The organism is Amphritea pacifica (assembly GCF_016924145.1).
Taxonomy (GTDB): Bacteria; Pseudomonadota; Gammaproteobacteria; order Pseudomonadales; family Balneatricaceae; genus Amphritea; species Amphritea pacifica.
In genome coordinates this window covers 115,343-173,013 of the sequence record NZ_JAFFZO010000001.1, presented here as the reverse complement: position 1 = coordinate 173,013, position 57,671 = coordinate 115,343, and the positions used below count along the sequence as shown (strand labels likewise).

The window sequence follows — 57,671 nt, the reverse complement described above, 5'->3', positions numbered from 1 at the left end:
TCAGAATCGGAGTGATCTGCGTGCCATCTCTGCTGCTCTGTTGAATGCATACGGAAACCCTTTCCCGGGGCGGCAGAATTCTGAAACTGTAGGCGGTGTCCATGGGCATAAACGGACTGACATACATCAGCTTATGGCAGCTATGGCGGACAATCTTCTCATCGGGTTTATCGTTCACCAGCAGGTAACTGTGCCGCTGGCCGAAGGTGTTGCTGACCTCATATAGGATCACCTCCAACTCTTTGTCAGGGTTATAGCAGAAGTAGACACTCAGAGGGTTAAAGGTATACCCCAGAATTCTTGGGTAGCAGAGTAGCTCAATACGGTGTGTGGCTGATGCATAACCCCGGGATGATAACAGCCCGGTGATCTCCTGACGCAACCGACCCTCTCCGCGACCATGATCTTTTTCGTAAAATGCCAGCAGGCCGAAGCGGTTGATGGAAAACCATCTCAGGGTGTTGCTTAGCAAAGTCAGTTCATCGAGATCGATGCACAGCGAGAAAACCCGATAGATAAAGCGATGCCGCTTCGGTGTAAAACGGTGATGCATAACAACACCGGCGAACACAGAGGAGTTCAGTTTAACCATGGATGCGGGTCCTTATCTCATCCTCCATAGATCTTTCAGGGGGTCTGGGGGTGACGATAATTCTGCTGTTGGGGGTGTCCAGATGCCAGGGGCGGGGAATCCCCCCCAGTTGCTCAGCGACTGCCAGCCCCGATTGCAGTCCATCTTCATGAAAACCATAACCAAACCATGCCCCGCAGAACCAGGTTTTTTGCTGACCCTGCAGGCTCCAGAGATTCTGCTGCTGGGTCAGAGAGTTCTGGTCAAAGGCGGGGTGATCGTAGAAAAAACTGCGTACCAGTTTATCCGCTGCTGGCTCTTTCGGGGGATTGAGAGACACGATGACCGGTTGCTCCGTCGTCAGTGGCTGCAAACGGTTCATCCAGTAACTGACAGAGACCTGGCGCTCGTCTCTGGTGCTGCCTGACGCCATGTAGTTCCAGCTGGACCAGACCTTTTTGTTTTGCGGCAGCAGGCTCTCATCGAGATGAAGATACGCCCGGTTTCTCTGATAGGGGACGCTGCTCAGCAGTTGTTGCTCCTGAGCGGTAGGCTTGTCCAGCAGTGCCAGAGCCTGATCTGCATGGCAGGCCAGCACTACCTCATCGTAGTGCTCCCGGGCACCGTGAAGGTCTTCGATAACCACGAAGTCCGGGTGACGGATGATTTTGTGGATGCGGCTGTTAACTCTGACATTATCTTCCAGTTCGGTGGCGATTCTGCTGACGTAGCCGATACTGCCGCCAGGAATGGTATGCCACTGAGGCCGGTCATTAATCTGTAGCAGGCCATGATTCTGACAGAAGCGGAGAAAACTCAGCGCAGGATACCTGAGCATCTGCTGCACCGGGGTGGACCAGATGGCCGCCCCCATAGGCAGCAGATGGTCATAGATAAAACGATCACCGTAGCCATGCTGGTTAAGTAACTGCTCCAGAGTGAGGTTCGCCAGGGAAGGGTCAGTCATCATCCTGTCTGCGTTGCGATAGAAGCGCATCAGGTCTCTGATCATCGACCAGAAGGCCGGACTTATCAGGTTGCGTTTCTGCGCAAACAGCCCATTCAGACCGGTGCCACTGTACTCTAACCGGCCGCTGTCGACCGAGACTGAGAATGACATGTCGGTGGCACAGGTTGGCAGGTTGATATGTTCAAGGAACTTAACCAGATTGGGATAGTTCACCGGATTAAAGACGATGAACCCGGTATCGACATCGACCTGAGTGCCGTCGAGATCGAACCGCACAGTATTGGAGTGGCCACCCAACCGGTCATCCTTTTCATAGAGCGTCACCCGGTGGGCTTTGTTCAATAGCCAGGCACAGCTCAGGCCGGCAATACCGGAACCGATAACGGCAATTTTTTTCGGGCGGATGGCAGTAATATTCATCGGAGCAGTCCATACTGTGATCTGTGTTGTTCGCTGTTACCAAGTGAATAAATAATCTCTCAGCAAACATGGTATTTGCAGGGCTATACGTGAAGGTCTCAAAATAGGATCACAGATTCTGTTATGAATAAAGCACTTACCAGACTGAAACTTTTTTCAGTTGGGATGATCCGGTTAATTATCTGAGTACGTAAAGGGGGTATATGAAGAACAGACCACCGGGAGAGGATGTGGATAACATCGTACAACTGAGTCAGGCCGAGATGGCTAGCGCAGACTGGAGCGATCTGTTAGGCAGATTGGCGGTAAAGCCAGATAAATCGATATATGCCCGGTTGTTTAACCATTTTGCGCCCAGGGTTAAGGCCTATATCGTACGGCTGGGAGTGGCTATCTCCGCCGCCGAAGAGGTGACGCAGGAGGTGATGCTATCGGTGTGGCGCAAGGCTCATATGTATCATCCGGATAAAGCGGCGGCCAGCACCTGGATCTTTACTCTGGCACGAAATCAGAGCATCGACTGGATGCGTAAGCAGAAATATCCCCAGTACAGTCTTGATGAGTGGAGTGAAACCGCTTGCGAATCGGGACAGGGGGAGCAGGAAGTATTATCAGACCGGGTAGCACAGGCGATCAGTCAGCTACCGGAAAAACAGGCGCAGGTTATCTACATGTCTTATTTCGAAGGGCGATCACACGGTGATATCGCCAGCCGTCTCGATATCCCTCTGGGGAGTGTTAAGTCCAGAATCCGCCTGGCAACAGAAAAACTGAAACAGATCTGGGGAGGTGACGAGTATGAACATTAATCATCACCTCGATGATGCAACCCTTATCAGCTATTCTGCTGGCGCTCTGTCGCAGGGTATGGCGCTGGTGGTGGCATCCCATCTGTCGATCTGTCCACAGTGTCGTGAGCGGGCTGAGCACACTGATGCCGTTGGTGGCGCACTGCTGGAATCTCTGGAACCCGAAACGGTTGCCGATGATATGCTGGCATCGGTACTGGCTCAGCTTGATGAGCTGCCGACGAAGCAGGAGAGCGTCCCGGTTACGCCTATCGTCATGGATCCTGAGATACCGGCCCCCTTAAGAGAGTATATTCACTGCCCGCTGGATCAACTGGAGTGGAAACGGATCGTTCCCGGTGTTGCTTACTATGATATGCCCTGGGAGGGACATGGTGTTTCCCGGCTGCTGAGAATTGCACCGGGCAAGGCGATGCTGGCGCACACCCACAATGGCAATGAGCTGACTATGGTGCTGCGAGGCTCGTTTTCCGATGAGGTTGGGCGCTTCTGCCGCGGCGATGTGGCAGATCTGGATGATCAGATCGAACATCAACCGCTGGTCGACAGTAAAGCGGATTGTATCTGCCTGATCGCTACCGATGCTCCTCTCAGGTTTACCACGTTGTTTGGTAAGCTGGTACAGCCAATCACCGGTTTCTGATCCGATGGCAGAAAAGAACCGATTTAACCCGTCTAAATTGCATTTGAGTAAGTGGACAGCGGTTAAGCCGCAGAATAAAGAGAAACATTTTTTAGTGACGAAGTTGCTGAAAGATGATGAAGGTGTTGTTCAACAGTGCGTTCTTGAAGCCGTGATCAGCCACCGGGAACACGTTATTCATTGGCAGATACTGACCGATAGCGGTCACTGGAAACAGGGGTGGAGATAAACCTTCATATTGAAAAAGCCGGACAGCGATGTCCGGCTGGCTTTTTGTACAGAGTTGATCTGGTTGCCGCTCTGCTGCTCAAATGTTGTATTTCAGACCATCTGGTTACAGTTTCAGTGCTTTCATTTGCCGCTTAAACTCATCGGTAACCTCCCGCGCCTGATTGCGGTTTTTGATCGCTGTCGGTGTGATCATCACCACCAGTTCAGTGCGGCGGCTGGTTTCACTTTTGGAACCAAACAGATAGCCAAGACCGGGCACATCTTTTATCCCTGGCAGGCCGGCATCTCCCAGATCTTTGTTCTCTCTGATGAGCCCCCCCAGCACCAGTGTATCGCCACTTTGTACCGCAACGGTGGTTTTTATCTGACGCTGATTGATGGTAGGTGACTGAATACCTGACGAGGTTGTCACAGAGGCGTCACTGACATCCTGATTGATCTCCAGTACCACCATACCGCCATCTTTGATCTGTGGCGTCACCTCCAGCAGCACACCGGTATCCCGATATTGAACCGACGTGGTGATCAGATTGCCGCTGCTGTTTGAGGTATTGGTGGTTTCAGAGGTGGAGATAGGCACCTGATCACCGACCTTGATTGAGGCGGACTGGTTATCCAGCACCATCAGTGAGGGGGAGGAGATCACATTGATGCGGCTGTCGGAGGCCAGCGCAGTCAGCAGGGCCAGCGGATTGTTAAGGCGGTCCAGCACCTCATATTTGAAACCACTGCTGCTTTGTGGACTGGAAAGGGAGCCATAACCGGTATCGCCGTTGCCAAACCCATTTTTGAAGAACCAGTCGATCCCGTATTTCAGATCCCCGGAGAGCTTCACCTCGACAATCGTGGCTTCAACCAAAACCTGCTGAGGCAGTACATCCAGCTTCTGTAGCGCCAGTTCTACCACACCGTAGTCGGCCTGGGTGGCCAGCACCAACAGCGAGTTGTTCTCTTCGTCGGCAATAATACTGATCTCGCCAAGATTACTTAGCGAGGTCTGACTGGCCAGAGGTGTCAGTGTTCCCTGGCTGGAAATCACCGCGGGTGTCCCTGTTGCTGGCGCGGCAGCCGTAGTCGGGGATGGGGAGCGGGGGCCGCTGCCCTGGTTGCCTGACTTCGAACGCTGCCCTGAGAACAGCTGCTCGAGCATGCCGGCCAGGTGTGATGCTTTACCGTATTTGACCTTGTACACATGCAGCGAGGTGCTGGCGAGATTGTCCATCCGGTCGAGCCGCTCGATCCACTGCTGAGCACTTTTCAGGTATTGTGGCTGAGGAGTGATCACCATCACGGTATTCAGCCGCTCGATCGGGACAAATTTAACCAGCCCCGCCATCGGGCCGGAGGATTTATCACCAAAGACATTTTCCAGCTCTCCCAGTATTGTCCGGGTATCCACTGACTGTAAGCGGAACAGACCGATCGACATGCCCCGCAGCTGATTGACGTCAAATGTCTCAATGGTGTTGAGCAGGGTGTTCAGTTCGGTGCGGGAGCCGGACATCAGCAGCAGGTTATGGGGCTCATCGACTGTGATCCGGGCACCCTCTGATGCTACCGATTTGAGAATTTTTTCCATCTCTTTGGCAGCGATATAGCGTAGTGGTGTTACCAGCGTCTGGAAGCCCTGATCATTCTGCAGTTTCAGTTGTGGAGCGCCACCGGCCAGGGTGTTGCTCTTGGGCATGATCTCAATCAGGTGGCCGTTATCCCGCAGTACCGCACCATGCATAAACAGCAGTGAGTCGAGGGTGGGGATCAGGGCATCGCGATTCAGGGGCTGACTGGTGTGCAGCGACACCCTGATATTGACAGCGTCATTAATCGCATAGTTGCGGTTCAGAATATCCCCGAGAATGGTTTTTGCCACCTCATGGATATCCGTATCGTTAAAATTGAGGGTGATATTTCCCTCGCCACTACCCGTGGACGCCGGTTGGCTCTGGGTTATCATCGGCCGGGCTTCGGACACCAGCTCAAAGCGTTGTCGCTCCGGGACAGAGGAGGGGGTGCCCTGATTCTGTTGCATGGCCACGCCAGTTGTATTATTGGCTCCTGCTGCGCTATTTCGGTCCTGATTGCGCTGGTGAATAATCTGGCCAACGGGTTGCTTTGGGGTCAGTCCTTCATCTTTATAGATGGCTGAGCTGTTACATCCTGTCAGACCTGAGAGGGTAGCCAGCAGCGGTATAACTTTCCAAATAGATATGTTGTTCATCAAACTCTCCTGCTACTGGTTATCCAACGGACGCACGACTTTGCCATACTGACTCTGATTCATAAAAAGAGAGGAGGACCTGCTGCGCCCTGCCTGCGAGGGTGCTGTAGGTTTAATCAAAGGCATCTCAATTTTACGTCCATCATTACTAAAGGTGACGCTATCCGGCGTTATCTCATCGAGCGTCCAGTCACTCAGCTTCATCCCGCTTCTCAGCGACTCATAGTTCTTCTTGCCGATAGCGCTGAAGAGGGCCACATTATCCTCTCCATTGATAATAATACCTGTGAGTATCCAGTCCTGTTCTGGCGTGCGGTCGGGTCTGCGGATAGCGGTCATCGCAGTGCTGATCTCCTGGGGTTTACGGGTGGAGTAAAACAGTGGCCGTTCACTGATCTCGAGAAACTGATCGATCTGCAGATCGGGTTCCGCAATTGATGGTAGCTCTGGGAGCGATGAGGGCTCGGAGAGCTGCTCATCAGACCGTTGTGTTGGTTCAGCAACCGGCATCATGAATTGAGCGCTAAGAATAGCGGTTAATATTGCCATTACACCCAGTTGCAGCAGGGTTAGCCGGGTCAGGTAGCGGACTGTGTTCATAACGTCTCCCTGCCGGTGGTGTAGCCCGTGAGGTTAAAGCGGATATCCAGTGGTGGCAATACCTGCCTGCGGGCGTAACTGGAGGTTCGTATCGGGGCGGAGCTTATGCTCAGGTCTTCGACATAGAGTCCGGGTTTGCTGGTTTCCAGAGCAAACAGCAACTCTTTCAGCTCATCGATGCCCGCCTTGTACTGAACTTTCAGGGTGATGCTGCGCAATAACTGATCGCCACTCTGTTCTGCAGGAAGCCCCTGTGTACTGACGATCTGGCCACCGGTGCGGGCAACAAGCTGCTTCAGGTGCTGCTGTAATTTTGCGGACACCACCGAGCGGGTTTCGCCTTCCAGAAAGTAGGGCCTTAATGGGGAGTCCTGTTTCACCTGCTGTAGTAATGCTTCCTCGTTGGGGCGGCTGTTATTCAGATTCTGGTAGCGTTGCAGCTGAAATGTCAGGGTTTCGATCTGATCATTTGCCTGCTGATAGCGGCTGATAACCGGGCCTATGACCAGCAGGTAAAGCAGAGTCAGCACCGTTGCCAGTATCCCCAGAGCCAGATAACGTTGCTGCTGTTTATTGAGCTGCATGGCTTTCTCCCGGACTCTGCCTGGCTGAGATCATAAAACGCTCTTTACCCGAACGGGGGTCCTGAGTGACCGGTGAGAAAAAACTTACATCGGTAAGTTTGCCAGAGTTTTGCAGCAGAGCGATCAGCTCAGAGGCATTGTCTGCTTCGCCCTGAATGCGCAGGGATCTGCCCTGCATCGACATCTTGCTCAACCATACCTCATCGGGTAACAAGCGGGTCAGTTCGTCGATCAGTGACAGGACCGAACTTTGTTGCTGTTTTATATCGACATAGTTCTGCTGCTGCTGGAACAGCGTTTGTCGTTCTTCGCGAATCTGAAACACCTCTTCGGCCTGGCTGCGCAACTGGGCGACCGCTTCAGTCAGTTGCTCTATCTGAGTCTGTTTCTGCGCCAGTGGCAGGCTGACGATGGTAATCAATAACAGCAGATTAAGACTTACCAGCCCAAACTGAAAACGCAGGTAACGGGAACGGCGAGATGCTTCATCGGATTGAGGTAGCAGGTTAAGGTGGCTGTCATGTTGGTTCAGAAACCCCTGAGGTATGATCCTGTCAGGAGTGATACCCAGTTGCTCCAGTTGATTGAGAATAGTCTGAAGTTGCTCTTTAGGGATCAGATATAACTCTGTATGACACTGCTCTTTTCCCGGTTCATCGGTAACGGGGCCGGTATCGAAGTAGACCTGGTCAGCCCTGAAGGGAGTCAGACGGTCCATCTCGAAGCGCACGACATTGTCGATATAGTCGCGGGCGTTGCGGGGCACACTGACACGGGTCTGCAGAATCATGTCATCGGCCAGACTCAGGGTTGCGTTCTGAGCTTTTGCAATCACCTGTTTCAACGTCTCGGGCAGTGAACTTGTATCCCATGGTGACGGGAGCGTCCAGTGTTGCTGGCCGGCACTGATACTAAGCTGTTGATTCTGTAGCTCCAGAATCAGACTAAAACTGTCCTGCTGCCATCCCGCCCGGATTCTGGCGGGTAGCATCTGGCCTAATTGACCAAACCACCAGCTGAGAGCGCTGGAAAGTGCTGCAATGATCCCCCGAAACCTCTGAGTAAACAGGCCGGAAGTTGAGCTGTCTGTTGTCATCTGCTGGTAACCCCCCGGTTTTCAGCATCCGTTATAAGCAGCGGGCTCCCTGCCAGCTGCAACCTCATTTATATCTCTATTTTACGCGTATAACCACTGTCGCAGGGTTAGAGCGTCTATTCAGCGTATCCCATACCCGGTATCTGAACGCTTCCCGGCCAGAAAACCCCTCAGCTGGGGTGTAGGAGAGGGTGCCATCCGGATTGGAAATCAGTGTGCCTCCGTTGGTTGGTGGGATTACGACTGTGACAGTCGTTGGATCAATATTATCTTCTGCGTCCGTGTCGTTAGTTATCACATCCAGTATCGACGTCCGGTCTCTATATACCCAATAAAAATCTTCGATAGCGGAAGGGGCATGATTGACTACGTTAGTATCACCAGAAATAATTTTGAGTGTTACGGTAATCTCTTCACTATAGGCCTGGCCATCGCTGGCGACATAGATAAAGTTATCAGATTGGGCAGCCTTTCTGTTGCGGTAGATGAAACTGCCGTTGCTGTCCAGGTTTAGCGAACCATTTAATGGGCCTCTGACCAGGTGGGCGGTCAGTTTGTCCTGATCAGCGTCAGAGTCATTACTCAGAAGACCGTTTCGAATCGGGATAAAAACTTTTCCATATTGATCGACACTATACCGGTCAGGCAACGCCAGCGGTGCGCTATTGGCTGGCTGTGTCAGCTCGAGTAATCGCAGGTATGCCGCCTGAGCATCTACCAGACCGTACCCGCTGTTATTATCAGGGCCTGGCAGATCAATATCAGCAGCTGTTTCATTAATCGCCTGTTCCAGCTGGGCCACCGTTGCCGTCGGCACGGCACTTTTCAGTAGCGCCATCACCCCGGATACATGGGCGACCGCAAACGAGGTGCCACCGACCCATTCGGTATAGGGCTGGCCGCTGCCGTAGGACATCCCGGTGGTCTGAACATCGATGCCGGGTGCTGCGACTGTTGGAAATACGGCGTTCGCATCACAGGGAGAGGGCCCCCGGCTACTGCTGCGGGCAACGGTTAGCGAACTGTCCGGGTTTAGTTGCAGAGACCCGACCGACATGATTCCCGGCAGGTTCGCCGGGCTTAAACTGCTGTTGCTGCTGGGACCCGAGTTACCTGCTGCAAAGGTAACGGCAATATCGGAGTCTTTCAGGGCCTGTATATCTGTCTGAAATTCGGTATTGCATGATACTGACGTGTCGTATAGCCCCCAGGAGTTATTGACAATATCGGGGGCATCGTCGGTGTTTGGGTCGCCATCCGGATCTAAAGCCCATTGCAGTCCCGCATGCAGGTCACTGAGAGCTGCATATCCGGTGTTATCGAATACCCTGGCGGCTATCCACTGTGCATTAGGGGCCATACCCAGTGCGGTTCCGGAACTGTCCCCCCCGAGAATCAGGCCGGTGACGTTGGTGCCATGGCCAAAGCCATCAATGGGGGTAGTGCTGCTGCTGTGCATATCAAGCCAGTCGCTGCTGCCGCCGCGAAACCTGCCTGCCAGATCAGGATGCGCACCATCGACACCGCTATCAATGATGGCAACAACGATATTATCCCCGGTAATTCCCTGACTCCAGAGAGACGGAACATTAATACTGCTGACGTTCCATTCCGGGGTTGAGGGTGGCGTATAAGCCTGCCCCGGTGCGGCGGTCAGCAGGTCAGCTCTCAGGGAGGAGACCTGGGGCAGCTGTGCCAGTGCTTCAACCATATAGGCGGGCAGGGTCAGTGCCACGGAATTGATCAGCCAGAGGTCTTTAATCTGTCCCTGAGCCGAAAAATCCAGCAGAGGGTCGAGCTGTTTTCGTGAGTTTATCAGCTGTTGCCGAAGCGACTGAATCACTTCAGAGCGTAATAGCCTGCGTAGTTGCTTTCTTTCCGTTTTACTCAGCTGCGTGTCAGTTTTGAGTTGCTGACGAATCGCTTTGCGAATCTGCCGCAGGGCTTGCTGGCTGCTGTTCTGATCGTTAAATTGCAATATAACCGGTACCGGGTCAAAGCTTCCGGTAGCGTCCAGCTGCAGTTGTAACTCTTCTGAAATAACGGCCGCATGGCTGAGTACCGAAAAGAGCAGCGTTGCAGAGAAGCAGACGGGTCTGAACAATGGCCATGTTGTCGTCTTCATGCAGATCGCTCCACTTCAGCTGTTGCTGACCTTCAATCCGGGTATTTCAAGTTTGCCAATCTGAATACTGACCTCATCACCGATATTTACCTGGCGGCGGGGGTTGGCAAAGAAGATGAAATAGTTGGTATCAGTTCTGGGTTCTCTGGAAGACTGACGCAGAGGTCCAATCTTGGAAGGAGCTGGCACCTGCAGGTGGTTGCCAGTACTGGTAACGATCAGTTGCGGTTTGATTGAGCGGTCGAGCACTTTTTTAGCCTTAACCGGATCTGTCACCTTGTAACGAAAATCGAGCATATAACCTGCAGCAGACTGGCGCAGAGAGATGACACGGATACCCCACTGCTGTTCAAGCTCTGCCTGCACATTTTCAGGTAAAATCCCGGCTGCGGCCGCTGGCTGAAGAAGCTGTACTGCACAACAGAGCAATAGTATCTTCAGCGAATGAAGCATGTTAATTCTGAAAAAGCTGATCATCGCTTTCCCTCCCCCATTGGTTAATCCTGGACTGTCTCCAATCCCATTACAGACAGCGTATTAATTATTAAGCAATTTACAGGCCGTATTAGATTTTCTTCTTTATAAATTGAATTAAATCAGATAGTTAGGTGTGTATGTTTTTGGAGACAATGGCGGGGCGGGTGGTATGTCTGGTTGCCTCTCTCATTTGCGACATAAAACCAGGGGGATTTTTGTTAAATATGAGAATATGATCCTGCTGATTTAAAAATAAAAAAAGGGGAGCCTTAAGGCTCCCCTTTGGCAAACAGTTGTCCTACCCTGGACTCTGCTTGCTGGGGGGTTAGTTGGTTACATTCACACGAACACTGGTCGATTTAGACTCCAGACCAAGGTTGTCGTAAACCCTGTACCGGAACACATCTGTACCGACAAAGTTGGTTGCAGGTGTAAATGAGATCGTTCCGTCGGGATTTACCGTTGCTATGCCGCCGTTAATCGGTTGCAGCTTGATGTAAACCGTAGAAGGATCGATAAACCCGGTTGAATCGGTATCATTGGCAAGAACATCAATTACAATGCTGGTGTTCTTAGTCATTGATACGTTATCGACGACACCGACAGGTGCTTCGTTAACGGGTTCCGGACTGGTTTCAACAGTGATAGTGATTGTGCCCTGCGCCTGACCGCCGTAACTATCTTCAACCGTATAGGTTGCTGTTTCCACCCCACTGCTAATAACAGGGGTGTAGGTAAAGCTACCATCAGCTGCGATGACCAGACTGCCACCATTATCGGTAACCAGACTGCCGGCAACAACCGAGAGGGTGTTCATGTCAGGGTCGCTATCGTTAGCCAGAACACCCGGTGCCGCAACAGTTAGCCCAGCTGGGTTAAGGCGCAGATCAAGATTATAGTTGTCATCGCCTGGCAGCGGTGCACTGTTAACGTAAGGTGTACCACTGCTCCAACTCATACCATTAATATTCGCATGATTGGGTAAGCTTGTTACGACCGACATATCCAGCCTGTTTTGCAGAAGGCCGGTGGTGTTATTGAGACCAAAGCTTCCGCTGTAGTGCAGCACATCTTCTTTCCCTGCATTGATGCCCACCAGCGGGTTTTTATCCAGAAGGATACTGAATAGCAACTGGTTGGCATCAGGGTGTGTCAGTGCGTCAATATCTGCAGCACCATCATTAAAGTCTGAGCTCAGATCACTGCCATCAAACATGATTGACCAGGTTCTGGTAGCCTGACTGAAACGAATCACATCCTCGTCTTTGGCCAGCGCTACACCAGGCAGACTAACAGACCCTCTGGTCGAAATTTGCAAATCGCCATTAACATCGATACTCAGCGCATCAATGTTCGAAGCAGGGGTTGTGAGTCCCAGCTCAGCGCCGGTATAAGCGATGCTGAACTCGCTACCGACATTGGCAGGATTGAAAATCACCAGATCGGATGGCCCGACCGGATCGATAAGACCGGGTACTGTAGTGGGGTCTGCGAATGACAGCATCATGCGACCATCATTGAACACATGCAGTGCATCGATATCTGCAGGGGTGGTCCCATCAGATGACAGCACAAGGTTATAGGATGAGCCATCCAATACCATCGCCCAGTCACCCGTGGCCGCATTGAAACTTACCACATCACGGTTTTCGACAAGCCCGACGACAGGAATCATGGTCAGATTGCTGTTCGCGTTATTACTGTACATAGAGAAGTAGTACAGTGGATCCAGTCCTGCTGTGGTTCCCGATACGGTGAACTGATTTACCAGACCACCCCCGACACCGCCGGCAATGGTGGTATTCAGTCGACGATCAAACAGCGATAGTTTTGTAGAACCTTCTCCTAAGGTAACCAACCCGTCCTTTGACTGCCCAGGTGCCAGATTCACTGAATACTGGCGGCGCGGATAGGGATAGGGATAGCCGGACTCTGCAACCAGATCCATCGTGTCGCCCAGCAGCATTGGTGCGAGGGTGTCAAGATTCATGTTGATCATCCGCAGCAGCGTGGTACTGCCGGCCGGACCGATATCTTCAGGTAAACTGCCAACATTGTAGGTTTCCCCGTTGACCAGAAAATATTTTGGCTTATAGACGATAGTACTTGTCATCGCACACTCATAATTCCCGGTAGCAGGATTGAGAGCTGGATTAGCACAATTAGCGCCATATTCGCCGTTGTTGACTGCCTCATGCAAGACAGGGTCGATGGCGCTATAGATCAGCACCTTATCCTGATCGTAGGTGACGCCTGGGTAGGCAGTATTTACGGCTTCGTTATGGATCATCGCCCCATACAGCCCCATCTGGACCTGAACCTGAACATGGGTCCCGGACTGGTAAGGGTAGGTGCCGGGTTTGATATTATTCCAGGTATACACGCCGGTGGTTCCCGGAGCGGTTTCAGCGACAAAAGAACGAATTCTGTCCCGTCCCTGTGGATCGGTGAAGGTCACAGGCGTTCCGCCAACTGAGGGCAGTCCCTGACCCGGAATCATTACCGATGTAGCATCGTTGGGCAGGGTGTTACGCAGATTAATCGTCAGCGTAGTATCACCCACGGGAACATCCAGTTGTGGCCCTGGAACAGTGGCGTTACAGGTGCCACCGGTATCAATTCCATAGCCCCACATACGCACGGCGAGAGGGACCGATGGAATGTTTGTCTGTGTTTCGCCTACGCACAGGTCGTAGGTTGCCGCTTGAATCGTACCAGATGTCAGCATCAGGGATCCGATTAGCAAAGCGGAGTGTCTCAGGATATTCATAATAAGACTCCTTTTCCTTAATTCTCTGATGCCAACCCTATGGGATTGGTACGCCAGGTGGTTCAACAATCAGCATCGTCATCATGCCGCCGGGGAAAATATCGTTGTTGACCAGCTCTTTCTCTGTGTGGGAGTGCCACATAAAGAACAGGCCACCATTAAGGTTAAGACCGCCCTCACCGGGAGGCAGGGATTCCATTGAGCCCAGATATGGGCTACCGCTGTAGAAACCACCAAAGGTCAGGTCAAGGTTTTCAGGCAGATCAACGGGAATCGGAACGTTGTGGTAGCGACAATCTTCAAAGCTAACGGGGTCAGTAGAATCACTGGCTGTCTCGACACCATTACAGAGTGCTCCACTGCCGTCGGTGTGACCGTAAATATCCCAGCCCATGTTTCTGCCGGTCCACTCGAAGATCGCATCATATGTGGCCCCTGGCAGAACCTGCTGGGTATAGTCACCAAATGCCAGATCAGCTCCGACGGTAGCGGCATTAGCCGGATCACTGGTCAGTACCTGACCATCACGGGCGATCTGCAGGAAGTGGTTACCATGGGTATGCAACGGGTGCATATCGTGGCCGGCACCGATAATCCGTAACAACACTTTCTCACCCGGATGCATCCGTGTCAGAGAGCCGTAGGGCTGATGAGGCATCCAGGCAACATTATGATCGAACATGGTGTCAGGGCCGTTGCGGCCATTCATAAACCACAGTACCGCGTGATAGTTGCTGGTATCAGGCTGCAGACCCAGATCCACGGCCTGATGGATAGAGGTATCCATCTCGGTCAGGAAGTAGAGATACTCGTGATCATAGGCAGAGTCGGCATTATTGTATGCCTGGCTATCCGGGTTGGTCGCAGGGCGAACGATGAGTGCACCGCTCAGCCCCATTTCCACCTGCAGATCAGGATTGGAGCCACTGTGGTAAAGGTAGGTTCCGGGTTTACTTGCAGTAAAGCTGTAGGTCACCGTTTCACCGATACTGGCCTCCTCAGTCAGCACAACACGGTCTGCACTGCCATTAACACCGAGGTCGTTTGAGACTACGGCGGCAACATTCTGCATGCCCGGGAATACCATTGACACCGGCTCGCCGATATCGGTATTGGTCAGGTTGATGGTGACCGCATCACCCTCATGGACGATGATAGTGGGACCGGGATATTGCACCTCAGTCGCTGCATTATCCAGATCACCGTAGGCCCAGATCAGCAGGTTGTCGCCGTCAGGGGTGCTGATGGCTGCTGCTGCGGCTTCCAGGTTAAAGGTTTTCTGGTGGCCATCGGTGGTAGTTCCCTCGATGCCCATGATCTCTGCCTGCACTGTCAGGCTGGTGGCTGTAAGCACCAGCGCGCTGGTCAGTGCGGCAAAGCTGCGTAATAGTTTCATGATAGTTCTCCTTGCCTGCTCAGACTCAGTTGACAATGATTTCGGTCATCATCCCGCCAAAATCTTCATCACCGTTACTCAGGTAGTTGAGGTTACCTGTGTAGAGGTAATACTTACCGGCAGCGACATCGGCCGTATCCAGCAGCACATCAATTGCCTCACCGCCACCGAGGGTGACCGAGTTGGTTTTGTAGTACAGCTTTTTACCATCGGGGCCGATATGTTGCTTGGCACCCATTCCCACCACCTGCATCGGAATTCCGAGCGTATTCAGTGAGTAAAAGCGGGTGACGTTCAGGTTAGAAAGCCGCAGAAGAATTTTCTGGCCCTGAGTTGCCTCGATATGGGTATCGACTTTCTGGGTCTGACGAGCAGGTTTGAACGGGATACCCGCATCCAGGTAGCTGTCTACGGAAGCCAGCGGTCCGGCAATTGTTGTGTCCGGATAGCCCCGGCCATTCATCATCGGGTAGTTATCCTCCATCTCTGCAAAGGGCAGGGGTTGAACGCCCTCACTGGCATCGTGGAAACGGGAGTCAAAAGAACCGATCTGGATCGGTACTTCAACATCGTAACCGGTAGAGCCATCACCATCGTTGTAGACAAATTTGTCGTAAACACGGCCAGAAGCAGCAGGATACTCAATGGGGGTACCATCCTGATTTGGGTGCACATAGAGATTACCCAGCATACCCATCTGCATATGTTCGGTTGCTTCAACGTGGCAGTGATACATATAGGTGCCGGGGTCCTGGACATTGTAGTAATAGGTCAGGCTGGCACCCATATTGATTGCGATTGCGGTATCCGGCAAGCCATCAAATACCGATGATGCATTGGGGAAACCGTGGAAGTGGACCGTGTGTGGGTCAAACAGGTCGGGCCGCATCACCATTCCGGTGTTAGACAGGGTGAGGTAGAAAGGCTGTCCCTGTTTTAAGGAAATGCTGGGGGCCGGAAACTCTGCCGACAGCACCCCTTCAGACATCACCTGGCTATCGGGTATACCGGTCATATTACCAAAGCCAAACATATACATGGGGCGGTCATCGGCCATTTTTATATAGCCATCACCACCGGACAGATGCATACATTTAACGGTAGAGTCTTCACCCGCATCGGTATTATCCCCATCGGCGTTAAGGTCACCGGGACACTGTGTATAGACGGTTGCGCTGGCAAGGCCGGCGCAGCTGATCATCGCACCAGCAATAACAGCTCTGACCATCAGACTTATTGCTTTCTTGTTCATGGTTTCGCTCCTTTAACTTTTGAGCTGATACCTGTCAGGGTGCGGCCGGCCGGGCCGGCCGCAGTGACTGTTATCGGATTTCCAGTGGGATATGATTTAATACACGGTTACCGATCCGAACACTGACCTCGGTAACCCCGGTTGTGGCAGGGCCCTGCGAATCACCGTAGGTCCAGCGTCCATTCGGACGTACTATAGTGTTCTGGAACGGTGTACCAGTGGCAGTACCATTAAGGTAAATACTAACCGGCGTGCCCGGTGCAAATGTAGTCCAGCCTCTCAATGACCAGGAAATATCGCTATTGGGCTGATGGATCGCCAGCGCCTGATCAACTGAAATATCCTTGTTGAGGGTGACTGTTGCTGCATTTGCCAGAGGACTTGCCGATGCTTTGTACTGGAAGCTGAACTGACCTACTGACGCCGATCCTGTGGGCGTACGGAAGGTAAACTGCCTTGCGAGTGGATCATTCCAGGACAGTACGCCGCCACCGGTTTCGCTGCCAGTGACAGGCACCGCTGCTTGCCAGTTGATGGTGTCGATATCATTGTTGAGCAGATTCTGGATGTTCAGTGTATAAGCCTGCAGGTCGCCAATAGGGCCTGAACGGTTTACCCGACGAACATCGTCCACTGCAACCGGAATTGCTCCCAGTGCCAGCTCTTCAGCACCAATTTCGGGCGCCGAACCATAGAACCGCGGAGTACCGTAGAAGTCAGCGTCAGACAGGTTGGCGTTGCCAATCAGAATATCGGCCTGGCCTCTGTCAATCGCTCTGTTGCTGGAGTTGTTATCAAGGCGATAATTACCGCGAAGCGTTGGATCCAGTGTCAGAGGACCGAAGCGTACATCGATAAAGTTACCGCCTTCATCCAGTGCCGCAGCAATGTTGATGCTGGTGGTTTGCTCCTGCTGTTGCAGCGTTTGTCCAGGCTGACCGTTTTCCAGAGGATCGATAAAGATCTTATGGTTAGGGCCGGCAATCCAGTTTCCATCCGCCGGATCAGCCCGATATACCTGGTTTTCTGCAATATTTGTCAGCAGAGTGTTTTTAGGATGCAGCGTGAGTGCTGTGTTATCAACAACCGCAATATCGCTGTATACAGGCGCATCACCATTGCCGATGTCAGGCACCAGACCAAAGGTCTGAGGCGCATTGGCACCATTGATAAACCAATAGAAGCTGCGGTTACGCAGGATAATATTGTTTACCATTTCAGGGTCAGAGAAGCTCTGGCCTGTGGCGCTTGCCAGGTCAGCAGTGTGCAGATGCGAAGCAACACCCGCACCAGGCTGTGGCGAAGAGTCCCGTGTGACGCCGACAGCCGGGTTCATTGAGAGCGCAGTGGTTGCTGTGCTGTCATTATAAGCGATGGTGTTGTGCACCATGCTGACTGCACTGGCGTCATGGATAGAGACACCACCACCGTCACGTCCGGCGACGTTGTTGACGATAATATTGTCATACAGCCTGATGCTGTGCCACAGGCTGCTGGTGGCAGGATTGGCTTCAACGTCGGCGCCGTTAATAAAGCTCAGTTTGACACCACCGCCGCTACCGGCACCCGCCTGGTTGCCCATGATCATATTGCCTTCGATCAGTACGGAACCCGATCCCGGAGTCTGAGAAACACCACCAACCGCGTTGGCCAGGCCCTCTTTACCGGCGATATAGATACCACCACCGTGTACCTCAAGACCCTGATTGAAGGTCTGGTTGTAAGCGATAGTGTTGTTGGCGATCACACCGTTGTTGCTCAGGCCCAGATGGCCGATACCGGCACCGGAACCCATGCTGAAGTTACCGCAGAGCATATTGCTGGTGATCTGGTAGTTATCGCTGCCGGTATAGAGAGCTACACCGCCACCGACACCGCCGTTGCCGCCGTTCTGGTTGATCTGATTGTTGTGGATATTGATATTGTTGTTTTGAGCATCAACATGAACCGATGCATCGTTAACCGTGGTAACCAGATCAGGGTAACCAACACGGATACCACCACCGAAGTTACCGGAGTTGGTGTAGACTTTGTTGTTACTGATCTCGAGGTTATCGACATAGCCACCGACAAAGATACCGCCACCATCAATGGCACCGGTGATACCCAGACCATCAATACGTGACTGGTTACCTGCATATTCGCCGACATTACCAACGACAAGAATAGCCGGGCCCTCTTCAGTACCGAAGATAGGCACCTGGTCGACGATATTCAGTCCACCCAGTGTCTGGCCTGGCAGCAGATCAAAGGCCAGATCAACAGCCAGTTGATAAACCTTATCACGCCAGTTCTGCAGTTTGAGTGCAGGTGCACGTACCGCATTGATTGTGGTTGATGCTGCACCGAAGCCCTGCAGCCGAACCGGCTTATGCATAATGACCAGCTCATGGTAATCGCCAGGAGAGACCAGAATCAGATCGCCTGGATTCGCTGCATCGATAGCATCCTGAATCGGCGTGCCGGACAGGTTGTTGGTTGGATAGACAGTGGTAACTGTTTCACCCGGTGCAAGAATATTCAGCGTAACGGAGTTAACAGACTTCTCTCCGGTGGCGCTGGTGATCTCCAACTGGCCAGTTGATGCACCTGCAGGCACATCGAAGGTGATTGTTTCGTTGCTCCAGATCGCATTGGTAATGGGAGTTCCACCCAGGGTTAAGGTGCCGGATGTGCCGAAGCCATAATCACGGGCAACTGTTTTCGTTGTGTTAGCGGTGCCATCAAACTCTGGGTTTGGTACCTGAACGATGCCCTGAGAGGTAATGGTAACCGTATCGCCTTCAACAACGGCCGGACCGGTTGAGGCGTTAGTGCTTTCGACCTTTAAGATACCCGGAGTCTGTGTTGGCAGTGCGCAGTCCAGAGGGAACTGGTTTGGACCTGCGAAAGCTGCGACAGGAACAACCGGAGTATCCAGATAGGTGGTTGAGCCAGGCATATACTGGAAGGTATAACAGAACTGGCTGTATTGTGGGTCATGGAATGGATCTGCTTCCAGTTTTCCGGTCACCGGATTGTAAACCGGGCTGGCATCGTTCATACATGCGGTCAGCATGTTAGGTGATACGCCGGTAGGCATCGGCAGGTTAACTGAATAGGTGGAAGGTAGCAGTGCGTTAAAGTGACCCCATTCATCGGAATAGGTACGCAGAATTTCACGGCCAGTCCAGTCTTTGAATGAGACTGGCAGCCATGGTGGCGCATATTTCTCACCAAAGTTGGGTGAGTTAGGGTCAAACTCGTTGGCAGTATCATCCAGAATACCACCGACAACATGCGCGGCGATTGGCACATCGGTGAACATAAAGAAGTCCGCTGCAGCGTTTTTACCGGTTGTCAGCAGTACTGATTTACGGTCACACAGAGGGCGGGTCTGGCCTGCAAATGGAGCCGCATCCGGAGTCGAACCGGTTACCAGAGGCGCACCATTAGCATCGGTCAGATAGCTCATATACGGTGGTACTGTGTGATTGTCACCAATACACTCAGGTGGTAGTTGAAGAGGGGCTGGTACATAGGTATCGCCGTAATCTACGTTACGATCTTCCTCTTTCACCAGCTCATATCCAGCAGGAAGAACCGCCTCAACTATATAGGCTCCCTTTTGCAGATCGCTGAAGGCATAACCACCATCGAATACACCGTTGGTAATCTGGTTAAAGTTACGCAGACCATCATAGCAATCGGTAGTGAAAGCACCATTCGGCGCAAGCTCTGGGTGGGCGGTAAAGCTATCTCCCTGGCAGGCTGTGGGATTGGAATCATCCCAGCTATCGGCATAGGTGACCTGAATCGCATCACCCAGATCGAAGCTACCGTTACCGTTACGGTCGGTGTCCTCTGGTCCGGGGAAGTTGCCTAATGGGTAGAGATCAATATCTGGTGGAGTATGCTGAGAAACGCCGTTAACACGTGGAGCATTACCACCGCCAGCGGTATCAATCAGACCATCATTTTCTGCATCTTTATAGAGGTTAACCTGTACCCTTGGGATACCCGGTTCCCACTCTTCACCTACGGCAAAACGGGGGTCATTTTCTGCCCGGGTAATGGCGTAGTAGATAATACCTGAGATGCCACCGTTTTCGCCGTCAGGGTAGTGTCTCTTACCAAATTCCAGGCGGTTGGTCTGGCCAAGGAAATCCTGCATCCCCAGTGTCAGGATCTGCCCCTGAAGTGTGGTTGACAGGTTGTTACCGGTATTCGGGTTAATGGCTGGGTCACCAGCGGTTGCTCCGATACAGGCGGTATCACCCATATCCACGGCGACATCAATACGTGCCTGAGTACAGAACTGCGGTTGAGGGTTGAGTTTATCGAAGGTTGGGTCATCCCAACCCGCATCGGGGCGTACTTCGCCGCCGTTATCAACAACGTAGGTCGCTCCGGTTGCTTTCAGGGTGGCAAAATCGACCTCGGCTACCAGCCAGTGGAAGAATGGGAACACCTCGTCAAACGGTGCTTCACCTTCAGTATCGATGGGGAAGGACTGGTAGATGGTACCGTTACGGAAACGCAGATTAACCGCAGAGGCATCAGCCCCCAGGTTTGTTTCGCCCGGATCTCGGAAGCCGTTCTGGTTTTCATCGTTAAATACACTGGCGCTCAAGCGGGCAAACCAGTTGAACACCGGCAGTTCCGCCAGATCAACCAAGGCATTCGGGGTTGCAGGAACAGTGACATTCTTCTGCGCGATAACAATATCCAGGTTGGTATCCCAGATCGCTATGGTATAGTCGCCCGCAGGTACATTGCTGAATGTAAACTCGCTGTTGTCATTGCAGGGCTGAACATCAATGGCGCTCAGATTGGGCGCCCGGTTCAGACCGACCCAGCAGCCCGGTGTCGGATCACCGTTATAGAACGCCAGTTCCGGTGGGCGGGACATATGGTTGTTAACCACCTGACCGGTGATGGTTGCAGTACCCGCGTTATCGGTTTTATAGGCAGTATCTTCAACCTGCTTGGTGAAACCGAGGAAGGCGTGGAACCCTGGAGGGCCGAACTCAACAAAGTAAGAGGGTTCATTCGCCGCAGGCCAGACATCAATCACCGCTGTACCTTCGATGGTAGAGGTTTGAATCCAGCCTTTGCCTGTAGGTGGCGTAACGATAACCCCATATTTTGCCGGTGGCAGGTTTTTAACAACGACGTAGCCATCCGCCCCTGGGTGGATGATGCCATCGCCCAGTGACACAATAATGGGGGACCCATCGACGTCCAGCACCGCATTCCCCTGAGCATCGTATTGATACTCCGTACCCAGAGGGTTGCCGAAAGCATCCTGCGAAACCGGTCCACCGGTAGCACCGTAGCGGCCACCGGCTTCTTCAACCAGTACACGGAACTGAGTCGGATCGAAGTGACCTCCGTCAGGCTCATTAATCCGTGAAGGGTTGATGCTGGTGGCAGGGTTCTCTTCCGGGAGATCCGGAGCACCATTGATCGGGCTGAAATCTTCAAAGACTAAAACAGAGAACTGCGCAGTGGGCAGTGGCAGAGGGTTTACAACCACCTCAACATCAGTGGCGCCCTCGTTAATCTCTGCCCCACCAATGGTATAACCACTGTGGGGAGTTACGCTGAGGAAGTAGCGTTTTGCCGGGTCCAGATCGGGTGAGCTGACCGGGGATTGATTGCCCATTGCCGATTCACCTTTCGCAATGACTGGTGAATGGCTGCTATGGAAGCCTGTGGCAAGGGTTTTTCCAGTTGCAACGCCTGGTTTTATGTTCCAGGTGTTATCCTCTTCGATCAGCCAGCGGAAGCCATCCACGGGCAGAAAATTATCAGGATTCGCAGGGTCAGGTGTTACCACGTTAATGTTAACTGTCTGAGCCTGCACCGGTGAAACAGCGAGAAAGCTGGCGAAAAGCAGAGAGCAGCCTATCGCTGCCTTGTGTGCTCCATCACCGCATTGTCGCTTTAACTTTTTGAAACAAGACATGGCGTCGAACCCCCTCTTGTCGTTCTCTTTTTATGAATCATCGTAATGTCGGCTAGCAAAAAATGTCCCGATACTGCGACGTGAATAAGGTTAGCCTTGGCAAGTTACTACGCAAAAAGTGCACCATGTACGGAAATTATTTTTTTAACTTCTTTAAAAACAGTGTGTTGCATTGATTTCTTTGGCGAGGTCAGAATGTGTTGCCTATAGGTAACACTTTGTTTCTCTCATTTGAGACAGAGCAGGGAGGGGGGATTTCTTAATATTGCAAAAAGCTGGGCCTGAATCGTTATCGCTCTGGTGCGGCCCAATATTGACGTGTTTCTTCCGCAGAACCGTCGATCTTTTTGAGGGGGATAAGATAACAACCTTTTGATGCAAATCGCTGTCCTGGCGCAAGACTAAGACGTTGATATACAGAGGTTTCCGGACTGTTCTCTAACATATGTTCGATGCGCTCAATGAGGTAGTCCTGAGAGAAATTGCTGCGGATATGCATCATCGATTCAGTCAGAACGCTGAGTGCCAGGTAGGTGTTGGATTGCAACCTCTCATAGGGGGTTGCAATGCCTCGGGCATATAGCCAGGTTTTACTGCGAATTCTCTGGCTAGTGCTGCCGGGCAGGCTATAGGGGTGGAGCAGCCAGCTTTGCTCGCTTAGCCATCCGGGTATCTGATCAAGTTGACGATTCAGCAGTGTCGAGGAGAGAATCACCGTTGCATCGGCCAGGCCGGAATGCGCCGATAGTTTTTTCAGTTCAGGCCCGGTAAGCCAGAGAATATACAGGGTACTGGCGCTATTCTCAGAAGTGAGAGAGGGGTTGTTGAGGTATTCAGAAAGGGAGAGGGTCTCCGACACCGTTGGGGCGGATAGTGAAGTTACTTTGCGCGCCAGGGTCTCGGCTGCAACTGTGGAGCGAACATCCTCGCCTGTCACCTGAATTACTTTATTGTAGCGGCTATGTTTCTTCAGCAGGTAGATCACCCGGCGGGCTTCCAGGTTCATTCCAGCTGAGAAATAGATACTGTAATGGCCAGGCGTGTCAGGTGGCAGATCGGTATTGGGAAACAGGCAGGGCAGGGCCTGAGCTTCACAAAATGCGCTGACGGGCTCCCAGCGCTGATGGCTGGTCCCCCCGACAACTGCAAATACCGGGTTGGTATCATAATACTGTTGCAACTGGGCGAACCAGGTTGACGGGTCGCCCCGTAATTCCCAGAGATTCAGTTCCCAATGACGGTAGTTATCGTATTGCCAGTCTTTATGCCAGGGTGAATATTTTACCCGCCGTACCTCATGCCGGGTCTGAGCATTTTTCTCTTTAACAAACTGGTTCAGGGTGCTGAGAAGGGCCTGCTTCTCCTCTGCAGAAACGTCATCCGTAATGATGGTTGCCAGTTGAAGGTTATCAGCACTGACACCCGGTGGAGCAGAGTAATCCAGTGTGTTGAGGTAGTTAATCAATGCATCGGTCTGGGCGTCGTTTAACTGATAACGGGGCATCACTTTACTCAGCGTTTTTCCTGTCGAACTGATCCCCTGAGTGATTGCCATTCGCAGGGTATCCCGGGTATAAGCGGGCCGGGTATAAAACCCCTCTGTGCGCTCAGCGTAGAGTTCTCTCTGTTTTACCTCTATCGGCGCAAACAGCGTTGGGCCAGTAATATCGGGAACCTGATAGCCGCCTTCGCTGGTACCCAGACCGCTGTGGCGGTGACAGTTAGCACAGGCAAACAGTTCCCCCGGCAGGGACTGTCCCTGACTGAGTACTGAGATTGAGGAGCCATCCGATGGTTGGCCGGTCATAAACAGTGAACGCCCCTCGGAGGGTTGGTTTCGTGCAAATCGGTTTACCAAGCCCGTCTCAGTTGCTGAGTCTGGTGTCCGCTGTTTGCCGATCGGCTGAGGGTTGGCTGTCTCTGTCTGAACAGTAGCCTGCCCGGCCTGCCCGGTGAGAGGCAGGCAGCCTATGGCAACAACAAACGCTGCGCTCAGTAATGCGTTTATCACAGACATGGCGATGATCAGTGGCCCATGGTCATATGGTGGTACTCACTGACCAGTTGTTCACTGCTGGGGAAACCATCGAGCCGGGTCCAGGGTTTATCAGCACTGGCGCGCAGATAAGTGACGGGTTCGTGGTTCATTTTACTGCCGCGATAGATATCAAAGGCTTTTTGCAGTTGAATACTGTCTTCTACTGAGCCGGTTATAAAGCTCCAGTTATCACGCGCTTCGAATTTTTTCGCGTAGCGTTGCAATGCTTCAGGGGTATCCTCTTCCGGGTCTATCGAGATTGAGATCATGCTGAGGTCTTCCACCCCTGCCAGTTCCCGGTTGACAATTGAGAATGTTGAGCTGAGAACCGGACAGATTGTCGGGCAGGTGGTGAAGATAAAGTTGACCAGTACCGGCTTGTCGCTATTCAGCAGTTTATCAATCGCAACCGGCTCGCCATTCTGATTAAGCATGGTCAGGTGTGGGGCTTTATAGTCATGGCTGCTGCGCTGTACCTGGTCTTTCCCGGCCATGTTACTCATCATCGCTTTGTGATGAGCATGAGGGTCCTCTCCCTCAGTGGCCATTGCGTGATCTTCATGTGCGCTGTGATCCATTTTCATCTCAGCCATCATCGCCTTATGCTGCGCGTGGCTGTCTTCACTGCTGATCTCCATTGCCGGTTCATGCTGGCCCCCTTCATGGGCCTGGAGTAATGAGGTGGATAGCAGGGCTAATGCAGCGACTGTCAGTCCTGTTTTAACCGGATTTGTGAGTAACGATCTGATCTGTTTCCTGTTCATGGCAATACTCCCCCGTTGAGTGCCAGTGTGCTGCCAGCGATGAAAACGCCAGCTCCTCTCTCAGGTAGTCATTTTCCACACTCAGACGTTGAAGTCTGAGTAGCTGTGCAACATTGATAAGTACCTCTTCCTGGCACAGTGGCTCAATCAGAAAGTCGCTTACCTGTTGCACAAATTCGGGGGTTCCGGCGGGGCTGGTGGTGGCTGATAAAATTGCAATCAGCTTTGCCATCGGTGCCCTGGCATGAAGTTTACGTACCAGCCGTTGTGGAGATATATTGGACAATTCAGCAGAAAATATTATCAGTTTAGGCTGTTCCCGTCGCAATATCTTCATCGCCGAATGATAATCACTGGCAAAAGATAAACGATTTCTGGTTGGCCTGAGCCAGGTAAATAATTTCTGCTGGTTAGAGGGTGATTCATCAATAATCAGAATTGTTGATGTCATATCACTGTCCGCCAATCGTCTCGTAGCTGATCATCCCCCCGAATGATTTACAGTCGTACCGGAACTCCGTTTCGGTACCCCTAAGAATGTTTTTTGTTATCCTGTTGCTTTTATGACTTACACTTTACTTTTGAGCCGTTTTTCTGACCCTGTCAAAGCAACAGGATCCAGCGCTTCTTGTTAATGGAACAGACTAAGCAATACTTATTCCTGAAATTGTAACTTTATGTTTTATAATTGTTTTGTTTTTAATATTAATAATAGTTTCCTTTTTTATCGCAGCTCTGATGCTGAATGACAGCCCTCTTTATCAGTTCTGAGAAGCAAAGTAACTGCTGGATTTTGCCTGCTCGAGTACGGTGCGGATATCCGCCAGGGGCAGTGGTTTCGTCATCACCTTACGCACCCCTGCGTTCTGAAGCCGGGTGATCAGGTCGCGCTTCTGATCCCGTTTATCGTTGGCTTGTCCGGTCAGCGCTATGATGGTCGTTCGGGCATGTCGCTTGAGAATCTCCTGACACAGGCTGATACCATCCATATCACTGATACGGATCTCTGTGAGCACGATATCGGGTTGCCAACTGGCAACTCTTGCCAGTCCCTCATTCGCCGTTTCAGTCAGTTCTACAACAAACTCATACTGTTCCAGATAAGCTTTCAGATTGGCAGCAAACGTGTGTTCATCGTCAATGACCAGAACCTTGGATCGCAGGCTGGATACCGTCGGTAAGATCACTGATACTGTGGTACCTTCACCCTCCTTGCTGGTCAGCTCAAGGTGGCCACTGTGGTGCATGGCAATTCTTTGCGCCATCATCAGACCAAGACCCAGCGCGTGCTTTTTATTGCTGCTGAAGGGACGGAATACGTTCTTCAGCTGATCTTCAGAAATACCCACGCCATTGTCAGCAATATCGAGGCGCAGATGATGTCTGTCGTGATGTTGTTGGCGTACGGTGATGATGCCACCATCAGGCATCGCTTCAAGGCAGTTATCCAGAATGATACCCAGCAGTTGACGCAGCAGGGCCGGGTCTCCATTAACCGGTGCGTAGGTTTCAAATGGCAGTAACTCAATAATAATACTCTGACGATTAGCCTGTTCACTGATCAGTTGCAGGCTCTCTTCAACCAGCCGGTCAAACACTACCACCTGATTGTCAAAGCGGGATTCAGTTTCAGTAAACTGAATGAACTCTCCGATCCACTCCTGAAGTTTATCGACCGAGGCGATAATGTTTTGTGACATTTTCTGCGCACTGGTGGGGGTCAGCAGTGCCAGTTCAGCGCTGGAGCGAATTGAGGCCAGTGGATTCCGGATACCGTGAGCCATCGCCGAGGTCATCTCGCCGATGGTGTCCAGTGCTTCAGATTCAACAATGGCCTGTCGTTGACGTTTCATCGTCTTGCTGGCTTTACGGACGATGGAAAACAACACAATAAACAAGATAGTTCCCGCGATCAGTGCGCCAGACCAGATAAACAGCTTTATTTCGTACAGGCTGTGAAAGAGTTCGTCCGGGGTCTTGTATAGCTCCACGACGGCGACCACCTTACTCTGATCTGAATTGAACAGAGGGATGTAGATCTCAATGACCTGGTCAAGGGAGTGGGCAAAGTAGGCTAGATCCGTCTTATCGTTTGCTTCGTTCAGCTCGTTAATATCTTCCTGTTTGAAGATCAGATCGCCTGTAAATGCCCGGGCAAGCTCAGGGTTATCGGTAAATGACAAACCAATCAGGTTCGGATCGGTCGACCAGACGACGCCCATATCCGGTGAATAGATTTTAACCAGCGGCGTGTTAGGCAGTCGTCCGATACGTTGCAGATAGCCCGCCAGCCAGCGTTTATTATTGAGAAAGTCCTCCTGATAGGGGCGGTCAGGCAAGCGTTCGGTACCGGCGGCACTTTGAATAAACTGCTGGGTGACCCTGGCTTCTTCATGCAGCATGCGCATAGTCACAATATTGGTCAGGGTAAAGGCGCCCACCAGGCTTATCAGCGCGATGGTAATAAAACTGAGCAGAGTAAAGGTGCGCAGCAGATCCGATTCACGATGAGCGATCAGACGGTTGTTCTGTGAGCTGCTTGAAACCTGCTGTGAGGGCAGGTTGGTGGCCGAAGGTTCCTGCTCGGGTATCTGGGGCTGATTCATTTTTTATCACCGGATGGAATTGGGCCTACAACACTTTTGGAAGAATGGGCTACATAGCCTTTTAATCCCAGTTTATCGAGTTGCCGGTACAGGGTTGCTGTCGATAATCCAAGGAGTCTGGCGGCCGATTCCCGACAGCCTTCGGTGCTTTCCAGGGCAGCGACAATATGCTGTTGCTTGAACTTCTCTACGGCGGTATTCAGGTCGGCAAGAGAGCCGCTTTCATCCAGCTGCAGGTTAGCCAGATCACTGTTTTGCAGGGCCAGATCCCTCACCCGGATAGTGTTGTCATCGCATAGCACTGCGGCACGTTCAAGGATGTTCTTAAGTTCCCTGACATTACCCTTCAGGGGCTGATTCATCAGGTGGTGGATCACATCATTATCGATATCCATCACTGGCCGTTTCAGCTCTATTTTGAGTCGTTTCAGAATCAGTGAGACCAGTGCCGGAATATCTTCCATCCGTTCACGCAATGGCGGGGTCTGCAGGTTAACTACATTGAGACGATACCAGAGGTCTTCACGGAACTCGCCATCGGCAACCATCTTTTCCAGATCCCGATGGGTGGCGCAGATAATCCGGGTATCAACCGGGACCGAACTGTCGCTGCCCACCGGATAAACCTGGCTATCTTCCAGTACCCTCAGCAGTTTGCTCTGGATCTGCAGTGGCATCTCGCCAATTTCGTCGAGAAACAGTGTGCCGCCTGAGGCCATCCGGAAAGCCCCTTCGCGGGTCTGATTGGCACCGGTGAATGAGCCCTTAATATGACCAAACAGATAGCTTTCCACCAGACCATCGGGAATAGCAGCAACGTTAACCGGGACAAATAAGCCTTCTGCATTCTGGGATTTCAGATGGATCGACTGCGCCACCAGTTCTTTACCTGTACCGCTTTCCCCCTGAATCAGAACGTTAGTATTGGTAATGGCGACTTTGTTGATCAGGCGCCGCAGTTCACAGATCTGAGGGCTGCTGCCCGCCAGCATCTCGAGGTTTTCTGAGTCCTGATGCAGCCTGTTACGCAGGTTGGCGTTTTCATTCAGCAATTGTTTGTACTGCAGGGCGTTGGCAACTTTGTGTTCTATCTCCTGCAGAGGGAAGGGCTTGATGATGTAATCATGCGCACCACAGTGAAAAACGTCCAGGGCAGTTTCTAGCGAGCTATAAGCGGTCATTACCAGAATGATACTGGAGGGGGCGACCTCTTTGATATGCTCTATCAGTTCGGTGCCGTTAGTATCGGGCAGGCGCATATCACTCAGAATCACATCATACAGATGCTCAGCGAGTAATGCTTTGGCCGTTGCTTTGGAGTCGGCCGAATCTACCTGATAGCCTTTGCTACTGAGAAATTGGTTCAGGTTCTCATTAAGAACCGGTTCATCTTCGATGATCAGTATGTCACTCATTTAAAACTCCCTTGAACTCGGTACAGACCTGTTAGTTATCATCTCTTTTACGACAGCACTGTGCGGGGAAACTCAGCAGCACCCGGGTTCCGCCATCAGGGGCACGGGAGATGCTCAGGCTGCCCTGGTAACTTTCAACAATCTGGCGGGTGATCATCAAGCCAACGCCCATACCGCGGTTGTATAGATCGTTTTGTGTCAGTGATTCGGGATTCAGATTGCGTCCGCTGTTGGTAAAACTCAGGTCGATCCCACCCGCTTCGTTTGGCGTGACATCGATTTCTATCCGTCCGCCTTCCCCCGCCGCTTTTATCGCATTGTCACAGATGTTATCCAGCAGCAATAAAAGGTGCTTTTCAGTGATATTCAGCAGCGGCAGGTTTGGATCGACAGTATGAAAAATCTCGGTTTCCCGGCCCTCGGGGCAAAACTTCAGCAGATTCAGGGTGCTGGGAATAAAGCTGTTCAGATCGATACTGCGACTGTCTAGCGGCGAGCTTTCAGTCATAATGCCGGACAGTTCCCGCAATATCGCTCTGATCCGGCTAACCAGCTCCAGACAGGTCTGAAGGTCCCGATCGGGTTGTTTCTGCCGGCTCTGCATCAGTTCAAGCTGACTATAGAGTGAGCTGACCGGGTTGCTTAGCTCATGGGTAATACCGGCGGCCGTCATCCCCAGGCGGTAGAGCTTTTCAGGAACACCCTTCAGATTCTGATGATTCAGGGATTCAGTAGGGTCTTTGATTATGATAACGGCACCACGTTCAGGGTGGCTGACCGGGTAGATATCGACTTCGACATCGGCGTTGTTCTGTTGTAGAAAGATAATCCGGCCCTCTGCACAGGTTTTCTGTTCCATCGTCCAGCGCACACTGCTGGTAATGGTACGACGCTCATCCTGTTTACTGTTGATGCTTTCAATATCTTTCAGGTTGCGGCCAACGTTGCAGAGTTTTAAGCCGGTTTCATTGGCTTCGATGATATTGAGATCGGCATCGACCATCAGCATCGCATCCTTGCTCCGCTGAAACAGCAGGTCCCAGCCAAGTAAAGACTTATCGTCGGTTTCACTTCCGTTATTATTCGGTAGCATTACTACGCCCCTGTTCTGGCAGCAGGTTTGCTGTCATTTCTGTCAAGCCGGGAACTGCAAAATCCCATGTGAGTATGTGAAAAGGCTCTCTGATGTTACCGGGTTGTAGCGCGATGATGGACCTGAGTTGGATGCCACTGAGGCCCGGCTTTTCTACCCGGGAGGTAATTTCCAGAATGCGACTGCTGGCAGCATTGAAAAAACGCCGCGGTTGATTGTTTAATACCCCCAGTGCCGTTAACATTTCGGGCCGGGCCGCGGCCATATCAATGCCGTTCTGTCCCGAGTAGATCGTTATCAGAGGCTGCAACCTGAGAAAGAGAGCAGTGGTCATTCCCGTCACTCGCTGTAACTCGGAAACGCTTTTAAAGGGCTGATTGGTGGGCAGAAACGGACGATTGGCCGACAGATAATCACGTCGCTCGGCGCCATTCAGTCGCACCAGTTCATCGCCATCACGCCAGTCGAGAATCCGGTCAGTCAGGGTATCAGCCAGTTGTGGATCATCAATTACCCCCTGCATTATCTTGCGTAACAGAGGGTCTGATATCTGATTGATATCGGCCTTGCCCGCTTCGCTATAAACGGTGTTGTATAGCTTAAAGCCACTGTAAACCGGTGGCTCATCCGCTATGGCTTCGGTATTTTCAGAGCCCGGTTGAAGCTGATGGCTCAACAGGTTATACAGGGTCAGGTGAATCGCCGCTTCTGCAGCATAACGTGCCTGTGCCTGCTCTAACCATTGCCGGGTTGTGTCGGTGCTGGAGCGCTGGCTGGCAACCAGACTGCCAGCCAGCAGAGAGAGAATAGTGACCACCCAGAGCACGCTGAGCAGGGCGACACCGTGCTGATTGACTAAACCCGGACGGTTGTTTTGTTGCTGTATCTTTGTCAGCCATACATGACGTTCTTCAGATCGCATGCCGGTGTCTCCTGGGTTCAATAATCAGGGGAAGCCAGTCAGGCTGCCCGGTATTGGGCTGATAGATGCGGATCAACTGGGGAAGCCGGTTTTTATAAGGCCAGCGTTCTAACCAGTTTATATCGTTGCCAGCAGAGTCACTGTATTCAACCTGCAGAGGGTTGCTGGTTGTCAGGGTCAGGTGTTGTTGCAGATCCGGATTGTCTGTTCCATAGGGGGAGATCTGGATATTAAGTTCAGCGGGCTCATTTTTCAGGGTCACCCGGTAGTGGTACAAACCCGCATCACCCTGCAAGGGGGAAAGCTCAGAGACAAACTCAATACTGTCTTCATTACCCTCAAATGCGATCGGGCTGTTACGGGTTTGACTCTCCTGAATCAGCAAACTGTTTTGCAGTTGCTGTTGCAGGTGTCGACGCAGCAGGTATTGCTGTTGTTCACTGTCGCTGTGAACAGAGACTGTGTGCCAGCTGCGAACTCCCTGATAGAAACTGCCATAAACAACCATCAGCAGGATGGTGGTGATGACCATTGCAACCAGCATCTCCAACAGGGTAAAACCCGAGACTCTGTTTATCGTCCTGTTCATGAACGGGCCCCCAGGCGCAATGTTTTTAATGTCACCGGAAAATCCTGGCGTTCACCCCAACTGACCTGTACTTCAATCTGATAGAGCATAAAAGGGGAGCGAAGCGGTTGTTCAGTGTCGCTTTCCCAGGGGGTGATGCTGGCCCGCCAGCGATATTGGGAGACCTCACCCTCCAGATCATGGTTGCGTAACGGGTCGCTGGCCAGTTGCTCCATAGTGCTTTCCGCAACCTGTAAAGCATTGCGATAGTCTGAGTTGACCGAAGCGCTTCTGGCCGCACCGGAAAACAGGTTGAGAATGACACCCAGGGTCAACGCCGCGATCACCATGGCCACCAGTACTTCCAGCAGGGAGAAGCCCTGTTGCATCTCAGAGCGCTGCATAGCTTACCCCCCCGGTGAGCCAGTTGATGCGGAACTCTGTCCGGCGTGGCTGAGCATCGCGTTGCTGAATCAACTGCAGCGCCGCGCCGTTACTGCCGGCACCGGGAATAAACAGTATGAATCCGCCATCGATGGGCTGATGTTCAGCGTCTGCAAACACCAGTTCACAGTCCTCTGGCCAGTTGAACACCGGTACACCGGTATTATCGATCAGACTGCGGTCGCTGTCTGACAGTTGTAGCCTGACTATCTTGCCTGTGGCGCTGGCTCTGTTGCGTGCCTGATTAAGAGCGGTGTTGAGGTCATGCACCTGTTGCTGAAACTGTGCTCCGGCGAAGGCGGATCCGAAACGGGGTACAACCAGTGCAAGCAACATTCCTGCTATGGCCATAACGACCAGCATTTCCAGCATGGTAAAGCCTCTTTGTGGCACTGAATATGGTTGCACTGTATCCCCCGTTTTGTCGGTCAGGCTCTTAACTGTGTATTTTTATTGCCAACTGACGATATCAGCATTCTCGCCTTCGCCCCCTTCATTGTTGTCCGCACCCAGCGAAAACAGGTCGTATTCACCAAACTCACCGGGAAACTTGTAATGGTACTCATGTCCCCAGGGGTCCATACGAACCACTTTTTTCTTCAGATAGGGACCGTTCCAGCTACTTACCCCTTCAGGGGGATTGATCAGTGCATCAAGGTTTTGCTCGGTACTGGGGTAACTGCCGACTTCGAGACGATAGAGATCCAGCGCGGCACCCAGCTCCTGAATCTGCAACATTGCGGTTTTGGTTTTTGAGCTGTCCAGATGTTTTAACACCCGGGGGCCAACCAGACCCGCCAGCAGCCCCAGAATGACCAGTACCACGAGTATCTCCAGCAGGGTAAAGCCCCGTTGAGTGTGCATTGAGTTGTTTTTCACATATCTCTCCTTGACTAGAGTGCTATATCGTTGATTCCGATAATGGCTGACAAAAGTGACATAATCAGAACGGCAATGATGAAGCCAAGTGACAGAATCAGGGCGGGTTCCAGAATATGCAGTAGCTTTTGTGTTTCTGTTTCGATCTGCCGGTCGTAGATATCGGCGGTTTTTAACAACATGCCGGGCAGTTCACCGGTTTCCTCTCCTACCTGAGTCAACTGGACCACCAGCGGCGGTACCCGTTTACTGTTTCTCAGTTGATCCGATAAGCGGCCCCCCTCACGCATATGGGTGGCGGCAAGAGTGATCTCTTTGAGCAGTGTGTTGTTGGTGAAAGCGGCACTGGCCATCTCAATACTGGAGAGCATAGGCACGCCACTATTGATCAGGTTGCCAAGGCTGCGGCAGAAACGGGTGTATTCGATCTTAATATGCAGCTTTGCGACCAGTGGCAGTCTGAGTCGTAAAGCGTCCCACCAGGCAGTATTTGAACCGCTGGACAGGGTTCGGTATGCGAAGATCAGCAGCAACGAAAGTATTCCCAGCGCATAAACACCGTAATCGATAGTCACACGACTCAGCCACATCACAAACTGGGTTTCCGGGGGCAGCTCTTTACTGAAACCGGCGATGATATCGGCAAATTGCGGCACAACGTAGAGCAGGATCATCAGAATTGAAAGCAGTGATACGCCCAGTAGTATTATTGGGTAAAGCAGGGCAGCAGAGACTTTCTCTTTTAACTGTCGGCTGCGCTCAAGATGCTGGCACAGGGTTTCCAGCCCCCGTCCAATCTGACCACTGGCTTCAGCCGCCCGGATCAGACTGACATAGAGCGGATTAAAATAACGGGGAAATTTTTCCAGAGCCTGGCTGAATGTCTGGCCGCCGCGTAGTTGCTGACGCAACTCATGAATCAGTTGTTGCAGGACGCTGGAAGGGGTGCCCTGTTGCAGGATTTCGAGGCTGCGATCGAGAGGGATACCCGCTTCAACCAGATACATCAGTTCCTGTGTGAATTCGAAGATCAGTTCGCTGTTTACTGAACTGAAACGTACACTTCTGGTTTTCTTTTTCTGACTTTTCGGTTGCTGGCTGTCGGCATAGATCGGCACTTTCCCGCTGGCCTGTAGCTGGACAATCACCTCTTCGCGGTTGTTGGCGGAGATAATACCTTCAGTCAGTTCGCCGTTATTGCCGATCGCTTTGTAATAGAAGGTTGTCATCTCAGCCCTCCTGAGTGACGCGCAGAACTTCTTCCAGGGTGGTAAGCCCCGCAAGTGCCTTGATGCAGCCATCGGTATACATGGTTTTCATGCCATGTTCGACAGCCAGTTGTTGCAACTCTTTGGCGTCACAATTGAGCATGATCTGCCGGCGGATAATATCATCAACGGGCAGAACTTCTGAGATGGCGATACGTCCGTTATAACCGGAGTTGCGGCAGTGCTCACAGCCGACCGGGTTATAGAGCTTACTGCCGGGGTCGATGGTCTCGCCGCTATTCCAGCTGAGACGTTCTAATAACTCTGGCATTGGCTCAAAGGGCTCGGCACAGTGCTGGCACAGTTTGCGCACCAGACGCTGACTGACCACGCACAGCAGGGTGGAGGTTAACAGGTAATCTTCCACGCCCATATCCAGTAAGCGGGTGATACTGCCGGCGGCCTCGTTGGTATGCAGGGTGGAAAGTACCAGATGACCGGTCAGCGCTGACTGGATACAGATTTTGGCGGTTTCCAGATCCCGCATCTCCCCCACCATAATGATATCCGGGTCCTGCCGAACGATAGAGCGCAGTGTGGTTGCGAAATCCAGACCGATGGAGGAGCGAACCTGGATCTGATTCACCCCTTCCAGTTGATACTCTACCGGGTCTTCGACGGTGATAATCTTTCTTTGCTCCGTATTGAGTCCCTGCATCGCGGTATACAGCGTCGTGGATTTACCGCTGCCGGTGGGGCCAGTGACCAGAATCATGCCGTTGGGCTTTTCCAGGGCGCTTTTAAAGCGTGCCAGAGGTTCGCCACTCATGCCGAGACTCTCGAAGTCCAAAACCAGACTATCGCGCTGCAAAATCCGCATCACCACACTTTCGCCATGAACCGTGGGGATACTGGACACCCGTATATCGATAGTTTGCCCCTGAACGCGTAGGTCGATACGACCATCCTGTGGCAGGCGCCGTTCAGCGATATTCATATGGGCCATTATTTTAATGCGTGAAATAACTGCCGCGCTGAGGTGGGCAGGGGGGGCTTCAACCTCCTGTAACAAACCATCACAACGGAACCGCACCCTGAGCTTATCGTGGAACGGCTCAATATGGATATCTGAAGCGTTACTTTTACAGGCGCGCTGGATTAGCAGGTTGACCAGCCGGATAACCGGCGCTTCGCTGGCCATATCCCGTAGTTGTTCAACATCGGTATCGTTATCACTGCCCGAATCGGCGATCTGATCTGCGATTTTGCCCAGTTGTGACTGGCCATCGCCATAGAACTGATCAAACAGCGAGTCGAGATCGGTTTTACTGATGACAACCGGTTTAACCTGTTCTGCTCCTGAGGCGAGCCGGGTGCTTTTGATGACAAACTGATCGCTGGGATCCAGCATCGCCAGTGTCAGGATGCCGTTACTGAACTCAAGTGGGATAACGGAGTGCTGTTTGAGAAAGTTCTCGCTGATCAGCTCGGCGCATGCGGGGCTGGCAGGGAAATCTTCGAAAGAAACTTTAGGCAACTGGGTGACTTCTGCCAGACATAGCGCAAGATCTTCAGCGCTCACCTGCCCCAGCTTTAACAGCATCAGCGGCAGGCTGACAGACCCATCCTGTTCCTTAGCCAGCGACAGCGAACGATTAAAAAGCTCCGGGGTCATCTTCTTCCGGGAAGTAAACCACTCTTTAATGCTTTGCTCGATTACTTCGTTGTCGTCTCGCTGTAACGCTTCGGCATTCCTCATCCTCACATCCTTTTGTATTTTTAATTCACTGGACACAGATAAATAGAATTCCGTTTCAAACTGCAGTCGATCAAGTGTTTGTTTAGTTTAGATGAGAAAAGATAAAGACCACAATCACCAAATGGTCATATTTTAAGCAATTAACGTGAATGTTTTTAATATAGATTACATCCACTATTACCAATAATTTATTAGCAATAGTGAATGTGAGAGTCGCAGGTTTAGCCGCTCAGAAATCGTGACGATAACCTAAGTTTATGTAATAACTGTTAGTTTCACTGGTATCCTCGGTCAGTTCACGGTTGGAAACTTCGCCACCCGTCTCAAATTCAAAACGGGTTTTACGGGTCCAACGGTATTCCAGACGGACAGAGGGGCGGACATACCATTGCGAGGTGTTATCGTCGGTATTTTCACGGTATTCTGTTTGAAAACGGGGGTTGATTCTTAATTTTTCATTGACCGGATAGCGGCTATTCAGGGTCAGCCCTATCCTCTGACTGGTGGTGGCATCGGTGAGACGTATACCGACAATGCCCAGATCTCCCTGTTTAATCAGGTTGTTACCGATCGCCTGTACAAACAGTGAGTACTCATAATCTGTACCGGGAAATCCATCGACCCCTCCCGACGTTTTGCTGTCGCCCTGTTTGGAAACGGTCAGATCACCACTCAGCTGAAAATCCTCAGTGATGGGCTGCACCATACCCAGCGTGGAGGTGAAACTGCGGGTGGTACGATCAAGCGCATACTGGCGGGCTTCATCCTCGGTAATTCCACTGGCGAGCAGTTCACTCAGTGTGCTGACCGACTGACTCTGGATCGCTGTGGTGGTGGTCAGTACAGGACTGTTACGGTAATCGACAGAGAGGTTGAAGGTCTGTTCGTTCGCATTGGTCCAGCTGCCCAGTGCAAACAGGGTGTTCAGTTCGTTATAGGAGATATCATAATCAAGCAGTGTGAACAGCGTTTTGCCGGGCTGGAAATAGCGCACCTCGCCTCCGACAGCACGACGGTCCAGTATGCTCTCGTTGCGCTGTTCGATCAGGAACAGGTTGTAGTCCCAGGCATCGTTGAAGGTGCCCAGATCAAGGTTTACGCCATAAAACCAGCGATCCAGATTAACCTCTTTATAGGTTGAGGTTTCAACCGGAAAACCGGCCACCAGGTTAAGTTTGACGGTTTCATTAAGCGAGTGCCCGGCCAGCAGACCATCGAAGCGGCCCAGCACGCCGCCGGAACTGCTGGACTGACGTCCAAGGCGCAGGGTGTTGCTTGCCTGCTTATCCTGAAAATCCACATACATGGTGGTGATGCGGGCTTCGCTTTGGGTGCTGTCGAGGAAGTCCTCCTCATAGCCGCCGGAGAACCGGGTGCGGATATCGTATTCATCACCCCGGTAGCGGCCGGTCAGATAGAGGTCATTCGACAGGGCATCACGGTTAACTGAGGTGGTCTTGAAATCTTCGGTTTCTGTGGAAAACTCATCACGACGGTAAAACTGTGAGATACCCCCATACACATCCCAGCGGGATGGCTCGGCTTTACGGGTTGACGTGGTACGTGTGGTCGGGGTCTCTGTGGCGGTAATCATTGCCGTGATACGCTGGCGAACACGCAGGGCGTCAGCGCCATCTGGATATTTTTCCAGATACTGATCCCAGGCCGCTTTAGCCTGTGCCTGCTGGCCTTTTCGTTCCCGCGCAACACCGGTGAATTCAAGAGCCTGACGACTATACTGGTTCTCGGGTTCGCGAAGAATTTTAGTGTATAACTGGATCGCCCGGTCATATTCCTGGGCAATCATCGATTGCTCAGCCTGGATCATTATTTTTCCCAGAGGGTCACTGCTGTCCGATGCCGGCTTAGAGGTCCCGGACGCGCCGCTGGAAGCGATAACGGCAACCGGCTTGCTTGGGGCAGGTGGTTTATCGTTTGTTGTCAGCCCGGCTTTATCTGTCGGTTGTGTCGTCTGGGGCGCTATCGCCGGTTCGCTCGCTGGCGGCGCTGGCTGCGGTTTTGTCTCTGTTGTTATCGATTGGGTGATCCGGCTCACTTCGGCAATGGCGGCGAGCTTTTCGGTGTCTGGAACCTTGGTGATCCAGAGCTCCGGGTGCGTGCTGCGGATCGATGCTGCCAGTGCTTCAGCATCCCTGGCGCTGGGGAAAAAGCCGACTCTGACCCGGTACCACTTTTTGCCTTTGACGACCGCGCTGGTGATATAGGCAACCTGGCTCTTAAAAGGCAGCTCTTTAATCACAGCTTCTGCATCAGCCAGGCTTGCCAGCGATGCTACATGGATTGCGTACCGGCCGCTCGACTGTATTGTTGCACTCTCCGTGCCCTGAGGCTGTGCCTCAGCATAGCAGGGAAGGGCTGTGAGCGATCCGCCTGCTATAACAGCAGCAATAAGAGACGATAACAGGGTTCTGGTCGGGTTATGCATTATGTTTTCTCAGTTTCAAATTCGGATTACTGGCACTTGGCCTGCTGGATTCGTTTTGATGGGTAGATCAATACCTTAATGGTGCGGTAATCACTGCCCTGGATCACTTCAGAGCGCACCGCTTCGAGGTATTGCAAAGTCAGATAGGGTCCACCAGAAAAGTCACCCTCGTAGACCACCTCATCCAGCAGATTGTGGTCTTCCGGTGTGGCTGACTCCCGAAGATCGCGTGCGTCCTGATCGATTGGAGCGACCTGTATATGCTTGATTCGTATCCGTAACTCATCACTGGGGTCCTGCGGGTAATGGCTGATATAGCGGACCGGGTAGTGCATGTGGATGATGGCCAGATCCGGGTCGCAGGGCGACTTACTCCGGATCAGTTCGACCCCCTCCATGATATTCTCACCAATGGGCTGAGCCTGAATCAGAGTGGCCGGCAGAACCAGCGCGCTCAGCAGTAATGCTTTAATTAGTTTGTTCATTAGTCCCAATTCCTATCTAGAACACTGTGTTCCGGCCTGCTTTGACGGTGACAGCTGCCGGCACAGTTGCGGGCAGTGGAAACGGTGTCCCCTTCATGTTTACTTGGCCTGAAGTCATTCGCGTGACAGCCTGCACAATCTGGTGCATAAGCCGGTGTTGGCCAAGGGATTGTCTCGCTGTTAGAGGTATGGCATGCATTACAGCCCGGGTTGGCTCTGTGGTCGCCCGGATAGGAGCCAGAGCTGTGGTTGAAGTTAATACCCACGAATGAGGTTGTGTTATGGCACTCGTCACAGGCGACAGTGGTAACAAAGTGGTTACCCGGCTTGCCGGTGGCGGTGCTGCCGTTATGACAGCTTTCACAGGTGCCCGGCGATACATTGTCATGGTTGAATGATGCACCTAACCAGCTATTGGTGTTGTGACAGTCATCACAGGTGTTACTGCTCTGGATATGATTGGCAGACTTACCTGTCGCGATGACGCCGTTGTGGCAGGTGTTACAAGTACCATTGACCTCGGCGTGGTCAACCCGGACAACCGGAACCCAGGCCACTGATGAGTGGCACGCTTCACAGACATTGGAGCTGTTGATGTGGGTACCGTTCTTGCCAGTAGCCGTGGTGCCGTTATGACAGCTTGAGCAACTGCCGGTGACACCGCTATGGTCAAACACGGCATCCGCCCAGCTGTTGGTGTTATGGCAGTCATCACAGGTGTTGCCACTCTGGATATGGTTGGCTGACTTACCCATCGCAATGGTGCCGTTATGGCAGCTGCTACAGGTGCCATTCACCTCGGTGTGATCCACCCGGGTTACCGGAATCCAGCTCACCGGGGTATGGCAGGATTCACAGTTATTGGTGGTGTTGATATGCGTCGCATTCTTACCGGTTGCCGTGGTGCCGTTATGACAGCTTGAACAGCTGCCGGTGACACCGCTGTGATCAAATACCGCACCAGTAAAACTGTTGGTATTGTGGCAGTCGTCACAGGTGTTACTGCTCTGGATATGGTTGGCCGATTTACCCAGGGCAATAGTGCCGTTATGACAGCTGCTACAGGTGCCATTGACCTCAGCGTGATCAACCCGTGTCACCGGCGTCCAGCTGACCGGCGTATGACAGGATTCACAGTTGTTAGTGGTGTTGATATGGGTTGCGCTCTTACCGGTTGCCGTGGTGCCGTTATGACAGCTTGAACAGCTGCCGGTAATGCCGCTGTGATCAAACACCGCACCGGTGAAGCTGGTGGTGTTATGGCAATCGTCACAGGTGTTACTGCTCTGGATATGGTTGGCGGATTTACCCAGCGCAATGGTGCCGTTATGACAGCTGCTACAGGTGCCATTGACCTCTGCATGGTCAACCCGGGTCACCGGTGTCCAGGTAGTCGGGGTATGGCAGGACTCACAGCTGTTGGTGGTGTTGATATGCGAGCTGTTCTTGCCGGTGGCGGTAGTGCCGTTGTGACAGCTAGAGCAACTGCCGGTGACATTGCTGTGATCAAACACCGCCCCGGTGAAACTGGTGGTGTTGTGACAATCGTCACAGGTGTTACCACTCTGGATATGGTTGGCGGATTTACCCAGCGCAATGGTGCCGTTATGGCAACTGCTGCAGGTGCCATTGACCTCAGCGTGGTCAACCCGGGTGACCGGAGACCAGGTGGTTGGTGTGTGGCAGGCCTCACAGTTATTGGTGGTGTTAATGTGCGTTGAGTTTTTACCCGTTGCGAGAGTGCCGTTATGACAGTTACTGCAGCTGCCATTGACCTCATTGTGGTCCACCGTTGTCACAGGAGACCAACTGGTAGAAGAGTGACAGGACTCACAACTGTTGGTGGTGTTGATATGCGATGTATTTTTACCTGTCGCAATTGAACCGTTATGACAACTGCTACAACTGCCATTGACCTCGGTATGATCAACCCGGGTTACCGGTGACCAGGTGGTCGGGGTATGGCAGGACTCACAGCTGTTTGTGCTGTTGATATGAGTGGCATTTTTACCGGTTGCCGTGGTGCCGTTATGACAGCTGAAGCAATTGCCAGTGACACCGCTGTGATCAAACACCGCTCCGGTAAAACTGGTGGTGTTGTGACAGTCTTCGCAGGTATTACTGCTCTGAACATGGTTAGCGGATTTGCCCAGCGCAATACTGCCATTGTGGCAGCTGAAACAGGTGCCACTCACCTCTGCGTGATCAACCCGGGTGACGGGGGACCAGGTGGTCGGCGTGTGACAGGCTTCACAGTTGCTGCTGGTATTAATATGGCCGGAGCCTTTGCCGGTAGCCAGAGAGCCGTTGTGACAGCTACTACAGCTACCATTCACCTCGGCGTGATCGACACGGGTGACCGGTGACCAGGTAGTCGGCGTGTGACAGGCTTCACAGTTACTGCTGCTATTGATATGGCTGGCACCTTTGCCGGTAGCCAGGGTACCGTTGTGACAGCTGCTACAGCTACCATTCACCTCGGTATGATCAACCCGGGTGACCGGAGACCAGGTGGTTGGCGTGTGACAGGCTTCACAATTATTGGTGCTATTAATATGACTGGTGTTTTTGCCGGTGGCAGTGGTGCCGTTATGGCAGCTGTTACAAGAGCCAAGCACCTCTGCGTGGTCAACCTGGGTTACCGGTGTCCAGTTGGTATTGACATGACAGCTTTCACAGCTGTTGGTGGTATTGATATGACCACTGTTTTTGCCGGTGGCAGTACTGCCATTGTGACAGGTTGCGCAGTTAGCTGTCGTGCTGGCATGGTCAAATACCGCTTCCGCCCAGCCCAGTTCCGGATTATGACAATCTTCACAGCTGTTGCCGGAAGGAACATGGTTGGCAGACTTACCGGTGGCGACAGAACCGTTGTGGCAACTGGCACAGGTTCCCTGCACCTCATTATGATCAACCCGGGTGACCGGTGACCAGATAGTTGAAGTATGACAGGCTTCACAGTTGTTACTGGTATTGATGTGGCTGGAATTCTTGCCAGTGGCAGTGGTGCCATTATGACAGTTGCTACAGGTGCCATTCACCTGAGTATGGTCAACCCGGGTCACCGGAGACCATGCAGTGGGTGTGTGGCACGCTTCACAGGCATTGGTGGTGTTGATGTGGGCACTGTTTTTACCGGTGGCGGTACTGCCGTTGTGGCAGGCTGAGCAGCCATCGGTGACGCCGCTGTGATCGAATGTGCCATCGGTGAAGCTGATAGTGTTATGGCAGTCTTCACAGGTATTTGCGCTTTGAATGTGGTTGGCAGATTTGCCAATGGCAATGGTGCCATTATGGCAGCTGCTACAGGAGCCATTCACTTCAGTATGGTCAACCCGGGTAACCGGCGACCAGGCTGCTGATGTATGGCAGGCTGTACAGTTATTAGTGGTATTAATATGGCTGCTATTCTTGCCGGTTGCAGTGGTGCCGTTATGACAGCTTTCACAGCTACCATTTACCTGTGAGTGATCAACCTGGGTCACTGGTGACCAGTTGCTGGGTGTATGACAGCTTTCACAGCTGTTGGTGGTATTAATATGTGCTGAATTTTTGCCGGTGGCGGTGGTGCCATTATGGCAACTGGCACAGTTGGTTACACCAACCGGGTGAATAAAGTTAGCGTCGGCCCAGCCTCTGTTTGGGTCATGACATTCGACGCATGAATTGCTGCTTGGTATATGGCTGGATGATTTGCCGGTAGCCCGGGTGCCGTTATGACAGCTTTCACAGGTGCCATTGACCTCATCATGATCGACCTGCGTAACCGGTGACCAGCTGCTGCTGGTATGGCAGGCTTCACAAGTATTAGACGTATTGAAATGTCCAGAGCCTTTACCGGTGGAAAGGCTGCCATTGTGACAGCTGACACAATTGGTTGCTCCGGTGTGGTCAAACTTAGCTCCTGACCAGGTGTTTATTGTATGACAATCTTCACAGCTGTTGCTGCTGGGGATATGGTTGCCGGGCTTTCCGCTGGTGTTGAAACTGCCATTATGACAGCTGCTACAGTTACTGCCGTTATCCGGATGGTTCCACAGGCTCAGATCGCTGAAGTTAGTTGGGCGGTGACAATCTTCACAGACATTATTGACCGGAATGTGATTGGCAGCTTTACCGGTAGCCTTCACGCCGTTATGACAACTGACACAGTTGTTTTCGATGCCGGTATGGTCAAAGGAAGAGGTCTGCCAGCCGCTGGTTGCGTGACAGTCTTCACAGTTATCACTGGCAGGGGGATGGTCACTCTGCTTACCAAAAGCGATCTGGTTATTGTGGCAGGATACGCAGCTGCCGGTGACTTCATCGTGATCTACTTTTGAAACATCGCTCCAGCTGCCCGGATTGTGACAGCTGTCACAGTTATTGCTGCTATTGATATGGTCGCTGGCTTTAGTTGACGCCGGGATAATACTGGAGGAGGAGTGACAGGCTGTACAGGTGTTGGGGGTGCCTTTAAATACCCCCTTGATATGACAGCTGGAGCACTCCAGATTGGCGTGCTGTCCGTCCAGCATAAAGCCGGTGCTGAGGTGATCAAAATCCTCTCGGGGCGCTTTTTTGTCGCCCGCTGACTGTTCCGTTTTTTGTGTGTCTGAGTCCAGCTGTGCCAGTTTGTCCGGGTCGGACATCGCCTGGGCAGTGACCGGCATCATCATGCTGAGTAATAACAGCATGAAGAGGGGGATAAGGCGCCGCAGCATACCGGCGGCTGATGAAACAGGTTTAATTCTTGTTAATGACATACTTATCACCTATATCCCCTGGATTACTGACCCAGGTTGCTTGTGTCGTCAAACGATTCGGTCGTGTGGCAGCGTTCACAAAAACGCCCGAAACCGCCAAAATGAATATCATCGCTACGGTGGCAACTAAAACAGTCGGAAGCCTGATCGATATCTTCCTGATCCTTGACCGGTTTGATGTGACAGGCTTCACAGGGTTGCTCTTTGTGTTTGCCGGTCAGCTCAAAATCGGTCTGGGTGTTGTGATCGAACTGCCAGATACCCCAGTCGTTGGGGGTGTGGCATTGCTCACAGCGTCCACCCAGTGTTTCTTTATGTATATCATCGTCTTTATGACAGCTGATGCAGGCCAGGGCGGTGTCCTTGAATGTTTGTTCAAGATGGCACTCCTCGCAGCTGGTAATGGCATGCTGACCGATGAGAGGGAAGCGGGTCAGGTCGTGATCAAAGCGGATTACGCCTGAAAACGACTCTTCGTCATGGCAGCGGTTACAGCTGTCACCCTGCTGGCCCTTATGTACATCGTCGCCTTTATGGCAGCTGATGCAGTCGGTCTGCAGCTCATCTTCCAGGCTACCCTTATGACAACTATGGCACTCCAGTGGTTTATGGCTGCCACGGAGTTTGAAATCAGTATCCCGGTTATGGTCAAAACTGCTTTTCTGCCAGTTGTTTTCAGTATGGCAGTCTTTACACCCGGTCCCATTTTTCCCCTGATGGGTGTCATCGGCACGGTGGCAATCGATGCACTGATCGCCCGGTGATTTATCGTAGGGAGGATCGACATGGCAACTGTTACAAGAGGTTTCTTTATGGGCACCTTTGAGCCGGAAGTCAGTGTCATTGTTATGGTCAAACTTCAGTTCATCCCAGCCTTTCTCTGAGTGACACTTCTCACATTCGCCCCCAAAGTGGCCACCATGGGCATCATTCAGGCGGTGGCATGAGACACACTCAGCAGGAATATCCTTGTACTGCTCATCTGCATGGCAACTGCTGCAGTTAACATCGGCGTGTTTATCCAGCAGCGGGAAGTCGGTGTCATCATGATCAAATCCGGTATCCTGCCAGCCGGTTTCTTTATGGCAGTCGTCACACTGTTCGCCCAGCTTGCCGTTATGTTTATCATTGTCTTTATGGCAGTCGATACACTGATCGGGGGCTTCGCGAAAACGGTGCGAGGCTTCATGGCAACTGGTGCAGGCAGCGGTGCGATGCTCGCCTTTAAGTGGATAATCGGTCAGGTCATGATTAAAAGTGGAGTGAGTCAGCTGAACGATATCCGCCTCTCTTCCCATGTGGTCGGAGTGGCAGGTTTTGCATTCAATATTCTTACTGTTTTCCATCTGCCCATGAAACCCAGTTCCCTCTTCAATATCCCTGGCAATGTTCTGATGGTCGTGGCAGGCAAGGCAGCGGTCGCGCTGTTTGCTCTGATCAAAAGACTCGTGGCAGCTGTCGCACTCCTTTTCGAACTGCGCATGTCCATTGATCACTTTGCCCGGCATCAGAATCGTTTCGAAAATATTGGCTTCTCCGGGCGCACTGAAGCCTAGTAATAGCAGCAGGGTGATCGTCTTCAGCGAGAGAATGCGTTCAGAGAACTTCACTTAACCTCCGGTACAATATATGCCGAAAGCCCTGATGTCTTAGGGCTGTCGGACGAAAAAGGAGGAATATTAACGATGGCCATTCCCCCGATCTGGCCAGTGATGCTGCTTGTTACACAGATTAAACTGATTGAAGTTTTAAACATGACCGGGGGGTTGCGCAGTGATTTCCCCGAAGCTCTCTCGTGTAACAGGCTTATGCTTGCTGTTAATTTCTGTATTTAATTGCAAAAAACGCACCTTTTTTTAAAAAATATTTATATATCAATAGCTTGTGGAAATTTAAGCCGGTTTTTCTCATAAGATAGTGATAGCGCCATATTGGATCTTGTCTCGAAGTCCATACATATATTAAGTGATATTTTGTATTTTATAGTAAAATCAATAACTTATACTGTCTCTATTTTGATACTCTCAATAATGAGAAAAAATTCTCACATGAAAATTAATACATATGAACCGCAGCAACATGAATAAGACCTGTAATCAGTAGCATGCTGAAAAATACAACGTGGATCTTATGCCAGTTGTGAAACAGTTTTTCATAGAAGGTGTAGACCGCCATTTTGCGTATCGCTTTGAGCAATATACCAACCAGTTTACAGCTCTCTTTATACTGCTTTTTCTGCTGCTTTCTGTCCCAGCCTGCCAGTCTCGCCTGGGTTGCTATGATCGGGCGCAGGCGTCGGCGCAGAGTGAAGTAGGTGATCCATGTGCTGACACCGATAAATATTTTGCGTGGAATAAAGCTGAGTAATCCGCCACCGGGGCGCATGACGTAGTCTTCAAACTCTTTGATTTTATGTTCGATAGCGGGGGCAAGGCCGCCGCTTTGTCCGAGCATTTTGCGCGCCTCATGACTAATATCCATCAGCTCCTCAATGCGGGTGTGGGTGCCGAACAGGCCGTAGTGGATCTGGGCATAGATATAGCGCCCGGCAATACCGCTGGCGACCACGAACAACATCGAATAGAGGGCGACATTGCTGTTGGTTGCGCCGAGTGAGAAGTTGCAATGAAAGGCGATCATTACCGGTGCGATAACCCCCATGAACATATGCAGGTTAAACCAGATTTTTATCGCACCGGTGCTGCGCATGAACTTAAACTTCTTGCGCAGTGGATAGATAAATATCAATAAAAAAATAACCCCTGCAATCAGGCCCAGCCAGTAGCCCAGGCCCCACTCGGCAGTTATCAGGTATTCATCTCTCTGTTGCCAGCCCCAGAGCAGGAACAGCCCCAGCGCTACAGAGACGAAAGGCGCGGCAAACTGTTCGAAAGGGGAGAGATGTAGTTTGTTGATATCTGTCTTTTGCTGTGTATCGGCCACTTTGGTAGTGCTCATCTGATTAGTCTGGTTACTTATGAATCTGATTGATTTCAATTGTTACATGGCTTCCAGATGCCGGGTTGATCACCTGACTGAAACCTTCCAGGTCTCCCGCTGCTGCAGTGGCGCTGTCATTGAAAGAGATCCGTGCGCCGATGATAACCGCCTTGGCTGATGACAGTTTGCGGTCGGGTATTACCGCGTTGGAATCGTCGAGAGTGAAATTGAAGGGCAGTTGAGCCGGGCTCTGGCGAATGGCTGCTAGAGGCATTGGCGGGCCTTTGTCTGCCCGCGCAAAGATAAACAGCGTGGCAGTCTTGTCGGTCAGTTGTTTGGCCAACTCGGGGGTGATTTTTATGCTGCCACTCACCGAGGCTGGCAGGGCGTCAGGGCTGTCTTTCAGTGCCTGATCGATCATCACTGCGGTCAGATTACGGGATGTCTTGGGTTCTGGAAATGCCCGTGAAGGCTGAGCCGGCTGTTTCGCCGCCATGCCGCTGCGAATCTCTTCCAGGCGGGCGGGAGGGAGGCCAAGAGCGGTGGCTTTAGCATAAGCCTGGTCTGCGGCTGTCTGGTCGTTCATGTACTGATAGGTGCGTCCCAGTAGCACCCAGCCTTCCATGTCGTCGGGTTCATTTTCCAGCCGTTTTTTCAGTTTCTGGGCCATCTGGTCGAGCGGACCCGCTTCCATGGTGGCGGTGGTTTCGGCAGCCTGTGCAGCCATCAGAGAGGTGCCTGTGCCGTTACGCTGGGTCATGCCGTTGGCTGGCTCACCAGATTGAGTAGAGTTGCTGTTTGTCAGGAAAAAAGCAGCAGTTGCAAGGCCTGCAGTCAATGCCAGGGCGGTAAACAGGGTATTACGCGTCATACTATAAGAAACTCCGTAGATCGGTTTGTCTCCAATAAAGCATAAACTGTACCGCTTTTATTAATTGCTTATTTTTCAGCAAGATACCTGTAGTGCTCAGTCCGCATCTTTCGCTCTTGAGAGGGTGGCAGAGCGGTTAGGACGCTTTGGGTGTGCACTGTTGGAGACAGTTGTTGTTGCAGGGTAATTTCTTTAACGTATTAATTAGAAAATCCGGTTTTCTTTTGCCGAGTGGAAGAAAGAAACAGCTGATTTGACGTTTATTTTAATAGTTAAGAAGTTTTTATAGGTATCGTATATGAACGTACAGGCCGACATGTATCAGTATGTGATTATTGGAGCGCCATTGCTGGCGATCTGGATGCTGTATAACTGGTATAAAACCACTCAGACCCGCACTAATCTGGCGATCAAGTCTGAAGCTATCTCTGCGGGGCTGACTGAACCGGCATCGCTTCACCCCATTATTAACAGCAATATCTGTCTTGGATGTGGCTCCTGCGTAAATGCCTGTCCCGAAGCAAAACATCAGGTTCTGGGGCTGATTGATAATAAAGCGGAACTGCTTAACCCGGCAGACTGCATCGGTCACGGTGCCTGTAAAACCGCTTGCCCGGCCAATGCCATTGAGCTTGTGTTTGGTACTGAGCGACGTGGCCTGGATATACCCAACGTTAAACCGGACTTTCAGACCAATATACCCGGGATCTATATCGCCGGAGAGCTGGGTGGTATGGGGCTGATCAAAAATGCTACCGAGCAGGGACGTAAGGCGATGGAGTCGATTGCCAAGGCGCCGGGAATGGGCTCCGGTGGTGATCTGCTGGATGTGCTTATCGTGGGGGCCGGTCCTGCGGGCATCACCGCAACGCTGGGGGCGATGGAGAAAAAGCTGACCGTTAAAACTATCGAACAGGAATCTCTGGGCGGCACGGTGGCGCAGTTTCCCCGGGGTAAGCTGGTGATGACCGCACCGGCCAAATTGCCGATAGTGGGTGAGTTCCAGTTTAAAGAAACCACAAAAGAGAAGCTGATCGATTTCTGGTCTGAGGTGGAGCAAAAGACCGGGCTTAAGGTTAACTATAAAGAGCGGGTAGACCATATTGATCACCTGCCGGATGGCGGCTTCGAGGTGACAACCAATAAGTCGGTATATCGTACCCGGGCAGTATTGCTGGCGATTGGCCGCCGGGGCACCCCGCGTAAACTGGGGGTTCCGGGAGAGGAACAGAGTAAAGTGGTCTATCGTCTGGTCGATCCGGCACAGTATAAGGGGAAGCATGTTCTGGTTGTTGGTGGGGGCGATAGTGCTCTGGAAGCCGCCACCAGTATTGCGGAAGAACCGGGCACGACGGTAACGATCTCTTACCGGAGCGCTGCCTTTGGTCGGGCTAAAGAGAAAAACCGGCGCAAAGTGGAAGCGGCGGCTGAAAGCGGTCGGTTGAACTTAATGCTAAGCTCAACGGTCAATGAGGTGTTGGAGTCTGAAGTGGTTCTTAATATGGAAGACGAGCTACACCGTATTCCAAATGATTACGTGATTGTATGTGCCGGCGGTATTCTGCCCACCGGCTTTTTGAAGAAGATAGGTATTGAGGTCGAAACGAAATATGGTACTGCCTGATCGGGCTGTTGGTTCATGGTGGTGGTCCGCCGCACTTTTTATCTTCGCAATCAGTTTGCTGAGCGCGCCGTTCAACATATCTCCGGCTTATGGTGCTCATCAGGAGCTGGGTGATGTCAAAGCGGCCATCCGTGTCAGAGATTATGCCGGGGCGTACGCTTTGTTGAAGCCATTGGCGAATGGCGGTGATGCTGAAGCACAATATATGCTTTCGACGCTCTATCGTAACGGTCAGGGTGTGACTAAAAGTCATGAAAAGGCGGTGTTCTGGCTCGAAAAAGCGGCTAACCAGGGGCATGTTAAAGCCACCTATAATCTCGCGGTGATGTATGAAAAGGGCTGGGGTGTAGATAAAGACCCGGTTCGTGCTGAGGAGTTGATGGCAGTTGCCGCAGAGCAAGGGCATCCGCTGGCTCAGCGGCAGATGCATAAGGAAACCTCCGAAACCCGGCAGAAGAAACAGTTAAAAGAATACCGGACCGTCGATAAAGAGAAAACCCTGCGCTGGCTGGCGCAAAAGGGCAGTAACCGTGAATTAAAGCAACTGCTTGAGCAGCACCCGGATATCAATAGTCATGATGACAGTCAGCGCACTGCTCTTTATGAGGCCGCAGAAGCGGGTCACAAAGAGACAGTAGAAATTCTGCTGCAAGCGGGCGCGCAGATAGGGTTGGAAGATAAGTTTGGTGTGACCCCGGTGATGGCTGCTGCGCAGCAGGGTCATGCCGATGTGGTGAAACTGTTGTTGCAAGCGGGGGCTGATAAAACGGCCAGCGATGATAATGGTAATACCCTGCTTCACCTTGCGGCCGGTAGCGGTCATCTGGCGACGGTTAAGTTGCTGGTCTCTTCCGGAGTCGGCATGAATGGCATTAACCACAGTGACTATACGGCGCTGGATCTGGCGGTTAACCGCGAGCATAAAAAAGTATCCGCCTGGCTCGGTGCAAAAGGGGCGAAACGTAACAATCTGGCACCGCCGGAGCGGGATGCTTCGTTGGTGGCGCTGGAGGCCCTGAACTCGGTTGATCAGGTGGTGAGCGGTGAGAGTAACCCCTTTCAGGGCTGGTCGGCGCTGATGCTTGCCAGCTGGCGGGGGCAGGATAAAGTGGTCGCCGAGTTGTTGCGCAGCAAGCCTGATCTTAATCAGGTTGATCAGGAGGGGCATACTCCCCTGAGTCGTGCTGTGTGGCAGGGGCATAGCGATATTGTTCGAATGCTCATCGGTGCCGGTGCGGATGTTAATCATCAGCTTCCCGATGGCCATAGTATGCTGATGCTGGCAGCTGAGCGTGGATTCGATAAAGTCACCGGGATGCTGATTAAGGCTGGCGCGGATCAGCGTCCACTGTTGGAAAATGGTGATGGCGCACTGATGCTGGCGGTTAAAAACGGACATGCTGAGATTGTTAAACAGCTATTGGACAGTGGCTCTGGCAAGCTCCTGAAGCGGGAACAGGCCAATGTTCTGCTGGAGGCGTCTGCTTCGGATCTGCCTCAGTTGATTGAGCTGCTGGTAAGCTATGGTGTTGATCCGGATACCCGGGATAAACAGTCACGCACGGCGCTCTGGTATGCTGCTGATCATGGCGCACTGAAGGCGATGAAAGCGTTGAAAGAGAGTGGCGCGGATCTTAACATTGCCGATCTGAATGGTAGTACGCCGCTGATCAGGTCGATCACCCGTAAACAGATTGCGGCACTGAAATGGTTGCTCGCGGCCGGTGCCGATGTGAATAAGCCCGATGCCAGAGGGAATACGCCCCTGATGGTCGCCGCCGCTGCGGGGGATCGCAACAGTGTTATTTTGCTGGCCGAACAGAGTGCCGCGATTAATACCCGCAATGAGTTTACCCAGACCGCGTTGATGCTGGCGGTAAATGGCGGGCATGTTGAGGTTGCCCAGTGGTTACTGGAGAATGGCGCCCAGCCCCGGCGGAAAAATCAGTTGGGGCAGGACAGTTTTAAGCTGGCAGAAGCCACCGGGAATAAAGCGATGCTTGATCTGTTAAAGCAATACCGTTAAACCCTTTGAGCTAAACACTGTCGCTGTGTTTAGCTCCATTTCTATCTGAGCAGCAAAAACGGGTTGCCCCGAAAACTGAAGACCAGAGATTCGGGTCTGATCTCCTCCAGACGCAGCTCGTCCGTCAGACGCTGCCCCTCGCGGATCATCTTTCCATTCACTCTTGCCATACGTTGCTCCGGTGTCTGGGCATAGATATGCACCGACACTTTCAGGTCTGGTATCGCGTTTTGTGTCTCAGCGTCCAGCTCGCTGAGCAACGGCACACTACTGTTTTCCGCGAAGGTTTGTTGTGCTGATGAGTCGGGTTCAGAAGAGTCGGGTTCAGCAGTGCTATTGTGTGAAGCGACCGCTGTGATCTCCAGCTGGTTTGTCGCTGCCCTCTGCAGCGCCTGTGCTGCATCTGTGGGTGTCTCCGATTGCTGTGCCTCTCTCAGTGGTGTCAGTTGTTCTATTAACGCCTGGTTGAGGAGGCTGCGGTTGAGTTGCTCGACATCGGGCAGGGGCACAACCGGTTTTGTTAGTGTGCTATCGGCTACTGTGTCGGCTGCGGTCTCTTCAGGGCTGGGAGCGTTATGTCCGGGTAGCGGAGCAAAGGGGTCCCGGTGATAAGCGGGCCTTGCATTTATATCTGATAACTGAGCCTGGCTGATGGGTTGAGGCTGAGTTGCTGCGATCCGGGATTCAGACTGAGAATCTGAGCCTGTAACTGCAGGGACTGCGGGGGGTGTGGCTGTGCCTGCTGTGGGCGAGTCCGGTTGAGCTGTGCTCCCGCTAACGGCAGCCACGCTTATGGGCGGGGCTGTATCCGGCCAGATCAGTACTATGATATTGGCTAACAGTAGTGCCGGTACCAGCCAGAGCCATTTTTTTCGTTTGGGGCTCGGAGCTGTCGGGCTGCTGTGGGGAGGTGCGATATCGATCAGTGGTTGGCTTTGACGCTCCTGGTCTGACTTTTTCAGCGCATCGAGAATATATGACATCGGCTTATGGCTCCCGGTAGCTCAGTATAAGCGGGATATTAGCCTCGACCAGGGTGTTGAGGCGGATCAGTGTTTCAGGGCCAATGATGCCATCCTGCAGCAGATTCTGGCTGCGTTGAAACGCTTTAATATACAGTGTTAACTGATCATCAAAATAGTCATTCATCTCGCTTTGAAACAGGGGGGAGAGCTGAGCCAGTTGCTGTTTAACCCAGAGGATATGGGGGCCGTAACTGCCGGGTCGGGTTAATGTATGGTATCCCCTGGGGGGGTGCCAGAGCAGCGTGTAGTTGAGCGGGCTCATATCATCCAGCTGGGATACGGGGGTTTTCCAGGAGCGTATGCCATCGGTGAAGGAGGCGAGGTCGTTGTTGATCCCCACCAGTATCTGACTGGTCAGAGTGCCTGTCCTACCTGGCAGGCGAACCAGTGCTGGACGATTATTCCGTTGTAGCTGTTGCCAAGGCCCCTGTTTATGCAGGCAGCGCAGCCCGTGGTTTAAGGCGAACAGGCAGGGGTCCTGATCTGCAGGCATCTCCAGTTGCCAGAGGCTGAAAAGGGTCTGATAGGCGCGCACTTCGGGATTATCGCTGCTTTCAATTGAGACGGCATTGATTGCCTGGCTCTGCTGCGGACCGGTGGCAGATAAAAAGGGAGCAGGCTCCTCCGGGTTCGTGTGGTTTTCAGGAGCGTCGTCAGGTTGCGCTACGGACTCATTATTGACTGCCTGCATCCGGGGTTCGGTATTCTGGGGAGGCGTTACCGGGTCAGGGGTGTCTGGTGTTATCTCTGTCAGGCCTGTCGCAAGAGCCGCTGCCGAGGCTGGATGAGAGGTGTCAGGCACCGGTGTTGTTATCGCAGCCTGGGCGGGGCGTTCGGAGGAGACTGTTGTCTGGGCCTCCGTTGGATTGGTCATTTCGGGTTCTGTTGCCGCGTGGAGCGGACCAGCATTCGCCAGTGCCGGAACGGAATTGGTCAGCCATTGGTGTGCAGCAGGGTAGAAACGGTAGATCAGCAGGGCGATAAAAATGACACCCAGTGCCAGTGTAAGCGTGTTGGCGCCCGTGTTGCTGGATTTGGGCGGTATTTCCGGCTTGCCAAAAATCTCTTTGGCGGCCTGATTCAGAATCTCCGCGCTGATTGCCGGTTCATTGCGGGCATAGGCCCCCAGCAGTGCCCGATCACAGAGGATGTTGATCAGTCTGGGAATCCCGCCACTGAGCTGGTGGATCTGTCTGACCCTGTTTGCCGGTATCGGGCTTGAGGACTGGGCGCGGGGTTTGTATCCCGCAACGGCCAGACGGTGATTAATATAGTGTTCGGTTTCATGCAGCGTTAACGCTGTCAGGTGAAATCTGGCAGTGATCCGTTGTGCCAGCTGCTTTAGTTCGGGGCGTTCGACCAACTGTCGTAGCTCGGGCTGGCCGAACATGACGATCTGCAGCAGTTTTTTTTCATTGGTTTCAAGGTTGGTGAGCAGGCGCATCTGTTCCAGCACAGCGGGACTGAGATTTTGCGCCTCATCGATAATCAGAATGGTATTTTTACCTTCGGCGTGGCTCTGTAACAGGTGGTGGTAGATCGCATCAGAGAGCGATTTGATGCTCTGATTTTGCTGATCATAGGTGATCTGCAATTCATCGCAGATGCTGGCCAGCAGCTCCTCAGAGCTCAGCGTGGGATTGAGAATAAAGGCCACTTCGGTATCTTGTGGTATATGGCCGAGCATACAGCGGCAAAGCGTTGTTTTACCGGTGCCGATCTCACCGGTAAGCATCACAAAACCACTGTTGCCCTGAACCCCATACAGCAGATGTGCCAGAGCATCCCTGTGTTGAGCGCTCATATAGAGATAGCCCGGATCAGGCGCAATCGCGAACGGTGAGGAGGTCAGTCCGAAATAGTGGTTATACATTTGCCTAACCCTGGCGATACACACCTGATCAAAGATATGCGATTGATCCGCCAGAGTAAAGAAGTGGCTGCTGCCCCGGGTCGTCAGTGCCTTATCGGTGTTAACTCTGCTGTTTAAGCTGGGAAAATGCTTCCAGGGCTTGTTTGCGCGTTGCCTTGAGATCGAGGATTGGCTCAGGGTAGGTTGAGCCCAGCACAATTCCCGCGTCGCTGAGTACCGAAGCAGGCGCCTCCCAGGGAGTGTGAATATAGCGGCTGGGTAGTTGTGCCAGTTGAGGCAGATAGCGCCGCACATAGCTGCCGTCGGGGTCAAATTTCTGCCCCTGAGTGACCGGGTTAAAAATTCTGAAATAGGGCGCTGCGTCGGCCCCGCATCCCGCTACCCATTGCCAGTTGGCGCTGTTGGATGCCAGATCGGCATCGACCAGTGTGTCCCAGAACCAGCGGGCACCGTGGAGCCAGTGCTGCAACTGGTTTTTCACCAGAAACGAACCGACCAGCATGCGTACCCGGTTATGCATATAGCCGGTTTGCCATAACTCGCTCATCCCCGCATCAATGATAGGAAACCCCGTTTGGCCTCGCTGCCAGTCACGACAGGAGGCCGGATCGTTGCGCCAGGGGAAGAGGTTAAAGCGTGGATTGAGGTTGGTATCGCTGATGCCTGGATTGTGATAGAGCTGGTAATAGGCGAACTCGCGCCAGCCTAACTCCTTCAGAAACGTATCCAGAGCATTTTCCAGTCCCGGCGCAGTCGCCTGCTGCTGGCTGTAATACCAGATCTGTCGGGGTGATATCTGCCCCCACTGAAGGTAGGGGGACAGGGTTGAGGTTGCTTCAAGCGAGGGGATATCGCGGCCCTGTTGATAGTGTTTTAACCGTTCGGTGGTGAACTGTTGTAACAACCTCCAGGCGGCATCCTCGGATATATCCCAGTGTTCGCTGATACGCTCACACCAGGGGTGATCGGGCAGCAACCCGAGCTGTTCCAGGCTGAGCTGATTTGAATACTCGGGGTCAGAGGCTGACTGTAGCTGCGGCCTCGGAAGAGGGACATCCGGTGGCGGGGCATTCAGGCAGCCCTTACGAAAGAAGGGAGTGAACACTTTGTAAGGCGTTCCATCGCCTTTACTGACCTCCCAGGGCTCCCACAGCAGTGAGCCATTAAAGCTGTGGACCTCAATGCCCGCCGTTTTCAGTGTCTGTTTGATCCGGCTGTCCCGTGAGACGGCCTGGGGGGTATAGCAGCGGTTCCAGAACACAGCAAGGGCTCCGGTCTGCTCGATCAGTTGTGACAAAACAGTAAGGGGGTCTCCCTGAAACAGCCGCAGACATCCCCCCAACTGCTTATTGATACTGTCCAGACTGTGGTGCAGCCAGCAGCGACTGGCTGCGCCGGGTTGCCATGGACTCTCACAGATGGTGTCTTCGATAAATACCGGAATGACCGGACCTTGTTGCGCGGCGTAGAAGAGTGCCGGGTTATCAGCCAGTCTCAGATCGTGTCGCAGCCAGACAATGACAGGAGTGCTCAATGTATTACCTTTTATACCTGGTTGCGCAGTCCGAGATGGGCTGGATAGGGTTCGAGATAGCGCTGCGCACGGATATATTCACTGCCATTCTGGTTGATATAGTGTGACAGCAGAGTCATTGGCGTTATCAGGTTGACCTCGCCCAGACGGTATTGTTCGAATACGTTAAGAATGTCCTGACGTGCCGAGCTGTCAACGCTTTGTTTCAGATAGCCCATGATATGTTGCATCACATTGCAATGAGAACCTCGCGAGGCAGGTGTGCTGATCGCGGACATAAACCGCTCATGATAGATTTTTAACAGGGCGTCCAAAGGCTCGTTGTGAGCTGCTGCCAGCATCTTACCCAGCTCGCGGTACGCGGTCTGATTATGGGCCATTAAAAGGTATTTATAACTGCTATGAAACTGCAGTAGCTTATGAAAGCTGGGTTGATCGGTCACCTCGGTGCGAAAGTTGTGGTGCGCAAATACCCGCATAACAAAGTTTTCCCGTAACTGGGCGTCGTTCAGCCTGCCATCCTCCTCGATAGGAAGATTGGGGAAGCGCTGCATTAATGCCCGGGCAAATAAGCCGGAACCTCTCTGTTCGTGGGGGTGGCCGGATGGCTGATAGATTTTAACCCGTTCCATACCGCAGCTGGGAGAGTCTTTCTTCAGAATAAAACCATCCAGCTGCTGACACCGCGCCAGCATCGGCTGGCAGGCATCCAACAGCTGTTTGCTGAGGTCGGCCTCCTGCTGGTTTGAAGCTTCCACCGGGGGGCGGGAAAAAATCAGATCAGGGTCCGCTGGATTTCCGGTAAGACGCATGGTGGGGCGGGGGATGCCGAATCCAGCCGCAACTTCGGGGCAGAATGGTTCAAAACTGAAATGTTTCGCCAGTTGAACCTGGCAGATTTTTGATTGACTATGGCCGCCGTTAAACCGCACCTGTTCACCCATAACACATGCGCTGATACCGACCGGAATATCGGTTGTTTCGGATATTCGCTTCATTTCTGATCCTTGCTCATATCGGTTTTATATACCCGATACTACGTTGCCAGGTTAGCTGTGGATCAGTAGCTGAGGAAATAATTGTGACGCTATCATGGTTAAATACTGCTCAAAAAATTCTTGACTGAATTGGTTGGTTATATATAATTACTCAGTAATTGACTCGGGTACTATGGTTTGTACTGGATATCTGCTCTCTCTCACTCAGATATATTTTACAGGACAGCTTTCCGATGATGTTCAACTGCTGTGGCCAATTTAATCATCCGGCAAGTCTGGATTAATTGTCCTCTTTGAAGCCGCTGTGTTAACAGCGGCTTTTTTTTGACTTAATGGCACTGGTTGTCAGGGCTGAAGGTTAGTTCTGCTGGCTGTTGCCAGCGCCTGCCTGGATTGCGGTAAGGGCGATAGTGAAAACTATATCGTCGACCAGAGCACCCCGGGAAAGATCATTCACAGGCTTGCGCATCCCTTGTAGCATAGGGCCGATGCTGATGACATCTGCACTGCGTTGCACCGCTTTGTAGGTGGTATTACCGGTGTTCAGATCTGGGAAGATAAAGACCGTTGCCTGGCCTGCAACGGTGCTGCCCGGTGCTTTTGACCTGGCGACGCTCTCCATGACGGCTGCATCATATTGCAGGGGGCCATCAATCAGCAGATCCGGACGTTTCTCCCGTGCGATGCGGGTGGCCTGCCGGACCTTCTCAACATCAGCCCCCTGGCCTGAGCCTCCGGTCGAATAACTGATCATCGCAACCCGGGGAGGGATGCCAAAAGCGACGGCAGATTCGGCTGACTGGATAGCAATATCCGCCAGCTGCTCAGCGTTGGGGTCGGGATTAATGGCACAGTCACCATAGATCAGCACCTGTTCAGGCAGACACATAAAGAAAATTGATGAGATCAGGTTGCAACCGGGGGCGGTTTTAATCAGTTGCATCGGTGGCCGGATGGTATTGGCGGTGGTGTGTTCAGCACCGCTGACCAGCCCATCCACATGCCCCATCTCCAGCATCAGCGTGCCCAGTACGACATTATCCTGAAGCTGCTCTTCGGCGATGATCTCGGTCATCCCTTTATGTCGTCGTAGTTCAACCAGGCGCTTGATGTAGTTCTGGCGAATCAGCTGCGGGTCGCTGATGGTGACATTATCGTTGAGTGTCACTCCCTGATTTTTGGCTATCTGCAGGATCTCCTTGGTATTACCCAGCAGAACGCAGCGGGCGATTCCCCGCTCTGCACAGATAGCCGCGGCTTTGACTGTGCGTGGTTCGTTGCCTTCAGGCAGGACGA

The 57,671-nt window shown here is 52.3% G+C and carries 41 protein-coding genes (2 of these 41 running past the window's edge); 5 read left to right on the top strand and 36 right to left on the bottom strand.

From position 1 onward, the window contains the following. Both JW499_RS00705 and JW499_RS00700 read right to left on the bottom strand, forming a co-directional pair. Window positions 1-592, bottom strand: the 5' portion of a protein-coding gene (locus tag JW499_RS00705) for a DUF1365 domain-containing protein (protein ID WP_205208779.1). It extends 221 nt beyond the left edge of the window; only the first 592 of its 813 coding nucleotides appear in the window; the start codon lies at window positions 590-592; the stop codon falls past the left edge of the window. Further along, the gene (locus JW499_RS00700) at window positions 585-1,961 is read right to left on the bottom strand and encodes an NAD(P)/FAD-dependent oxidoreductase (RefSeq protein WP_205208778.1); all 1,377 of its coding nucleotides are present in this window, start codon (window positions 1,959-1,961) and stop codon (window positions 585-587) included. The genes JW499_RS00705 and JW499_RS00700 overlap by 8 nt, the downstream gene beginning before the upstream one ends. Before the next feature lie 203 nt (window positions 1,962-2,164). Here JW499_RS00700 and JW499_RS00695 point away from each other — a divergent pair, with 203 nt between their 5' ends. The 3 genes from JW499_RS00695 to JW499_RS00685 are packed head-to-tail and all read left to right on the top strand — an operon-like array spanning window position 2,165 to window position 3,642. Beyond that, window positions 2,165-2,770 (top strand): sigma-70 family RNA polymerase sigma factor, encoded by a 606-nt coding sequence (locus JW499_RS00695; RefSeq protein WP_091356760.1) that lies wholly within the window; start codon window positions 2,165-2,167, stop codon window positions 2,768-2,770. After that, window positions 2,760-3,413, top strand: a complete 654-nt coding sequence (locus JW499_RS00690) for a ChrR family anti-sigma-E factor (protein WP_205208777.1) — start codon at window positions 2,760-2,762, stop codon at window positions 3,411-3,413. Before JW499_RS00695 ends, JW499_RS00690 begins: the two co-directional genes overlap by 11 nt. 4 nt (window positions 3,414-3,417) lie before the next feature. After that, a complete protein-coding gene (locus JW499_RS00685) occupies window positions 3,418-3,642 on the top strand; it encodes a TIGR02450 family Trp-rich protein (protein ID WP_205208776.1) in 225 nt (74 codons plus the stop codon). 105 nt (window positions 3,643-3,747) lie between these two features. On the opposite strand, the gene gspD is transcribed toward JW499_RS00685, so the two are convergent. From gspD to JW499_RS00540, 29 genes are all read right to left on the bottom strand, one after another. Then, complete coding sequence (gene gspD / locus JW499_RS00680) at window positions 3,748-5,862, bottom strand: type II secretion system secretin GspD (RefSeq protein ID WP_205208775.1); 2,115 nt, start codon at window positions 5,860-5,862, stop codon at window positions 3,748-3,750. A 12-nt stretch (window positions 5,863-5,874) separates the two neighbouring features. Next, a complete protein-coding gene (locus tag JW499_RS00675; protein ID WP_205208774.1) occupies window positions 5,875-6,462 on the bottom strand; it encodes a hypothetical protein in 588 nt (195 codons plus the stop codon). Next, window positions 6,459-7,046 (bottom strand): type II secretion system protein GspM, encoded by a 588-nt coding sequence (gene gspM, locus JW499_RS00670; protein ID WP_091356771.1) that lies wholly within the window; start codon window positions 7,044-7,046, stop codon window positions 6,459-6,461. Before gspM ends, JW499_RS00675 begins: the two co-directional genes overlap by 4 nt. Next, window positions 7,033-8,142, bottom strand: coding sequence for a PilN domain-containing protein (locus JW499_RS00665; RefSeq protein ID WP_205208773.1), 1,110 nt, complete (start codon window positions 8,140-8,142; stop codon window positions 7,033-7,035). The genes gspM and JW499_RS00665 overlap by 14 nt, the downstream gene beginning before the upstream one ends. Window positions 8,143-8,218: 76 nt before the next feature. Further along, a complete protein-coding gene (locus JW499_RS00660) occupies window positions 8,219-10,267 on the bottom strand; it encodes a S8 family serine peptidase (protein WP_205208772.1) in 2,049 nt (682 codons plus the stop codon). A gap of 15 nt (window positions 10,268-10,282) precedes the next feature. Then, the gene (locus JW499_RS00655; protein WP_205208771.1) at window positions 10,283-10,720 is read right to left on the bottom strand and encodes a hypothetical protein; all 438 of its coding nucleotides are present in this window, start codon (window positions 10,718-10,720) and stop codon (window positions 10,283-10,285) included. 349 nt (window positions 10,721-11,069) lie between these two features. Next, window positions 11,070-13,514: an Ig-like domain-containing protein gene (locus JW499_RS00650; RefSeq protein WP_205208770.1), complete on the bottom strand. Its 2,445-nt coding sequence runs from the start codon at window positions 13,512-13,514 to the stop codon at window positions 11,070-11,072. A 37-nt stretch (window positions 13,515-13,551) separates the two neighbouring features. Beyond that, window positions 13,552-14,910 (bottom strand): multicopper oxidase domain-containing protein, encoded by a 1,359-nt coding sequence (locus tag JW499_RS00645; protein WP_205208769.1) that lies wholly within the window; start codon window positions 14,908-14,910, stop codon window positions 13,552-13,554. A 25-nt stretch (window positions 14,911-14,935) separates the two neighbouring features. Beyond that, entirely contained in the window at window positions 14,936-16,162 is a 1,227-nt protein-coding gene (locus tag JW499_RS00640; protein WP_205208768.1) for a multicopper oxidase domain-containing protein, read from the bottom strand. A gap of 70 nt (window positions 16,163-16,232) precedes the next feature. Further along, a complete protein-coding gene (locus tag JW499_RS00635; RefSeq protein WP_205208767.1) occupies window positions 16,233-22,112 on the bottom strand; it encodes a hypothetical protein in 5,880 nt (1,959 codons plus the stop codon). A gap of 289 nt (window positions 22,113-22,401) precedes the next feature. Beyond that, window positions 22,402-24,129: a c-type cytochrome gene (locus JW499_RS00630; protein WP_205208766.1), complete on the bottom strand. Its 1,728-nt coding sequence runs from the start codon at window positions 24,127-24,129 to the stop codon at window positions 22,402-22,404. Window positions 24,130-24,137: 8 nt separating this feature from the next. Beyond that, window positions 24,138-24,914, bottom strand: a complete 777-nt coding sequence (locus tag JW499_RS00625) for an SCO family protein (RefSeq protein WP_205208765.1) — start codon at window positions 24,912-24,914, stop codon at window positions 24,138-24,140. Beyond that, window positions 24,871-25,365, bottom strand: coding sequence for a response regulator (locus JW499_RS00620; protein WP_205208764.1), 495 nt, complete (start codon window positions 25,363-25,365; stop codon window positions 24,871-24,873). The genes JW499_RS00625 and JW499_RS00620 overlap by 44 nt, the downstream gene beginning before the upstream one ends. A 310-nt stretch (window positions 25,366-25,675) precedes the next feature. Beyond that, on the bottom strand, window positions 25,676-27,520 hold the full coding sequence (locus tag JW499_RS00615) for an ATP-binding protein (RefSeq protein WP_205208763.1): 1,845 nt from the start codon (window positions 27,518-27,520) through the stop codon (window positions 25,676-25,678). Next, complete coding sequence (locus JW499_RS00610) at window positions 27,517-28,935, bottom strand: sigma-54-dependent transcriptional regulator (RefSeq protein ID WP_205208762.1); 1,419 nt, start codon at window positions 28,933-28,935, stop codon at window positions 27,517-27,519. Before JW499_RS00610 ends, JW499_RS00615 begins: the two co-directional genes overlap by 4 nt. A 31-nt stretch (window positions 28,936-28,966) precedes the next feature. Then, window positions 28,967-30,028: an ATP-binding protein gene (locus JW499_RS00605; protein ID WP_205208761.1), complete on the bottom strand. Its 1,062-nt coding sequence runs from the start codon at window positions 30,026-30,028 to the stop codon at window positions 28,967-28,969. After that, window positions 30,015-30,950 carry a type II secretion system minor pseudopilin gene (locus JW499_RS00600; RefSeq protein ID WP_205208760.1) on the bottom strand — a complete coding sequence of 312 codons (936 nt, stop codon included), beginning with the start codon at window positions 30,948-30,950 and terminating at the stop codon, window positions 30,015-30,017. Before JW499_RS00600 ends, JW499_RS00605 begins: the two co-directional genes overlap by 14 nt. Continuing rightward, window positions 30,940-31,539 (bottom strand): prepilin-type N-terminal cleavage/methylation domain-containing protein, encoded by a 600-nt coding sequence (locus JW499_RS00595; protein ID WP_205208759.1) that lies wholly within the window; start codon window positions 31,537-31,539, stop codon window positions 30,940-30,942. Before JW499_RS00595 ends, JW499_RS00600 begins: the two co-directional genes overlap by 11 nt. Further along, complete coding sequence (locus JW499_RS00590) at window positions 31,536-31,922, bottom strand: type IV pilus modification PilV family protein (protein WP_205208758.1); 387 nt, start codon at window positions 31,920-31,922, stop codon at window positions 31,536-31,538. The genes JW499_RS00595 and JW499_RS00590 overlap by 4 nt, the downstream gene beginning before the upstream one ends. Further along, the gene (locus JW499_RS00585) at window positions 31,909-32,370 is read right to left on the bottom strand and encodes a pilus assembly FimT family protein (RefSeq protein ID WP_205208757.1); all 462 of its coding nucleotides are present in this window, start codon (window positions 32,368-32,370) and stop codon (window positions 31,909-31,911) included. The genes JW499_RS00590 and JW499_RS00585 overlap by 14 nt, the downstream gene beginning before the upstream one ends. 42 nt (window positions 32,371-32,412) lie before the next feature. Next, window positions 32,413-32,841, bottom strand: a complete 429-nt coding sequence (gspG, locus tag JW499_RS00580; RefSeq protein ID WP_332874401.1) for a type II secretion system major pseudopilin GspG — start codon at window positions 32,839-32,841, stop codon at window positions 32,413-32,415. A gap of 14 nt (window positions 32,842-32,855) precedes the next feature. After that, entirely contained in the window at window positions 32,856-34,070 is a 1,215-nt protein-coding gene (locus JW499_RS00575; RefSeq protein WP_205208756.1) for a type II secretion system F family protein, read from the bottom strand. A gap of 1 nt (window position 34,071) precedes the next feature. Continuing rightward, window positions 34,072-35,808, bottom strand: coding sequence for a type II secretion system ATPase GspE (gspE, locus tag JW499_RS00570; protein ID WP_205208755.1), 1,737 nt, complete (start codon window positions 35,806-35,808; stop codon window positions 34,072-34,074). Between the two features lie 229 nt (window positions 35,809-36,037). Continuing rightward, window positions 36,038-38,254 (bottom strand): SPOR domain-containing protein, encoded by a 2,217-nt coding sequence (locus JW499_RS00565; RefSeq protein WP_205208754.1) that lies wholly within the window; start codon window positions 38,252-38,254, stop codon window positions 36,038-36,040. Between the two features lie 26 nt (window positions 38,255-38,280). After that, on the bottom strand, window positions 38,281-38,739 hold the full coding sequence (locus JW499_RS00560) for a hypothetical protein (RefSeq protein WP_205208753.1): 459 nt from the start codon (window positions 38,737-38,739) through the stop codon (window positions 38,281-38,283). Then, on the bottom strand, window positions 38,739-43,484 hold the full coding sequence (locus JW499_RS00555) for a hypothetical protein (protein WP_205208752.1): 4,746 nt from the start codon (window positions 43,482-43,484) through the stop codon (window positions 38,739-38,741). Before JW499_RS00555 ends, JW499_RS00560 begins: the two co-directional genes overlap by 1 nt. Window positions 43,485-43,507: 23 nt before the next feature. Next, window positions 43,508-45,094 carry a cytochrome C gene (locus JW499_RS00550; protein WP_205208751.1) on the bottom strand — a complete coding sequence of 529 codons (1,587 nt, stop codon included), beginning with the start codon at window positions 45,092-45,094 and terminating at the stop codon, window positions 43,508-43,510. Window positions 45,095-45,539: 445 nt separating this feature from the next. Beyond that, entirely contained in the window at window positions 45,540-46,442 is a 903-nt protein-coding gene (locus JW499_RS00545) for a hypothetical protein (protein ID WP_205208750.1), read from the bottom strand. 13 nt (window positions 46,443-46,455) lie between these two features. Beyond that, complete coding sequence (locus JW499_RS00540) at window positions 46,456-47,295, bottom strand: tetratricopeptide repeat protein (RefSeq protein ID WP_205208749.1); 840 nt, start codon at window positions 47,293-47,295, stop codon at window positions 46,456-46,458. Window positions 47,296-47,593: 298 nt separating this feature from the next. Here JW499_RS00540 and JW499_RS00535 point away from each other — a divergent pair, with 298 nt between their 5' ends. Together JW499_RS00535 and JW499_RS00530 are read left to right on the top strand one after the other, a co-directional pair. Beyond that, window positions 47,594-48,919 (top strand): NAD(P)-binding domain-containing protein, encoded by a 1,326-nt coding sequence (locus JW499_RS00535; protein WP_091356837.1) that lies wholly within the window; start codon window positions 47,594-47,596, stop codon window positions 48,917-48,919. After that, window positions 48,906-50,945: an ankyrin repeat domain-containing protein gene (locus JW499_RS00530; protein ID WP_205208748.1), complete on the top strand. Its 2,040-nt coding sequence runs from the start codon at window positions 48,906-48,908 to the stop codon at window positions 50,943-50,945. Before JW499_RS00535 ends, JW499_RS00530 begins: the two co-directional genes overlap by 14 nt. Window positions 50,946-50,986: 41 nt before the next feature. Here JW499_RS00530 and JW499_RS00525 read toward each other — a convergent pair whose 3' ends face one another. The 5 genes from JW499_RS00525 to pta form a co-directional block, all read right to left on the bottom strand. After that, on the bottom strand, window positions 50,987-51,928 hold the full coding sequence (locus tag JW499_RS00525) for a general secretion pathway protein GspB (protein ID WP_205208747.1): 942 nt from the start codon (window positions 51,926-51,928) through the stop codon (window positions 50,987-50,989). A gap of 4 nt (window positions 51,929-51,932) precedes the next feature. After that, window positions 51,933-53,843, bottom strand: a complete 1,911-nt coding sequence (locus JW499_RS00520) for an ExeA family protein (protein ID WP_205208746.1) — start codon at window positions 53,841-53,843, stop codon at window positions 51,933-51,935. A gap of 100 nt (window positions 53,844-53,943) precedes the next feature. Then, window positions 53,944-55,377, bottom strand: a complete 1,434-nt coding sequence (locus JW499_RS00515) for a cryptochrome/photolyase family protein (RefSeq protein ID WP_205208745.1) — start codon at window positions 55,375-55,377, stop codon at window positions 53,944-53,946. A gap of 11 nt (window positions 55,378-55,388) precedes the next feature. After that, on the bottom strand, window positions 55,389-56,375 hold the full coding sequence (locus tag JW499_RS00510; protein WP_205208744.1) for a DUF523 and DUF1722 domain-containing protein: 987 nt from the start codon (window positions 56,373-56,375) through the stop codon (window positions 55,389-55,391). A gap of 358 nt (window positions 56,376-56,733) precedes the next feature. Further along, on the bottom strand, window positions 56,734-57,671 hold the 3' portion of the coding sequence (pta, locus tag JW499_RS00505; protein WP_205208743.1) for a phosphate acetyltransferase. Its footprint extends 1,210 nt past the window's final position; the window shows 938 of its 2,148 coding nt (coding positions 1,211-2,148); the start codon falls outside the window, past its right edge; the stop codon is at window positions 56,734-56,736.

Bases quoted from the DNA above. Each gene is read 5' to 3' on its own strand.
- JW499_RS00560 (WP_205208753.1), bottom strand. From the start codon at position 38,739: ATGAACAAACTAATTAAAGCATTACTGCTGAGCGCGCTGGTTCTGCCG.
- JW499_RS00610 (WP_205208762.1), bottom strand. From the start codon at position 28,935: ATGAGTGACATACTGATCATCGAAGATGAACCGGTTCTTAATGAGAAC.
- JW499_RS00625 (WP_205208765.1), bottom strand. From the start codon at position 24,914: ATGAACAGGAAACAGATCAGATCGTTACTCACAAATCCGGTTAAAACA.
- JW499_RS00675 (WP_205208774.1), bottom strand. From the start codon at position 6,462: ATGAACACAGTCCGCTACCTGACCCGGCTAACCCTGCTGCAACTGGGT.
- JW499_RS00615 (WP_205208763.1), bottom strand. From the start codon at position 27,520: ATGAATCAGCCCCAGATACCCGAGCAGGAACCTTCGGCCACCAACCTG.
- JW499_RS00545 (WP_205208750.1), bottom strand. From the start codon at position 46,442: ATGAGCACTACCAAAGTGGCCGATACACAGCAAAAGACAGATATCAAC.
- JW499_RS00575 (WP_205208756.1), bottom strand. From the start codon at position 34,070: ATGACAACCTTCTATTACAAAGCGATCGGCAATAACGGCGAACTGACT.
- gspD (WP_205208775.1), bottom strand. From the start codon at position 5,862: ATGAACAACATATCTATTTGGAAAGTTATACCGCTGCTGGCTACCCTC.
- JW499_RS00685 (WP_205208776.1), top strand. From the start codon at position 3,418: ATGGCAGAAAAGAACCGATTTAACCCGTCTAAATTGCATTTGAGTAAG.
- JW499_RS00655 (WP_205208771.1), bottom strand. From the start codon at position 10,720: ATGCTTCATTCGCTGAAGATACTATTGCTCTGTTGTGCAGTACAGCTT.
- JW499_RS00635 (WP_205208767.1), bottom strand. From the start codon at position 22,112: ATGTCTTGTTTCAAAAAGTTAAAGCGACAATGCGGTGATGGAGCACAC.
- JW499_RS00510 (WP_205208744.1), bottom strand. From the start codon at position 56,375: ATGAAGCGAATATCCGAAACAACCGATATTCCGGTCGGTATCAGCGCA.
- JW499_RS00535 (WP_091356837.1), top strand. From the start codon at position 47,594: ATGAACGTACAGGCCGACATGTATCAGTATGTGATTATTGGAGCGCCA.
- JW499_RS00520 (WP_205208746.1), bottom strand. From the start codon at position 53,843: ATGTATAACCACTATTTCGGACTGACCTCCTCACCGTTCGCGATTGCG.
- JW499_RS00605 (WP_205208761.1), bottom strand. From the start codon at position 30,028: ATGCTACCGAATAATAACGGAAGTGAAACCGACGATAAGTCTTTACTT.
- gspE (WP_205208755.1), bottom strand. From the start codon at position 35,808: ATGAGGAATGCCGAAGCGTTACAGCGAGACGACAACGAAGTAATCGAG.
- JW499_RS00630 (WP_205208766.1), bottom strand. From the start codon at position 24,129: ATGTCTGTGATAAACGCATTACTGAGCGCAGCGTTTGTTGTTGCCATA.
- JW499_RS00590 (WP_205208758.1), bottom strand. From the start codon at position 31,922: ATGCAGCGCTCTGAGATGCAACAGGGCTTCTCCCTGCTGGAAGTACTG.
- JW499_RS00600 (WP_205208760.1), bottom strand. From the start codon at position 30,950: ATGCGATCTGAAGAACGTCATGTATGGCTGACAAAGATACAGCAACAA.
- JW499_RS00525 (WP_205208747.1), bottom strand. From the start codon at position 51,928: ATGTCATATATTCTCGATGCGCTGAAAAAGTCAGACCAGGAGCGTCAA.
- JW499_RS00595 (WP_205208759.1), bottom strand. From the start codon at position 31,539: ATGAACAGGACGATAAACAGAGTCTCGGGTTTTACCCTGTTGGAGATG.
- JW499_RS00640 (WP_205208768.1), bottom strand. From the start codon at position 16,162: ATGAACAAGAAAGCAATAAGTCTGATGGTCAGAGCTGTTATTGCTGGT.
- JW499_RS00665 (WP_205208773.1), bottom strand. From the start codon at position 8,142: ATGACAACAGACAGCTCAACTTCCGGCCTGTTTACTCAGAGGTTTCGG.
- JW499_RS00620 (WP_205208764.1), bottom strand. From the start codon at position 25,365: ATGACATCAACAATTCTGATTATTGATGAATCACCCTCTAACCAGCAG.
- JW499_RS00650 (WP_205208770.1), bottom strand. From the start codon at position 13,514: ATGAATATCCTGAGACACTCCGCTTTGCTAATCGGATCCCTGATGCTG.
- JW499_RS00645 (WP_205208769.1), bottom strand. From the start codon at position 14,910: ATGAAACTATTACGCAGCTTTGCCGCACTGACCAGCGCGCTGGTGCTT.
- JW499_RS00540 (WP_205208749.1), bottom strand. From the start codon at position 47,295: ATGACGCGTAATACCCTGTTTACCGCCCTGGCATTGACTGCAGGCCTT.
- JW499_RS00700 (WP_205208778.1), bottom strand. From the start codon at position 1,961: ATGAATATTACTGCCATCCGCCCGAAAAAAATTGCCGTTATCGGTTCC.
- gspM (WP_091356771.1), bottom strand. From the start codon at position 7,046: ATGCAGCTCAATAAACAGCAGCAACGTTATCTGGCTCTGGGGATACTG.
- JW499_RS00690 (WP_205208777.1), top strand. From the start codon at position 2,760: ATGAACATTAATCATCACCTCGATGATGCAACCCTTATCAGCTATTCT.
- JW499_RS00530 (WP_205208748.1), top strand. From the start codon at position 48,906: ATGGTACTGCCTGATCGGGCTGTTGGTTCATGGTGGTGGTCCGCCGCA.
- JW499_RS00660 (WP_205208772.1), bottom strand. From the start codon at position 10,267: ATGAAGACGACAACATGGCCATTGTTCAGACCCGTCTGCTTCTCTGCA.
- JW499_RS00565 (WP_205208754.1), bottom strand. From the start codon at position 38,254: ATGCATAACCCGACCAGAACCCTGTTATCGTCTCTTATTGCTGCTGTT.
- JW499_RS00695 (WP_091356760.1), top strand. From the start codon at position 2,165: ATGAAGAACAGACCACCGGGAGAGGATGTGGATAACATCGTACAACTG.
- JW499_RS00555 (WP_205208752.1), bottom strand. From the start codon at position 43,484: ATGTCATTAACAAGAATTAAACCTGTTTCATCAGCCGCCGGTATGCTG.